The sequence below is a fragment of the Pseudomonas sp. GW704-F2 genome (assembly GCF_059423025.1).
Genome location: NZ_JBWKXO010000003.1, coordinates 115,344 through 170,371, shown reverse-complemented (window position 1 = coordinate 170,371; position 55,028 = coordinate 115,344). Strand labels below are relative to the sequence as shown.

Annotated in this window: 57 protein-coding genes and 2 pseudogenes (1 of these 59 only partly in view); 35 read left to right on the top strand and 24 right to left on the bottom strand. The window is 60.8% G+C overall.

Annotated features, from left to right (window positions below):
- Positions 1-22: 22 nt before the first annotated feature.
- Entirely contained in the window at positions 23-487 is a 465-nt protein-coding gene (locus AC07W0_RS04240) for a DUF934 domain-containing protein (RefSeq protein ID WP_102617079.1), read from the bottom strand.
- A complete protein-coding gene (locus tag AC07W0_RS04235; RefSeq protein ID WP_102617078.1) occupies positions 484-2,148 on the bottom strand; it encodes a nitrite/sulfite reductase in 1,665 nt (554 codons plus the stop codon). Before AC07W0_RS04235 ends, AC07W0_RS04240 begins: the two co-directional genes overlap by 4 nt.
- Before the next feature lie 241 nt (positions 2,149-2,389).
- Between AC07W0_RS04235 and ccoN the strand changes: the two genes are divergently transcribed.
- The 3 genes from ccoN to AC07W0_RS04220 all read left to right on the top strand — a co-directional run bounded on the left by ccoN (position 2,390) and on the right by AC07W0_RS04220 (position 4,809).
- Positions 2,390-3,817, top strand: a complete 1,428-nt coding sequence (ccoN, locus tag AC07W0_RS04230; RefSeq protein ID WP_017846282.1) for a cytochrome-c oxidase, cbb3-type subunit I — start codon at positions 2,390-2,392, stop codon at positions 3,815-3,817.
- A complete protein-coding gene (locus tag AC07W0_RS04225) occupies positions 3,817-4,026 on the top strand; it encodes a cbb3-type cytochrome c oxidase subunit 3 (protein ID WP_046383517.1) in 210 nt (69 codons plus the stop codon). The genes ccoN and AC07W0_RS04225 overlap by 1 nt, the downstream gene beginning before the upstream one ends.
- Positions 4,027-4,116: 90 nt before the next feature.
- On the top strand, positions 4,117-4,809 hold the full coding sequence (locus AC07W0_RS04220) for an aspartate/glutamate racemase family protein (protein WP_102617077.1): 693 nt from the start codon (positions 4,117-4,119) through the stop codon (positions 4,807-4,809).
- Here AC07W0_RS04220 and AC07W0_RS04215 read toward each other — a convergent pair.
- Both AC07W0_RS04215 and AC07W0_RS04210 read right to left on the bottom strand, forming a co-directional pair.
- Positions 4,806-5,957: a glycerate kinase gene (locus AC07W0_RS04215; protein ID WP_017846285.1), complete on the bottom strand. Its 1,152-nt coding sequence runs from the start codon at positions 5,955-5,957 to the stop codon at positions 4,806-4,808. The genes AC07W0_RS04220 and AC07W0_RS04215 overlap by 4 nt on opposite strands.
- A 91-nt stretch (positions 5,958-6,048) precedes the next feature.
- Positions 6,049-7,155, bottom strand: coding sequence for a sugar diacid recognition domain-containing protein (locus tag AC07W0_RS04210; RefSeq protein ID WP_102617076.1), 1,107 nt, complete (start codon positions 7,153-7,155; stop codon positions 6,049-6,051).
- A gap of 161 nt (positions 7,156-7,316) precedes the next feature.
- Between AC07W0_RS04210 and AC07W0_RS04205 the strand changes: the two genes are divergently transcribed.
- The gene (locus AC07W0_RS04205) at positions 7,317-8,627 is read left to right on the top strand and encodes an MFS transporter (RefSeq protein ID WP_017846287.1); all 1,311 of its coding nucleotides are present in this window, start codon (positions 7,317-7,319) and stop codon (positions 8,625-8,627) included.
- A gap of 38 nt (positions 8,628-8,665) precedes the next feature.
- Here AC07W0_RS04205 and AC07W0_RS04200 read toward each other — a convergent pair whose 3' ends face one another.
- Positions 8,666-9,370 carry an SDR family oxidoreductase gene (locus tag AC07W0_RS04200; protein ID WP_102617075.1) on the bottom strand — a complete coding sequence of 235 codons (705 nt, stop codon included), beginning with the start codon at positions 9,368-9,370 and terminating at the stop codon, positions 8,666-8,668.
- Between the two features lie 101 nt (positions 9,371-9,471).
- Between AC07W0_RS04200 and AC07W0_RS04195 the strand changes: the two genes are divergently transcribed.
- The 3 genes from AC07W0_RS04195 (at position 9,472) to rarD (ending at position 12,506) form a co-directional block, all read left to right on the top strand.
- Positions 9,472-10,374, top strand: coding sequence for a LysR family transcriptional regulator (locus AC07W0_RS04195; protein ID WP_046383522.1), 903 nt, complete (start codon positions 9,472-9,474; stop codon positions 10,372-10,374).
- An 81-nt stretch (positions 10,375-10,455) separates the two neighbouring features.
- Positions 10,456-11,466, top strand: a complete 1,011-nt coding sequence (locus AC07W0_RS04190; protein ID WP_017846290.1) for an aldo/keto reductase — start codon at positions 10,456-10,458, stop codon at positions 11,464-11,466.
- 158 nt (positions 11,467-11,624) lie between these two features.
- The gene (gene rarD / locus AC07W0_RS04185; RefSeq protein ID WP_102617074.1) at positions 11,625-12,506 is read left to right on the top strand and encodes an EamA family transporter RarD; all 882 of its coding nucleotides are present in this window, start codon (positions 11,625-11,627) and stop codon (positions 12,504-12,506) included.
- A 54-nt stretch (positions 12,507-12,560) separates the two neighbouring features.
- Here the strand turns inward: rarD and AC07W0_RS04180 are convergent, their stop codons facing one another.
- From AC07W0_RS04180 to AC07W0_RS04170, 3 genes are all read right to left on the bottom strand, one after another.
- Positions 12,561-13,775 (bottom strand): dermonecrotic toxin domain-containing protein, encoded by a 1,215-nt coding sequence (locus tag AC07W0_RS04180; RefSeq protein ID WP_256580712.1) that lies wholly within the window; start codon positions 13,773-13,775, stop codon positions 12,561-12,563.
- A 175-nt stretch (positions 13,776-13,950) separates the two neighbouring features.
- Positions 13,951-15,027, bottom strand: a complete 1,077-nt coding sequence (gene hppD, locus AC07W0_RS04175; RefSeq protein WP_017846293.1) for a 4-hydroxyphenylpyruvate dioxygenase — start codon at positions 15,025-15,027, stop codon at positions 13,951-13,953.
- A 245-nt stretch (positions 15,028-15,272) separates the two neighbouring features.
- Positions 15,273-16,196, bottom strand: a complete 924-nt coding sequence (locus AC07W0_RS04170) for a DMT family transporter (protein WP_102617072.1) — start codon at positions 16,194-16,196, stop codon at positions 15,273-15,275.
- A 78-nt stretch (positions 16,197-16,274) separates the two neighbouring features.
- Here AC07W0_RS04170 and AC07W0_RS04165 point away from each other — a divergent pair, with 78 nt between their 5' ends.
- The 3 genes from AC07W0_RS04165 to AC07W0_RS04155 all read left to right on the top strand — a co-directional run bounded on the left by AC07W0_RS04165 (position 16,275) and on the right by AC07W0_RS04155 (position 19,337).
- Positions 16,275-17,189, top strand: a complete 915-nt coding sequence (locus AC07W0_RS04165) for a LysR family transcriptional regulator (RefSeq protein ID WP_102617071.1) — start codon at positions 16,275-16,277, stop codon at positions 17,187-17,189.
- Between the two features lie 47 nt (positions 17,190-17,236).
- Positions 17,237-18,778, top strand: a complete 1,542-nt coding sequence (locus AC07W0_RS04160) for an EAL domain-containing protein (RefSeq protein ID WP_102617070.1) — start codon at positions 17,237-17,239, stop codon at positions 18,776-18,778.
- 196 nt (positions 18,779-18,974) lie between these two features.
- Entirely contained in the window at positions 18,975-19,337 is a 363-nt protein-coding gene (locus AC07W0_RS04155; protein WP_017846297.1) for a histone-like nucleoid-structuring protein, MvaT/MvaU family, read from the top strand.
- Between the two features lie 115 nt (positions 19,338-19,452).
- On the opposite strand, the gene AC07W0_RS04150 is transcribed toward AC07W0_RS04155, so the two are convergent.
- Entirely contained in the window at positions 19,453-19,989 is a 537-nt protein-coding gene (locus AC07W0_RS04150; protein ID WP_026139941.1) for a DUF4946 domain-containing protein, read from the bottom strand.
- Between the two features lie 198 nt (positions 19,990-20,187).
- Between AC07W0_RS04150 and gloA the strand changes: the two genes are divergently transcribed.
- Positions 20,188-20,709, top strand: a complete 522-nt coding sequence (gene gloA, locus AC07W0_RS04145) for a lactoylglutathione lyase (RefSeq protein ID WP_017846299.1) — start codon at positions 20,188-20,190, stop codon at positions 20,707-20,709.
- Positions 20,710-20,952: 243 nt separating this feature from the next.
- Here gloA and AC07W0_RS04140 read toward each other — a convergent pair whose 3' ends face one another.
- Entirely contained in the window at positions 20,953-21,849 is an 897-nt protein-coding gene (locus AC07W0_RS04140) for a LysR family transcriptional regulator (protein ID WP_102617069.1), read from the bottom strand.
- Positions 21,850-21,954: 105 nt separating this feature from the next.
- Between AC07W0_RS04140 and AC07W0_RS04135 the strand changes: the two genes are divergently transcribed.
- On the top strand, positions 21,955-22,950 hold the full coding sequence (locus tag AC07W0_RS04135; RefSeq protein ID WP_102617068.1) for an aldo/keto reductase: 996 nt from the start codon (positions 21,955-21,957) through the stop codon (positions 22,948-22,950).
- Between the two features lie 129 nt (positions 22,951-23,079).
- Here AC07W0_RS04135 and ahpF read toward each other — a convergent pair whose 3' ends face one another.
- From ahpF to AC07W0_RS04120, 3 genes are all read right to left on the bottom strand, one after another.
- Positions 23,080-24,645, bottom strand: coding sequence for an alkyl hydroperoxide reductase subunit F (gene ahpF / locus AC07W0_RS04130; protein WP_102617067.1), 1,566 nt, complete (start codon positions 24,643-24,645; stop codon positions 23,080-23,082).
- Between the two features lie 116 nt (positions 24,646-24,761).
- Complete coding sequence (gene ahpC, locus AC07W0_RS04125; protein ID WP_102617066.1) at positions 24,762-25,325, bottom strand: alkyl hydroperoxide reductase subunit C; 564 nt, start codon at positions 25,323-25,325, stop codon at positions 24,762-24,764.
- A gap of 133 nt (positions 25,326-25,458) precedes the next feature.
- Complete coding sequence (locus AC07W0_RS04120; RefSeq protein WP_102617065.1) at positions 25,459-26,391, bottom strand: site-specific integrase; 933 nt, start codon at positions 26,389-26,391, stop codon at positions 25,459-25,461.
- A gap of 170 nt (positions 26,392-26,561) precedes the next feature.
- Between AC07W0_RS04120 and AC07W0_RS04115 the strand changes: the two genes are divergently transcribed.
- Positions 26,562-27,569 carry a DNA-binding protein gene (locus tag AC07W0_RS04115; protein WP_046489459.1) on the top strand — a complete coding sequence of 336 codons (1,008 nt, stop codon included), beginning with the start codon at positions 26,562-26,564 and terminating at the stop codon, positions 27,567-27,569.
- On the opposite strand, the gene gorA is transcribed toward AC07W0_RS04115, so the two are convergent.
- Together gorA and galU are read right to left on the bottom strand one after the other, a co-directional pair.
- The gene (gorA, locus tag AC07W0_RS04110) at positions 27,570-28,928 is read right to left on the bottom strand and encodes a glutathione-disulfide reductase (RefSeq protein WP_046489458.1); all 1,359 of its coding nucleotides are present in this window, start codon (positions 28,926-28,928) and stop codon (positions 27,570-27,572) included.
- Between the two features lie 105 nt (positions 28,929-29,033).
- Positions 29,034-29,873: a UTP--glucose-1-phosphate uridylyltransferase GalU gene (gene galU / locus AC07W0_RS04105; RefSeq protein WP_003212579.1), complete on the bottom strand. Its 840-nt coding sequence runs from the start codon at positions 29,871-29,873 to the stop codon at positions 29,034-29,036.
- Between the two features lie 310 nt (positions 29,874-30,183).
- Between galU and AC07W0_RS04100 the strand changes: the two genes are divergently transcribed.
- The gene (locus AC07W0_RS04100) at positions 30,184-30,369 is read left to right on the top strand and encodes a hypothetical protein (protein WP_017846306.1); all 186 of its coding nucleotides are present in this window, start codon (positions 30,184-30,186) and stop codon (positions 30,367-30,369) included.
- A gap of 192 nt (positions 30,370-30,561) precedes the next feature.
- A complete protein-coding gene (locus AC07W0_RS04095; RefSeq protein ID WP_017846307.1) occupies positions 30,562-30,843 on the top strand; it encodes a hypothetical protein in 282 nt (93 codons plus the stop codon).
- 9 nt (positions 30,844-30,852) lie between these two features.
- On the opposite strand, the gene AC07W0_RS04090 is transcribed toward AC07W0_RS04095, so the two are convergent.
- From AC07W0_RS04090 to AC07W0_RS04075, 4 genes are all read right to left on the bottom strand, one after another.
- Entirely contained in the window at positions 30,853-31,083 is a 231-nt protein-coding gene (locus AC07W0_RS04090) for a hypothetical protein (RefSeq protein ID WP_102617064.1), read from the bottom strand.
- 77 nt (positions 31,084-31,160) lie between these two features.
- Positions 31,161-32,078, bottom strand: coding sequence for a c-type cytochrome (locus AC07W0_RS04085; protein ID WP_026139942.1), 918 nt, complete (start codon positions 32,076-32,078; stop codon positions 31,161-31,163).
- Positions 32,075-32,722 (bottom strand): c-type cytochrome, encoded by a 648-nt coding sequence (locus AC07W0_RS04080; protein ID WP_102617063.1) that lies wholly within the window; start codon positions 32,720-32,722, stop codon positions 32,075-32,077. The genes AC07W0_RS04085 and AC07W0_RS04080 overlap by 4 nt, the downstream gene beginning before the upstream one ends.
- A gap of 173 nt (positions 32,723-32,895) precedes the next feature.
- Complete coding sequence (locus AC07W0_RS04075) at positions 32,896-33,246, bottom strand: hypothetical protein (RefSeq protein WP_017846311.1); 351 nt, start codon at positions 33,244-33,246, stop codon at positions 32,896-32,898.
- A gap of 214 nt (positions 33,247-33,460) precedes the next feature.
- On the opposite strand from AC07W0_RS04075, the gene AC07W0_RS04070 reads away from it, so the two are divergent.
- The 5 genes from AC07W0_RS04070 (at position 33,461) to AC07W0_RS04050 (ending at position 36,926) form a co-directional block, all read left to right on the top strand.
- A complete protein-coding gene (locus tag AC07W0_RS04070; RefSeq protein ID WP_102617062.1) occupies positions 33,461-33,763 on the top strand; it encodes a DUF1883 domain-containing protein in 303 nt (100 codons plus the stop codon).
- 26 nt (positions 33,764-33,789) lie between these two features.
- Positions 33,790-33,954: a hypothetical protein gene (locus AC07W0_RS04065; RefSeq protein ID WP_017846313.1), complete on the top strand. Its 165-nt coding sequence runs from the start codon at positions 33,790-33,792 to the stop codon at positions 33,952-33,954.
- A gap of 4 nt (positions 33,955-33,958) precedes the next feature.
- Positions 33,959-34,624: a DNA oxidative demethylase AlkB gene (gene alkB, locus AC07W0_RS04060; protein WP_046489457.1), complete on the top strand. Its 666-nt coding sequence runs from the start codon at positions 33,959-33,961 to the stop codon at positions 34,622-34,624.
- A gap of 75 nt (positions 34,625-34,699) precedes the next feature.
- Positions 34,700-35,746, top strand: a complete 1,047-nt coding sequence (gene ada, locus AC07W0_RS04055) for a bifunctional DNA-binding transcriptional regulator/O6-methylguanine-DNA methyltransferase Ada (protein WP_102617061.1) — start codon at positions 34,700-34,702, stop codon at positions 35,744-35,746.
- A 118-nt stretch (positions 35,747-35,864) separates the two neighbouring features.
- Positions 35,865-36,926: an NAD(P)H-dependent flavin oxidoreductase gene (locus AC07W0_RS04050; RefSeq protein WP_017846316.1), complete on the top strand. Its 1,062-nt coding sequence runs from the start codon at positions 35,865-35,867 to the stop codon at positions 36,924-36,926.
- Positions 36,927-36,932: 6 nt separating this feature from the next.
- On the opposite strand, the gene AC07W0_RS04045 is transcribed toward AC07W0_RS04050, so the two are convergent.
- Positions 36,933-40,673, bottom strand: a complete 3,741-nt coding sequence (locus AC07W0_RS04045) for a hypothetical protein (RefSeq protein ID WP_102617060.1) — start codon at positions 40,671-40,673, stop codon at positions 36,933-36,935.
- Positions 40,674-40,893: 220 nt separating this feature from the next.
- On the opposite strand from AC07W0_RS04045, the gene modA reads away from it, so the two are divergent.
- From modA to AC07W0_RS04025, 4 genes are all read left to right on the top strand, one after another.
- On the top strand, positions 40,894-41,661 hold the full coding sequence (gene modA / locus AC07W0_RS04040) for a molybdate ABC transporter substrate-binding protein (RefSeq protein WP_046383545.1): 768 nt from the start codon (positions 40,894-40,896) through the stop codon (positions 41,659-41,661).
- Complete coding sequence (modB, locus tag AC07W0_RS04035; RefSeq protein ID WP_017846319.1) at positions 41,662-42,342, top strand: molybdate ABC transporter permease subunit; 681 nt, start codon at positions 41,662-41,664, stop codon at positions 42,340-42,342.
- Positions 42,342-43,427 carry a molybdenum ABC transporter ATP-binding protein gene (gene modC, locus AC07W0_RS04030; RefSeq protein ID WP_371918418.1) on the top strand — a complete coding sequence of 362 codons (1,086 nt, stop codon included), beginning with the start codon at positions 42,342-42,344 and terminating at the stop codon, positions 43,425-43,427. Before modB ends, modC begins: the two co-directional genes overlap by 1 nt.
- Positions 43,428-43,710: 283 nt before the next feature.
- The gene (locus AC07W0_RS04025; protein ID WP_017846321.1) at positions 43,711-44,415 is read left to right on the top strand and encodes a YoaK family protein; all 705 of its coding nucleotides are present in this window, start codon (positions 43,711-43,713) and stop codon (positions 44,413-44,415) included.
- 143 nt (positions 44,416-44,558) lie between these two features.
- On the opposite strand, the gene AC07W0_RS04020 is transcribed toward AC07W0_RS04025, so the two are convergent.
- Positions 44,559-44,912 (bottom strand): hypothetical protein, encoded by a 354-nt coding sequence (locus AC07W0_RS04020; RefSeq protein WP_017846322.1) that lies wholly within the window; start codon positions 44,910-44,912, stop codon positions 44,559-44,561.
- A 109-nt stretch (positions 44,913-45,021) separates the two neighbouring features.
- Here AC07W0_RS04020 and AC07W0_RS04015 point away from each other — a divergent pair, with 109 nt between their 5' ends.
- The gene (locus AC07W0_RS04015; RefSeq protein ID WP_046489453.1) at positions 45,022-45,279 is read left to right on the top strand and encodes a hypothetical protein; all 258 of its coding nucleotides are present in this window, start codon (positions 45,022-45,024) and stop codon (positions 45,277-45,279) included.
- Positions 45,280-45,385: 106 nt separating this feature from the next.
- Here the strand turns inward: AC07W0_RS04015 and AC07W0_RS04010 are convergent, their stop codons facing one another.
- From AC07W0_RS04010 to AC07W0_RS04000, 3 genes are all read right to left on the bottom strand, one after another.
- Positions 45,386-45,697 carry an AzlD domain-containing protein gene (locus AC07W0_RS04010; RefSeq protein WP_046383547.1) on the bottom strand — a complete coding sequence of 104 codons (312 nt, stop codon included), beginning with the start codon at positions 45,695-45,697 and terminating at the stop codon, positions 45,386-45,388.
- On the bottom strand, positions 45,694-46,389 hold the full coding sequence (locus tag AC07W0_RS04005) for an AzlC family ABC transporter permease (RefSeq protein ID WP_046383548.1): 696 nt from the start codon (positions 46,387-46,389) through the stop codon (positions 45,694-45,696). Before AC07W0_RS04005 ends, AC07W0_RS04010 begins: the two co-directional genes overlap by 4 nt.
- 71 nt (positions 46,390-46,460) lie before the next feature.
- Complete coding sequence (locus AC07W0_RS04000) at positions 46,461-46,676, bottom strand: hypothetical protein (RefSeq protein ID WP_017846326.1); 216 nt, start codon at positions 46,674-46,676, stop codon at positions 46,461-46,463.
- A gap of 177 nt (positions 46,677-46,853) precedes the next feature.
- Between AC07W0_RS04000 and AC07W0_RS03995 the strand changes: the two genes are divergently transcribed.
- The 10 genes and pseudogenes from AC07W0_RS03995 to AC07W0_RS03950 all read left to right on the top strand — a co-directional run.
- Positions 46,854-47,210, top strand: a complete 357-nt coding sequence (locus AC07W0_RS03995) for a metalloregulator ArsR/SmtB family transcription factor (protein WP_046385300.1) — start codon at positions 46,854-46,856, stop codon at positions 47,208-47,210.
- A gap of 19 nt (positions 47,211-47,229) precedes the next feature.
- Entirely contained in the window at positions 47,230-48,513 is a 1,284-nt protein-coding gene (locus AC07W0_RS03990) for an arsenic transporter (protein ID WP_102617059.1), read from the top strand.
- A gap of 70 nt (positions 48,514-48,583) precedes the next feature.
- A pseudogene (locus AC07W0_RS03985) lies at positions 48,584-48,881 on the top strand (arsenate reductase/protein-tyrosine-phosphatase family protein); the annotation flags it as partial.
- A pseudogene (gene arsH / locus AC07W0_RS03980) lies at positions 48,879-49,391 on the top strand (arsenical resistance protein ArsH); the annotation flags it as partial. The pseudogenes AC07W0_RS03985 and arsH, both read left to right, overlap by 3 nt.
- Before the next feature lie 50 nt (positions 49,392-49,441).
- Positions 49,442-50,233 carry an AraC family transcriptional regulator gene (locus AC07W0_RS03975; protein ID WP_102617058.1) on the top strand — a complete coding sequence of 264 codons (792 nt, stop codon included), beginning with the start codon at positions 49,442-49,444 and terminating at the stop codon, positions 50,231-50,233.
- Between the two features lie 74 nt (positions 50,234-50,307).
- Entirely contained in the window at positions 50,308-50,919 is a 612-nt protein-coding gene (locus AC07W0_RS03970; RefSeq protein ID WP_017846331.1) for a LysE family transporter, read from the top strand.
- A 319-nt stretch (positions 50,920-51,238) separates the two neighbouring features.
- Entirely contained in the window at positions 51,239-51,532 is a 294-nt protein-coding gene (locus AC07W0_RS03965; protein ID WP_082118869.1) for a hypothetical protein, read from the top strand.
- A 234-nt stretch (positions 51,533-51,766) separates the two neighbouring features.
- The gene (mgtA, locus tag AC07W0_RS03960) at positions 51,767-54,481 is read left to right on the top strand and encodes a magnesium-translocating P-type ATPase (protein WP_017846332.1); all 2,715 of its coding nucleotides are present in this window, start codon (positions 51,767-51,769) and stop codon (positions 54,479-54,481) included.
- A gap of 65 nt (positions 54,482-54,546) precedes the next feature.
- Positions 54,547-54,894: a DUF2493 domain-containing protein gene (locus tag AC07W0_RS03955; RefSeq protein WP_046383555.1), complete on the top strand. Its 348-nt coding sequence runs from the start codon at positions 54,547-54,549 to the stop codon at positions 54,892-54,894.
- Between the two features lie 18 nt (positions 54,895-54,912).
- Positions 54,913-55,028, top strand: partial view of a PA4824 family protein gene (locus AC07W0_RS03950; protein WP_102617057.1) — the 5' end (the start) only. 676 nt of this gene lie beyond the right edge of the window; the window shows 116 of its 792 coding nt (coding positions 1-116); it begins with the start codon at positions 54,913-54,915; the stop codon falls past the right edge of the window.

Below are 55,028 nucleotides of genomic sequence, written 5' to 3'. Positions count from 1 at the left end.
GATGCGGCAACTCACCGTATGATTAACGCCTGCGAAACAGCGGGCGCGGCTCGATCACGCTACGCCCGTACTGCACGCTCATCCCCGCCAGCCCTTTCAGGGCGTCTTCAGCCGATTTGTCCGCGCGCACCGCAAACGCATCGAACCCGCACTGGCGCATATGGCTGAGCTGATCGCGTAGCACATCGCCAATCGCCCGCAACTCGCCTCGCCAGCCCATACGCGTACGCAACAGATAGGCCTGGCTATAGGCGCGGCCGTCACGAAAGCTGGGGAAATCCAGGGCAATCAGCGGCAGCGTGGCGAGCCAGGGCTGCAGCTGTTCGACCTCATCATCCGGGCCCAGCCACACGCCATGCCCCGGCGCATAGGACGCCAGCGGCAGGATCAGTGCAGCGCCGTCCGGCACCTCGTCACGCACCAACACCCACGGATCATCCGCCACCAGACGCGCCTGCCCCGGCTCAAGCTTCAACAGATTGTTCATGCCGGCTGCTCCGCGTACACCTGCTCCTTGAACGGCTCCAGGCCAATGCGCTGCACGGTATCGACAAAGCGCTCTTCGCTTTCGCGGTAGCGCACGAAGGTGCTGATCACGCGCTCGATCACATCCGGAATCTCGGCGGCGCTGAACGACGGGCCGATCACTTTGCCCAGTGAACTGTGTTTGCCCTGGGCCCCGCCGAGGGTGATCTGATACCACTCACTGCCATTCTTATCGACGCCCAGGATGCCGATATTGCCGATGTGGTGATGGCCGCAGGCATTGATGCAACCCGAGATGTTCAGGCTGATGTCACCCAGGTCGTGCAGGTAGTCGAGGTTATCGAAGCGCTGCTGGATCGCCTGGGCGATGGGGATCGACTTGGCATTGGCCAGGGCGCAGAAGTCACCGCCGGGGCAGGCGATGATGTCGGTCAACAGGCCGATATTCGCCGCGCCCAGACCGTGTTCGCAGGCCAGGCGCCACACGGCATGCAGATGCTCCTTGGGCACATCCGGCAACACGATGTTCTGTTCATGGGCGATGCGGATTTCGCCAAAACCGAACTGCTCCGCCCACTCGGCCACGGCCTCCATTTGCGGGGCGCTGACGTCGCCGGGCGGCGCGCTGATACCGGGTTTGGTGGACAACACCACGCTGGCGTAGCCCGCGACTTTATGCGGCATGACGTTGCGGCTGACCCAGCGCGCAAAGCCCGGGTTGTCGGCCAGTTCGGTGCCGTAGGCCAGGCTGGTATCGCTGAGCGACGCATACGCCGGCGGCACGAAGGCCGACGCCACCCGCGCGTATTCGGCATCGGTCAACTGCGCCGGGCCATCGCGCAGGTACTGCCATTCTTCCTCCACCTCCTGGGAAAACGCGTCGATCCCCAGCGCCTTGACCAGGATTTTGATGCGCGCCTTGTACTTGTTGTCCCGCCGGCCATGCCGGTTGTACACCCGCAACACCGCCTCGACGTAGGACAGCAGGTGCCGCCACGGCAAGCCCTCGCGAATCTGCAAGCCGAGGATCGGCGTGCGGCCCAGGCCGCCGCCCACCATCACGCGCAACAGCATCTCGCCTTGGTCATCACGGTAAAGGTACAGGCCGATGTCATGCATCATGATCGCCGCGCGGTCTTCGCGGGCCGAGCAGATGGCGATCTTGAACTTGCGCGGCAGGAACAGGAATTCCGGGTTGATGGTCGACCACTGGCGCAGAATCTCCGCCAACGGGCGCGGGTCCAGCAGCTCGTCGGCCGCGACCCCGGCAAAGGCTTCGGTGGTGATATTGCGCACGCAGTTACCGGAGGTCTGGATCGCATGCATGTCCACTTGGGCCAGGCGTTCGAGGATGTCGGGCACCTGGTGCAGCTCGATCCAGTTGAACTGCAGGTTCTGCCGGGTGGTGAAGTGGCCGTAGCCACGGTCGTAGTCGCGGGCGATGCTGGCCAGGGTACGCATCTGTTCGGCGCTCAAGGTGCCGTAGGGAATCGCCACCCGCAGCATGTAGGCATGCTTTTGCAGGTACAGGCCGTTCTGCAGGCGCAAGGGCAGAAACTCTTCTTCGCTCAAGTCGCCGGCGATAAAACGCTCGACCTGATCACGAAATTGCGCCACGCGCTCGAACACCAGCGCCCGGTCGTATGCATCGTACTGGTACATATCACCGCCTCATCAGGGTTGGCCGCGTCCCAGGGCGCGGCTTCTAGAGGCGGCGACTATGCGCCTGCGGCGCAGGGCATTAAAGATTCAGGTGCAGGCTTAAAAAGCGGATCAGATGGGCTATAAGCCGTGCTTTCACGCCAAATAAACTGATCCGTAGTAATCAGCTTTTTCTGAGTCTGTTTTGTTTTACCCACACTTCCTACAGTGCCTGCCACTTGGAACCGTGGGAGGACTGAGCATGAGCACAGCAACAATCGGACAGGCCTATAACTACAAGGTCGTCCGCCAATTCGTGATCGCCACCATCGTCTGGGGCGTGGTGGGCATGGCCATGGGCGTGTGGATCGCTTCGCAGCTGGTCTGGCCGGAAATGAACCTCGATTTGCCCTGGACGACTTTTGGCCGACTACGACCGTTGCACACCAGCCTGGTGATCTTCGGGTTCGCCGGCAGCGCGCAGTTCGCCGCCAGTTATTACGCGGTACAGCGCACCTGCCAGGTGCGGCTGTTTTCCGACAAGCTCGCCGCATTTACCTTCTGGGGTTGGCAATCGGTCATCGTGATCATGTTGATCAGCCTGCCGTTGGGCTACACCACCACCAAGGAATACGCCGAGATCGAATTCTCCGGCGCGGTATGGATGACGGTGGTGTGGGTGGCCTACGCCATTGTGTTTTTCACCACCGTGGTACGGCGCCAGACCCGGCACATCTACGTGGGCAACTGGTTTTTCGGCGCGTTCATCCTGGTGATCGCCATGCTGCATGTGGTCAACCACCTGGCGATTCCGGTGGACTGGTTCAAGTCCTACCCGGTGTATTCCGGCGCCACCGATGCGATGGTGCAATGGTGGTACGGGCATAACGCCGTGGGCTTTTTCCTGACCACCGGCTTCCTGGGGATGATGTACTACTTCGTGCCGAAACAAGTCGGACGGCCGGTGTATTCCTATCGCCTGTCCATCGTGCATTTCTGGGCACTGATCACCTTGTACATCTGGGCCGGTCCGCACCACTTGCATTACACGGCGCTGCCGGACTGGGCGCAGTCGCTGGGCATGGCGATGTCACTGATCCTGCTCGCACCGAGCTGGGGCGGCATGATCAACGGCATGATGACCTTGTCGGGCGCCTGGCATAAGTTGCGCAGCGACCCGATCCTGCGCTTTTTGGTGTTGTCGCTGGCGTTCTACGGCATGTCGACGTTCGAAGGGCCGATGATGGCGATCAAGACCGTCAACGCCCTCTCCCACTACACTGACTGGACCATCGGCCACGTCCATGCCGGCGCGTTGGGCTGGGTGGCGATGATCACCTTCGGCTCGCTGTACCACATGATCCCGAAAGTCTTCGGCCGCCAGCAGATGCACAGCGTGACGCTGATCAACCTGCACTTCTGGCTGGCGACCATCGGCACCGTGCTGTACATCGCCTCGATGTGGGTCAACGGCATTACCCAGGGCCTGATGTGGCGTGCGATCAACGATGACGGCACCCTCACCTACTCGTTTGTCGAGGCCTTGCAGGCCAGCCATCCGGGGTTTGTGGTGCGCTTTGCCGGTGGCGTGTTGTTTCTCAGCGGCATGCTGCTGATGGCCTACAACACCTGGCGCACGGTGCGGGTCGCGGACTTGCGGGTCGCGCAGCTTGACGCGAGGATCGTCTGATGTGGAGCTTTCTGATGGTGGTGTGCCTGTATGGCGCGGTGGAGTACTGTTTGCGCGGTCAATCCGAGGAGACGCTGGATGAGGCCAGTTTGATTCCGTTCGCCGACGACCCGGAGGTGGCGCGCCGGGTGGAGCTGGCCACCGGCAAACAGATCCACGCGGTGGCAGCGGAGCAAGCCAGGCCGGGCTGGGGCAATCTGGATATGTGAAACTGCTCCGCTGATTTGGCGCGCAACTGCGTATGACTATTCGGCGGCCGATGGGTAAGGTGATGCGATATTTCTTGTCAGGAGCATCGCATGCACACCATCGGCCTGATCGGCGGCATGAGCTGGGAGTCCAGCGCCGAGTACTACCGCATCATCAACCAGCGCGTGCGCGACCAGCTCGGTCCGCTGCGTTCGGCGCAACTGCTGATGTACAGCGTGGACTTCGGTCCGGTGGAACAGGCCCAGCATGCCGGACGCTGGGACGACGCCGCGCTGATCCTCGAGGATGCCGCGCGCCGCCTGCAAGCCGGGGGGGCCGAGTGCGTGGTGCTGTGTACCAACACCATGCATTTGGTGGCGCCGCGGATCGAAGCGGCGGTGTCGATTCCCTTTCTGCATATTGCCGATGCCGCAGGCGCCGCGGCCGTCGCCGCCGGCACCCTGACCGTGGGTTTACTCGGCACCGCGTTCACCATGGAACAGGACTTTCTCACCTCGCGCCTGGCCGCCCACGGCCTGAACGTGCTGGTGCCCAATGCGAACGAGCGCCAGGCCGTCCACCGGATCATCTATGAGGAATTGTGCGTCGGCGTGATCAGCGAGGCGTCACGCCAGGTCTATCAGCGCGTGATCGCCTCCCTGGCCGCACGCGGCGCCCAGGCAATCATCCTGGGCTGCACGGAAATCGGCCTGCTGATCAAACCCGAACACAGCGACCTGCCGCTGCTCGACACCACGGTGCTGCATGCGCAGGCAGCGGTGGCGTTCGCGTTACGGGACTAAGCCGAGGTTCTTGACCCCGCCGCGCGGCGCCACAGCCGCGCAACATCCGCCGCTCGCTCGCGCAACAAGCGCGGTGCCTCGCTGCAGGCCTGCTCCAGGCTCATCGGCCCGGACGGCAAGGCGAAGGCTGCATCCACGCCGTGGGCGTACATCTGCTCGTAGCCTTCACCCAGCGTGCCGGCGATCACGATCACCGGGACCTGGTGCCGCTGGGCGATGCGCGCCACGCCGAAGGGCGTTTTACCGCGCAACGTCTGGGCGTCGAAACGACCTTCACCGGTGATCACAAGGTCAGCGCCGCGTATCGCTTCGTCGAGGCCGACCAGTTCGGCGACCACCTCCACCCCCGCACGGAACTGCGCACCGAGGAAGGCCTTGGCGGCGAACCCCAGGCCACCGGCGGCGCCACTGCCGGGTTCGTCGCGCACGTCATTGGGCAAGACCTTGGCGCAATGGTCGGCAAAATGGCCGAGGGCCGCGTCGAGTTGTTCGACCTGCTGCGGATCGGCGCCTTTTTGCGGGCCGAAAATCGCCGAGGCGCCATGGGGGCCGCACAACGGGTTATTCACGTCGGCGGCGATTTCAAAGCGCACCTGGGCCAGGCGCGGGTCGAGTTGTTCCAGGCTGATCCGCGCCAGGCGGGCCAAAGCCAAGCCGCCCGGTGCCAGAGGGTGACCCTCGGCATCGAACAACTGCACGCCGAGTGCCTGCATCGCGCCTGCGCCGCCATCGTTGGTGGCACTGCCGCCAATCGCCAGGATGATACGCCGGGCACCGGCGTCCAGGGCCGCGCGGATCAGTTCGCCGGTGCCGAAAGTGGTCGTGGAGCACGCGTCGCGCTGCCCCGGCGCCACCAATTGCAGGCCGCTGGCTTCGGCCATTTCGATGAGTGCGGTGTGGCTGTCGGCCAGCCAGCCCCAATGCGCGTCAACCGCAGCGCCCAAGGGGCCTTTCACCGATTGGTGCCGCAGTTCGCCCTGGCAGGCGGCGAGTACCGACTCCACCGTGCCTTCACCACCGTCCGCCATCGGGCACTGGACCACGCGTGCATCCGGCCAGACCTGCGCCAAGCCTTCGGCAATGGCCTGGGCGACGCCTTCGGCACTCAGGCTGTCCTTGAACGAATCGGGGGCGATGATGATTTTCATGGGCGTTCTCCGGTTTTTATGCCGCCCATGCTGCCAGTTGGCAGCGGCAATGACGCTGGTCCGATGCACAAGTGCGAACCCGGCTTGTTGGTCATTCCGACAAAACCTGGGGCAGCAGCTGGACGCCAAGGTACAGCGCGAGCATGCCATCCAGCGTCAACGGGTCGACTCCGCTGAGTTCGGCAATGCGCTCCATGCGGTAGCGCAGGCTGTTGCGGTGAATGCCCAGCGCATCGGCGCACGCCTGGCTTTGCCCGTCGTGTTCGCACCAACTGCGCAAGGTCGCCTGCAGTTGGCCGTTGTTGTCCTTGGCCAGCACTTTTCGCAGCGGGTTGAGCAATTCGTCCAGAGCATCGTCGTTGCGATGCCGCCAGAGCATCACCGGCAGGCGATAGCGGTTGAGGATCAGCAGCCGTGAATGCGGCAGGACATCGCGGCCGTAGGCCAGCAGGTCGCCCACGCGTCGATAACAACGACGCAACCCCGCCAAGCCATCGGCTTGCCCACCGACCGCCACCCGCAGAATCGTCCAGCCCAGGCCTTCGAGCTTTTCCAGCAGGCGCGGATTGTCCACCGGCACCGCCGCCGGTCGGCACCACAGCAGCGAATACTGCGCGGAGCTGACGCACCAACTGTCCGGATAGCGCGACGTCAACCAGGCACTCAACGCTTCCGCCGTCTGCCCCGCCCCCAACTCGAACAGATATGGCGTGCGCGCCATCTGCGGCTTGAGCCCCAGTTGCTGCGCCTCATCCACCAGGCGTGGCGAGTCGCCGGTGTCGGCCAGCAGCAACGCCAACAGATCGTCGCAGCGCTGGCGTCGCCATTGTTGCTCGGCTTGCTGATGCCGGTGGCTGACCAGCATTTCCGCGGTCATGCGTACCAGTTCGGCATACGTGCGCAGCCCCTCCGGCTCGCCGGTAATGCCGAGCACGCCGATCAGGCGCTGGTCGTGCATCAACGGCAGGTTGATGCCCGGTTGCACGCCCTTGAGGTGCTTGGCGGTCTGCCCGTCGATCTCCACCACCCGGCCGTTGGCCAACACCAGTTGCGCGCCTTCATGCCGCGTGTTGATGCGCTCCGGCTCGCCGCTGCCGAGGATCAGGCCCTGGCTGTCCATGACGTTGACGTTATGCGGCAGGATCGCCATGGTGCGATCGACGATATCCTGCGCCAGGTCATGATCCAGCTCGAACATGGGGCTAATTTCCTTGAAAGCGGCGGTTGTTCATCGGCACAGCGCAAAGGATGCTTCACTGTGCGCGAGCACAAAGACAGCACCCCGCCAGGTGGCCGAGACTCATGGGGCGATCAACGTTACCCTCGCATCGCAAAAAATCATAATAAAGAGAGACTCCCATGTCACAGAGCGCCGTTGCCCCACTGGCCACCGATGACGATAAAAACGCCATCTACAAGCGCATTACCCTGCGCCTGATCCCCTTCATTTTTATCTGCTACCTGTTCAACTACCTTGACCGGGTGAACGTTGGCTTTGCCAAGTTGCAGATGCTCGATGCGTTGAAGTTCAGCGAAACCGTGTACGGCCTGGGTGCCGGGATCTTCTTTATCGGCTACGTGCTGTGTGGCGTGCCGAGCAACCTGGCGCTGACCAAGTTCGGTCCGCGGCGCTGGATTGCCTTGATGATGATCGTCTGGGGCACGCTGTCTACCTGCCTGCTGTTCGTCACCACGCCGACGCATTTCTATACGTTGCGCCTGTTGACCGGTGCCGCCGAAGCCGGCTTCTTCCCCGGTGTGGTGCTGTATCTCTCGCAGTGGTTCCCGACGTTCCGCCGTGGGCGGATCATGGCGTTGTTCATGTCGGCGATTCCGGTGTCCGGCCTGCTGGGCAGCCCGTTTTCCGGCTGGATACTCAACCACTTCGGCGCCGGCCAAGGCGGGCTCGCCGGCTGGCAGTGGATGTTCCTGTTGCAAGGCATCCCGACCGTAATCCTGGGCGCCCTCGCCTACTTCCTGCTCAGCGACAGCTTTGCCAACGCCAAATGGCTCCAACCGCATGAGCGCGCAATGCTGGAAGCCGACCACGCGACTGACCTGGCGAACAAGCCGAAAACCACCACCGACTCCCTCGCCGAAGTGTTCAAGAACCCGGCGATCTGGGCGTTCGGCTTGATCTATTTCTGCATTCAGAGCGGCGTCTACGCGATCAACTTCTGGTTGCCGTCGATCATCAAGAACCTGGGTTTCAGCGATAACCTGGTGATCGGCTGGCTCAGCGCGATTCCCTACCTGCTGGCCGCGGTGTTCATGTTGCTGGTGGGCCGCTCCGCCGACTTGCGCAAGGAGCGGCGCTGGCATTTGGTGGTGCCGATGTTGATGGGCGCGCTGGGCCTGGTGATCGCGGTGAATTTCGCCACCACCCCGGCCATCGCCATTCTCGGCCTGACCATCGCCACCATGGGCGCCCTCACCGGCCTGCCGATGTTCTGGCCGGTGCCCACCGCCATGCTCAGTGCGGGCGCGGCGGCCGGTGGCCTGGCGTTGATCAACTCGATGGGCCAGATGGCCGGCTTCCTCAGCCCGTACATCGTCGGCTTTGTGAAGGATGCCACCGGGTCCACGGATATCGCGCTGTACCTGCTGGCGGCGGTGATCGTCGGCGGCAGTGTGTTGGCACTGCGTATGACCCGCACCCTCAAAGTCTGACAGTTGGAGCAGGCTTGCTCCTACTCTGGGTTGGGGATTTACAACTGGCCGCCGCCGTCGATATCGATCACGGCGCCGGTCATAAAGCCATTTTCCATGGCCAGCACAAACCCCGCCGCCACTTCGTCGGCCTGCCCGACGCGACCTACTGGCAATGCGCCCTCCACCTTGGCAAACATCGCCAGGCGCTGCGTTTCGTCCAACCCGGCATACGCCGGCGTGTCGATCACGCCAGGACTGATCACATTGACCCGACGCGGTGCCAGCTCCTTGGCCAATTGCTTGCCCAGCGCTTCGGTGGCGGCATTGATACCGGTCTTGATGAACTGACCGGGCGCCAATTTGCGCCCCAGTTGACCGGAGGTCAGGCTGATGCTGCCGTGCTCGTCGAGGAACGGCAGCGCCCGTTGAATCGCACGCAACGAACCCCAGAGTTTAACGTTGAAATTATCCTGGGCTTCGTCCAGGTCGGTGTCGATCAGGTTCTTGGCGCGCACCGACGGGCCGGCGGTATAGACCAGATGATCAAAGTGCCCCACGGCTTCGAACAGGCGTTGCAGCGAGGCGCTGTCGGTGACGTCCACCGGTTCGCTGCGCACGCCGTTATCGACGCCGGAGGACACACGCCGTCCGGCCAGCACCACCTGCGCGCCACGCGCGGCTGCCGCCTTGGCCACTGCCGCGCCAATGCCGCTGCTGCCGCCGATAACGATGACAGTTTTACCGCTGAGGGAATGGGTCATGGGGAAAGATCCTGGGTCAAAAAATGAGCGTTCATCTTCCCAGCTTGGCAATCAGCGAAAAATCCCGGTAAAACGACAAGATATTTAAGGGATTTTTACAAATGAGCTCGATTCTCGACCTGGAAGTCTTCGTGCGCAGCGCCGACACCGGCAGCCTGTCGGCGGCCGCGCGCAGCCTCAGTCTCACGCCGGCCGCCGCGAGTATTGCGCTCAAGCGCCTGGAAACCCGCCTGGGCATACGGCTGCTGGCGCGCTCCACCCGCAGCATGCGCCTGACCGAGGAAGGCCGGCGCTATCTGGACAGCGTGCGTGTGGCCCTGGAAGCCCTGTCCGAGGGTGAACAGGCGATCAAGCAACAAGGCCAAAGCCTCAGCGGTTGGCTGCAATTGGCCGCGCCTTCGGATTTCGGGCGCAACGTGCTGCTGGGCTGGCTGGATGAGTTCAAGCTGGAGCACCCGAACATCCGCGTTCAACTGTTGCTGAACGACAGTAACGCCGACCTGTTCCGCGAAACCGTCGACATCGCGCTGCGCTTCGGTGTACCCCGTGACTCCAGCCTGGTGGCGTTGCCAGTGGTGCCGGACCACCGCCGCATCGCCTGCGCCAGCCCCGCCTACCTCGCGCGCCATGGCGCACCGAGCACGCCGGCAGAACTGGCGCAACACAATACGCTGCGCTACATGCGCCAGGGGCGGGCCAACAACACCTGGTACTTCCGCCAAGGCGCCGAGCTGCAGGAAGTCGAGGTGACGGGCGACTATTTGAGCGATGACGGCGAAATCGTGCGGCGCTGGGCATTGGCCGGGCATGGCATCGCCTATAAAGCCAACCTGGATATCGCCAGCGACATCCAGGCCGGACGCCTGGTGCCGCTGTTGACCGACTGGCAGGGCGAACCCACGCCCTTCAATCTGATGTGCCCCCATCGCCTGCAAGTGTCGGAACGGGTGAAAGTGTTGCATCGCTTCCTCCAGACACGTTGCCGGACGCTGCTGAGCGTATGAAGAAACGCGCCCAGGGCTTGTCCCAGAGCCTGCGAGTCTGGTATTGCATGGCACACGTTTTCCTGATTTGAGGAGCTTTGTATGATTTATCGCACGTTGGGCCAATCCGGGTTGAAGGTCAGCGCCTTGACCCTGGGCACCATGATGTTTGGCGAACAGACCAACACCGAAGACTCGTTGCGCATCATCGACAAGGCCTGGGACCAGGGCATCAACTTCATCGACACCGCCGACGTTTATACAGGCGGACGTTCGGAAGAGCTGGTCGGTGAAGCCATCGCCCGCCAGCGTCAGGATTGGGTGGTGGCGTCCAAGGTCGGCTTTGGCCCACCGGACGGTTTGCCCAACCGCAGCGGTTTGAGCCGCAAGCGTATTTTCAATGCACTGGAAGCCAGCCTGACCCGCCTCGACACCGACTACCTGGATATCTACTACCTGCACCGCGAAGACCACAACACCCCGCTGGAGGTCAGCGTATCGGCGATCGGCGACCTGATTCGCCAGGGCAAGATCCGTTACTGGGGCCTGTCCAACTACCGCGGCTGGCGCATTGCCGAAGTGATTCGCGTGGCCGAGCGCCTGGGCGTGGACAAGCCGGTGATCAGCCAGCCGCTGTACAACATCGTCAATCGCCAGGCCGAGGTCGAACAGATCACCGCCGCAGCCGCCTATGGCTTGGGCGTGGTGCCTTACAGCCCACTGGCCCGTGGCGTACTCAGCGGAAAATACGCACCCGATGCCACGCCCGAGGCCGGCAGCCGCGCCGCGCGGCAGGACAAGCGCATTCTGGAAACCGAATGGCGGGTCGAGTCGCTGCGCATTGCCCAGCAAATCCAGCAATACGCCCAAGAACGTGGCGTGGGGATTGTCGAATTCGCAATCGCCTGGGTACTGAACAACGCGGCCGTCAGCTCTGCGATTGTCGGCCCGCGCACCGAAGCGCAGTGGGATGCGTACACCGGCGCACTGGATGTGAAGCTCACCGCTGAGGACGAGGCCTTTATCGACTCGCTGGTGACGCCGGGGCACTCGTCCACCCCGGGCTTCAATGATGTCGGTCACTTTGTGTCGGGCCGCATGGCACGCACGTAACCCCCGGAAAATCGCAGTTCACTGCCCTTCTGCCGAGGGCAGTGAGCAAAACCTGGATGAAACGCCCCAAAACAGAGCCACCCTCTGACGCCAAAAGCACTATATTCCCCTGCTGAAATCCCCCCTCTTTTGTATCCAACGGTTTTCGCGAGGACAGCGTGTCTAAAGGTGTTGTGTTATCGGTCTTGGCTTCGGTGTTGTTTGCCGTGATGTATTACTTCACGTCGCTGCTGACGCCCTTGAGTGGCCTGGAGATTTTCGGCTGGCGCATGTTACTCACCATGCCGTGCATGACGGTGTTCATGCTCATCAGCGGCGAATGGCGACGGGTATGGGACGTGCTGCGGATGCTGGCGGCCAGGCCGCGACTGATTGGCGGCATCGTGGTGTCCTCGGCGCTGCTCGGCGTGCAATTGTGGCTGTTCATGTGGGCGCCGCTGAATGGGCGCAGCATGGATGTGTCGGTGGGCTATTTCCTGCTGCCGCTGACCATGGTGCTGACCGGGCGCCTGGTGTACGGCGAACGCTTGTCGCGGCTGCAACAGATCGCGGTATTTTTTGCAGCCCTTGGGGTGCTTAACGAACTGTATCAGGTCGGTGGTTTTTCCTGGGCCACGCTGGTGGTGATCATCGGTTACCCGGTCTATTTCGTGGTGCGCAAATACCTGACCACCGACCATTTGGGCGGGCTGTGGCTGGACATGGCGCTGATGCTGCCGGTGGCCTGGTGGTTTGTGCAAAGCGGCGAACAGGGCTTTGCGGTGATGGCGGCCCATCCGAAACTGTACGCGTTGATCCCGATGCTGGGCGTCATCAGTGCCTCGGCGCTGGTGAGCTATATCATTGCCAGCCGCTTGCTCGCATTCAGCCTGTTCGGGTTGCTCAGTTATGTGGAGCCGGTCCTGCTGCTGGGGGTGGCGTTGCTGCTGGGTGAAGGTATCAAGGCGGGCGAATGGCTGACCTACATCCCGATCTGGCTGGCGGTGATGGTGCTGGTGTACGAAGGCTTCAAGCACCTGGTGCGTCAACGCAGGGCATAAGTGCGAGAGCGTTGGGGGGCATCCATGCCCTCCTGCTCAGGGCTGCGCCGCCATTCAGCGGGTTTGCACCTGGACTGTTGGCTGAACAGGCGTGCCAAACTGCTTTTCCAACAGGTCGGCCAAGGCGTTCAGTTGCTCGCGCCTTGAGCTGTAAATCGGGATGTCGCTCTGCACTTGATTGCCTATCTCTTCCAGGGAGGCATCCATCACTTCTTTCTTGACGCCAAACAGATTGCCCAGTCGATTGCCCTGGTTCAGCTCGAGCAACGTGCCTGTGACCGGGTTCTTGGCGATTTTTTCGATAGAATAAGCCACGTCTTCAGGAACGCCCAACGCCTCCAGCGCCGTCCCCAGGCCATGGCCAGGGTTTCTGAGCTGCTTGAGGAACTCGTCGTAGAGCCCATTCAGATCATTGGCGCCCGCATTGCTCAGGAGAAGATTACCGAGATCCGCTTTGTATTCCTTGGGCGTCATCAATACGAGCGGGTCGTTATTGTTCAGCCCGTTACGCACTAAGTAGGGACCATCCTTGCTACCGCCATGCAGGTTGCCGTAACCGTCATAATAATAAAGCACCTTATTGCCATCCGCGCGCGTCCCGACGTAGGTGGCTGTGCCGTCCGGCGATAGGTTGTGGAGGCGCGTGTCGGTCAGGCCGTTGACCGGCACCGGCGGGGTGCTGGCGTCTTTGTCCAGGCGCGTAAAGATGTCCCCCTTCTCATACCCATAACTGCCGACCACCGCATTGGGATCGCCAGCGGCAAACTTTTCCAGCACCCGCTTGACACGCTCCACTTGCTTTGGCGCCGCGTCACTGGAGAAGTGTGCGGCAAGCTGGTCCACCTTCTTTGGATCGCTGAGCGCCGCCTTGAGCGAGGCTGTCATTTCTTCACGGGTGTTGAATGCGTGAAACGACTGACCTTCTTGCTCCGGCAAATACATCAGAAAGTTCGGCCCTTCGGCGGTCGCCGGCGTGCGCTTGGCCATGACGATGTCTTTGGCTTGTACGCCATCGACGGCAAAGGTCGACACCTGCACACCGGGTGCTCCCGGTTTGCCAGGCCTTACGACGGCAGTCGCCAGTGCTCGCCCGCCAGCACTCAGCGAACCGTCGCGGAACTCTGACTGTATGCGCTCCATGTAGTTTTGAAACGCCTGGTCGACTGGGTCCGAGTCGCTGGTCGAGCGGATGCGGCGAGTGGACACTGCGGGCTCGTTTTGCGCGTAAGGGGTAAGCGGATGTTGGCTTGCATAGGATGTATTGATCATAAAATGTATCCCGACGTGACTACTGAAGTTCGGCATCCCTGCATCAAGGCACAGGAGGTTTCCTGCGGCCCTGCCATCTTTGTGGACGCGGCTCGAAATACGGTTCCTCACACCTGGCGTACAAAAAAACCCGGCAGAGGCGACCTCGACCGGGCTTGTTGTGACGAGAAGGTGATCAGTCGGTGTTCAGTACACCGCGGCGCACCTGGTCACGCTCGATGGACTCGAACAGCGCCTTGAAATTGCCCTCGCCGAAGCCATCATCGCCCTTGCGCTGGATGAATTCGAAGAACACCGGGCCCATCAGGGTTTCCGAGAAAATCTGCAACAGCAGGCGTTTGTCGCCTTCAATGGACGAACCGTCGAGCAGGATGCCGCGCGCTTGCAGTTGGTCCACCGGCTCGCCATGGTTCGGCAGGCGACCTTCGAGCATTTCATAGTAGGTATCCGGCGGCGCGGTCATGAAGCGCATGCCGATCTTCTTCAATGCGTCCCAGGTCTTGACCAGGTCGTCGGTGAGGAACGCCACGTGCTGGATGCCTTCACCGTTGAACTGCATCAGGAACTCTTCGATCTGCCCGGCGCCCTTGGACGACTCTTCGTTGAGCGGGATGCGGATCATGCCGTCCGGGGCGCTCATGGCCTTGGAGGTCAGGCCGGTGTACTCGCCCTTGATATCGAAATAGCGCGCTTCACGGAAGTTGAACAGTTTCTCGTAGAAGTTGGCCCAGTAGGCCATGCGCCCGCGATACACGTTGTGGGTCAGGTGATCGATGACCTTGAGGCCGGCACCGACCGGGTTGCGCTCTACGCCTTCGAGGTAGACGAAATCAATGTCGTAGATCGAACTGCCTTCACCGAAACGGTCGATCAGGTACAACGGCGCGCCGCCAATGCCCTTGATCGCCGGCAGGTTCAGCTCCATCGGCCCGGTGTCGATATGGATCGGCTGGGCGCCCAGTTCCAAGGCGCGGTTGTAGGCCTTTTGCGAGTCCTTCACACGGAACGCCATGCCGCACACCGATGGGCCGTGCTCGGCCGCGAAGTAGGAGGCGATGCTGTTGGGTTCATTGTTGAGAATCAGGTTGATCTCACCCTGGCGATACAGGTCGACGTTCTTGGAACGGTGGGTCGCGACTTTGCTGAAGCCCATGATCTGGAAGATCGGCTCCAGGGTGCCTGGGGTGGGTGATGCGAATTCGATGAACTCAAAGCCCATCAGGCCCATTGGGTTTTCGTATTGGTCAGCCATTTTCGGCGCCTCTTCATTCTTGGGATGAACGGATGTCAATTGCCAGCAAGGATGAAGTGGGAGGGAGGCGCACACGAGAGACCTCGCACGCTGCGGGCGAGGAAGTCACCGAAGATGAGGGGGGAGCCGAGTAGCTTCATGGGTACATCAGTCTCTGACGGCTGAGGCTTGCGTGAGCGCAAGTCCATATTCTTGTATGCGTAAATCGATTCTACACAGCGTAACAGCGTTTGTCCGTACTCTTATCAAATCCCCATTGGCCTACTCGGAGCAAGGGGTTTGTTGCACAGGTAAATACCGAGCAGGATCACCGCGCCGCCCAACAGCATCGGCAGAGTCAGTCGCTCATCCAGCAACGCCGCGCCGCAAATGACGGCGGTCAGAGGATTCAGCGCGATAAACACACCGGCGCGGGTCGCGCCGATTCGGCGGATGCCGTCGTACCAACCGATATACGCCAGCGCCGAGCCCAGCACCCCGAGGTACAACAGGCTGAACAGTTGCGGCCAATGCACGGCGGCCAGCGCATTCAGGCTGATCCTGCCACTGATGAAGGTGGTGGCCGTCAGCATTACTGTCCCCAGCAGAATCGACCACGTGACCGTTTGCAACGCGCCCAGGCTCTGGTTGAGCTCACGGGAACACAATGAGTACACGCCCCACCCCACCACGCAGCCGAAGATCAGCACATCGCCGACCCACGCGTTGGCTGCGGCCTGCAACAGTTGGGGATTGCGGCTGACAATCACCGTGCCTGCGCCGACCAGGCACAAGGCAATCCCCAGCCACTTGGCCGCGCCCAAGCGCTCCTTGAACAGCCACCATGAAGCCACGCCGATCACTGCGGGGTTTAGGGCCACGATCAAGGAGGCTCGCGATGCATTGATGTAATGCAGGCCGTAAAAGAAGCACAGGTTGTAGAAAAAGATGCCGAAAAAACCCAACACGGCCAGGCGCGCCCATTGCCTGGCGTCAGGGCGAGTCAGGCGCACGCGTGCGCAGGCCATGAACAGCAACAGTGCAACGCTCGCCGATAGAAAACGCAGGGTCGCGGCCAGCAGCGGGTCAAGGTCAGCCGCCAGGTAGCGGCCGGCCACAAAGGTCCCGCCCCAGATCATGGTCACAGCGGTGAGCTTCAGGTAAGTCGAGCGGTCGGGGGAAGATGTCATCGGTGGGTTGCTCTGTGGCCTGTAGGATTGGCGTATCCTCCAGCTAATGATCAATCATCGTAAAATGAGTAAATACTCATGACCCTCACGCAATTGGAAATATTCTCGCGGGTCGCCGAACTGCAAGGTTTCACCAGTGCGGCCCTTCGCCTGGGGATCAGTCAGTCTGCCGTGTCCCATGCGATCAAAGCCCTGGAGCAAGAGCTGGGGGTGGAGTTGTTTCGACGCCATCAGTCCCCAATCGAGCTCAGCGACATCGGCCGGCAACTGCTGATGCGCGCCCGCACGTTGCTCGGCGTGGCCGACACCTTGCAGCAGGAAGCCTGCGACGCGCGCGGGATGAAACGCGGTACGCTGCGCATCGGCTCTTTCGGCCCCACCTCATCCAATCGCCTGCTGCCGCGCATTCTTAAGCGCTATCGGCTACAGCATCCGGGCATTGAAGTGCATGTCGACGAAGGCCCGGATCGCCAAGTGATCCAATGGCTGGATGAGCGGCGTATCGACGTCGGGTTTGTGGTACTGGAGCAAGAACGATTCGATACGTTTGCGCTGTTCAAAGACCAGATGGTCGCCCTTTTGCCCGCCGCCCACCCCTTGGCCGAACGCCCTTGCGTGGCACTGAAGGCGCTGTGCACTGACCCGTTCATCCTCACCGAAGCCGGCTCGCTGGAACTGGTTTCGCGACTGTTCGACAGCGCCCGGTTGACCCCGAATGTGCGTTATCGCTGTTCGCAATTGCTCAGCACCCTGGAGGCGGTGAGTCGCGGCGACGGCGTCAGCGTGGTGGCGCAGGCGTCGCTGCCCGAAACGCCGGATGCGCGCTACACCGTGCGCCCGCTGTCGCCGCCGGTCAGCCGCGAAGTTGGCCTGGCGGTGCTGGATCAACGCCAGTCGACACCGGCAACCCTGGCCTTTATTCAAGTTGCACAAAGCGTGGATTTCTCTGCCGCGGCGAGCTTAATTGAGCCCGGCCATCTATCATCGAGTTAATCCTGCGCCTTGCGGCGTTCCGCCCCCCACCACAGACCGTTCGCCCCATGCCCCTGACCGTCAACGGCCCGCAAAAACGCGCCACCCGCTACCTGATCAGCGCACTCAGCGCGCTGCTGCCAATCGGCCTGGGCATACTCATCCTGCACTGGCAGGCTGAACGCACGCTGCAACAAAGTACCGCGCAGATGGCCCAGGAAGCGGTGCGCCAGTTCGACCTGATGCTCGACAACACCGCCCTCGCCGCCCAAGCCTTGCTGCCACTGGCCGGTCAGCCCTGTGACAGCGGCGTGCAGCTGGCACTGCGCGAGCAAGTCACGCGCCGGCCGTTTGTCCGGGCAACCACCTTGTCCTGGCAGAAAAACATCTATTGCAGTTCCTTGTTCGGCGGTGGTTATGAATCGCTGGTCAACCCGGGCGATTATGTTGATGGGCGCTTGTGGTTGATGGATGGCAACCCGGTCACACCGGATACCGCGCTGCTGGTATACCGCCTGGTCGACGGCGATCAAGGCGCCTTTGCGTCGATTGACGGCTATCACCTGACCAACGCCCTACGCCTGATCAGCCGCCACGCAGAGCTGGTCCTGCAGGTCGGGCCGCACTGGATGGGCGCTGACGGCAAGGTGCAGGACACGGCGCTACCGGTATTTGCCGTGGCCCATCACCATCTGGTGTCGCCGCGTTATCACTACAGTGTCGACGCCGGCATGCCGGCCGGGGAAACCTGGCGCTATATGCAGGAGCGTTACCCGGCGCTGTTCAGCCTGGTGGTGTTCTTCGGTGTACTGGCGGGCGTGCTGGCTCACTGGCTGCAGAAACGCTCGTCGGCCCCGACCCACGAGCTGCAACGGGCCCTGGGCGCCAATGAGTTCGTCGCCTATTTCCAGCCGGTGGTACGCGGCGATACGCGCGAGTGGGCCGGCTGCGAAGTCTTGATGCGCTGGAACCACCCCAAGGAAGGCCTGGTGCGGCCGGACCTGTTCATTCCACTGGCCGAGGATTGCGGCCTGATCGTGCCCATGACGCGCGCGCTGCTGCGCCAGACGGCGGCGCAATTGGCGCCGCATGCCGAGCGTTTTCCCCGTGGCTTCCATATCGGCGTGAATATCACAGCGCGTCATTGCCAGGACTTGGCGCTGGTGCAGGACTGTCGCGAGTTTCTCGCGGCCTTCCCGCCTGGCCAGGTAACCTTGGTGCTGGAACTGACCGAGCGCGAGCTGATCAACCCTACGGACATCACCCGCCGCCTGTTCGATGCGCTGCATGAACTGGGCGTGATGATTGCAATCGATGACTTCGGTACCGGTCACTCCAGCCTGGCCTACTTGCGCAACTTCAATGTCGACTACTTGAAGATCGATCAAAGCTTTGTCGCCATGATCGGTGTAGATGCACTCTCGCGGCATATTCTGGACAGCATCATAGAGCTGTCCGGCAAGCTCGACTTGGGCATCGTTGCCGAAGGCGTGGAAACAATCGAGCAATGTGAATACCTGGCGGCACAAGGCGTGGATTTCCTGCAGGGTTACCTGTTCGGGCGCCCGCTGCCCTGCGACGAGTTCATTAAATCCCTGATCAGCCATTGAATAGCCATCTACCGCGCCGATGAAAGAGTGTTAATTAGCTAAAGACATGATTTACTCGTGACGGATTAACTACTACAATTTTTCATACCTGTGCAGAACTCGCAGGAAGGCTTCTTTCTTGAGTCGCCTTACAGCTCTTGGCTTATAGCGTTATCTGCAGTTGATATCAGCCAAATACACTATTGGAGTAAAGATTTTGTCCAGACTCGCCGAATTTCGCGCAGCAGAAAAAGCCCTTCAAGAGCAGCTTGCCCAGCTGGAATCCCTGAAGAACGACGCTGGCCTGAAGAAAGAAATCGAATTCGAAGAAAAGCTGCAAGCGTTGATGAAGAGCTATGGCAAGGGCCTGCGCGATATCATTTCCATCCTTGACCCTAACCCAGGCAAGGCCGCAGCGGTCGCCACCGCACCAAAACAGCGTCGCGCACGCGTGGTCAAGGTTTACCAGAACCCGCACACCGGCGAACTGATCGAGACCAAAGGCGGCAACCACCGCGGCCTGAAAGCCTGGAAAGAACAGTACGGCGCTGCCACTGTAGATTCCTGGCTTCGCGGCTGATCGACAACGCACTTGCAAAGAGCCCCGCAACAGCGGGGCTTTTTTGGTTTAAACGTTCGAATGCGAACTTAAATAACATTTCACTTTGTTCAAAAACGCTTACCGTGGGGCCTTTTCAAAGTTTCAGGCTGTCACGCACCGAACGGACTTCATCCTTGCTCGCTTCGTATGCTTGCGCCTGCCCTGCGTATGAAAAAACAAAGGCTTTATCGGTATCAACAGCGCCCACCAATGTTTGCGAGAGTACGTGGCGGCCGTTCTCGGTAATCACACAAGTAGTTTCCAGCGCCTCAAGACGACTCAATGTTGTAGGATGCATCTTGCTGCACACACTTTGATAGCCGCCCTGGGCAAAGTCTTTCTGGATGGACTTGCGCATTTCCAGTAAAACGCCCTCAAGATTGACGGCATGCCCGGCCTCGATCGGCGTGCCCGTCAACTCCATGACCATCACTGTCGCGCCATTTTCATCATTCTTGATTGCCCGTTGCCGAGACACCGGTTGAGTGTTGGCGGGCGTCTCCCCGGCAGGCTCCACTTCCTCGATCTGCCAGCCGCTGGGCCAGTGAATTTCCGGTTCGGCCGCCAGCGCCATAGGGCTACCCAAGAACAAACACAACGTGCTCAACAACGCTGTACGACATTCGCTCATTACAAAAACATCCCAGGTTCAAGCGCCGAAGTTTGCGGCCCAGCCCCTGCGGCTCGCAAGGCCTGCGTGGGCTTTTTCATTTGGCGCGGCGGGCGGGCCTTGCGTATCATGGCCCAGCCGCACGAATGCTTGCCGCAAGCCAAGGGAACGCACCGCTCATCTCACGCCGCGTTTGCCCCATTTTTTTCTGGAGGGCCCATGAGCCTGCACGATCTGAACACTTTCCCGGGCGTCACCGCCCAGCCTGACACAGCCACGTCGAACTTCGTGTTCAACCACACCATGCTGCGGGTCAAGGACATCACCAAATCCCTGGATTTCTACACCCGCGTCCTCGGGTTCTCGCTGCTCGAAAAGCGCGACTTCCCGGAAGCCGAATTCAGCCTGTACTTCCTCGCACTGGTGGACAAGGCCCGGATCCCCGCAGACGCCGCCGAGCGGACCCAGTGGATGAACTCGATCCCAGGCATCCTGGAACTGACCCACAACCACGGCACCGAAAACGACGCCGACTTCGCATACCATAACGGCAACACCGACCCACGCGGCTTTGGCCATATCTGCATTTCGGTGCCGGATATCGTGGCCGCATGCGAGCGCTTCGAAGCCCTCGGCTGCGACTTCCAGAAGCGCCTGAGCGATGGCCGCATGAAAAGCCTGGCGTTCATCAAGGACCCGGACGCTTACTGGGTTGAGATCATTCAGCCCACGCCGCTGTAAAAATCCGACGCCATCAAAATGTCCGATGCCACGCCTAGCGTGAGGACATGAGACGCCAAGAAAACCTACACGGCGCAGCCCTCCGCTCACTGAAGCACTGGCGCTTTGGTGGGCTGGGGGCCATATGGGTGTGCAGCGGTTGCACGCGTGGGCATGTCAGAACCAGGCCCCGGCAATCGCAATGACACGACCCAGGCCGGCGGACGTCATCGCGCAATCCCCAAGCGTGCCACGAATGGCGTGTTACGCAGACTCTCCATAACGAAAGAATTCTATGAAGGCCCGCAATGCAGGACGCATCAGTCGCCGGGAAGGATAGTAGATATAAAAGCCATCGAAGGGTGGACACCACTCTTCCATGACGGAAATCAGCCTGCCTGCGCGGACATCGGCCAAAACGCTTTCCTCAAACAAAAAAGCCAGCCCAATGCCGTCGAGGGCGGCCTGCCTCATCAGTTCCTGCTGTGGCAGGATCAGATTGCCGTTCACCCCGACACTGACGGCATGCCCGTCGCGCTCCAATTCCCAGCGGTAGATACGGCCACTCTGGAACCTGCGGCGGATGCAGTTGTGTGCGGCCAGGTCGCGGGGGTGCAGAGGCTTGGGATGCCCGGCGAAGTAAGCCGGGGCCCCAACGATCATGCCGCGCCGTGCCCCACCAGCACGTACCGCGATCATGTCGATCTCCAGGCTCTCCCCGAGCCTGATCCCGGCGTCACACCCTTCCTCGACTATGTTCTCAAACGTATCCGAAACGCGAATGTCGAGCTCAATCGTAGGATAGAGCGCCACGAATGCCGGCAGTCGACGCATGATGACTTCCTGGACAGCGAGGAGCGGCATCGTGATCCGTAAGGGACCAGAAGGAGCAACAGCATCCTCCGTAACTTCCGCGAACCCGGTTTCGATTTCGGCGAGGGGGCCTGCGACCCGTGCCAGAAGGCGTTCGCCCTCCTCTGTCGGGCGTGTCGAGCGTGTGGTCCTTGCCAATAGGCGCAGCCCCAAGGCGCCCTCTAACGTGGAGACCGCATGGCTGACCGCAGAAGGCGCGATGCCGAGTTGATCGGCCGCCGCGCGAAAGCTGCCTGTCTTGGCGACGGCGACGAAAACGACGAGTTGGGAGAGCTGTGTTCTGTCCATTGTTCTAAATTTTAGATCAACACAATCTCGCTTGCACGGATTATCAGTACTAGTCGCTCGCTCTACCCTGTTCGTATTCCGGCTAACTTCACAGAGGAACACGTTATGGAACATCGCAAATTAGGCAAAATCGACGTCTCGGCCATCGGTTTGGGCTGCATGGGACTGAGCCAGGCCTATGGCGTCCAAGATGAAGCCAGTTCAATCCAGACACTGCATCGTGCAGTCGAACTTGGCGTAACCTTCTTCGATACTGCCGAGGTTTATGGCCCGTATCGCAACGAGATACTTCTGGGCAAGGCGCTCAAGCCGTATCGGGAACGCGTGGTCATCGCGACGAAGTTTGGCTTCATCTACAACCGGGATCGGAACGATTTCGGTGAAATCACCGGAACGGATGGCCGTCCCGAAAATGCCCGGGCCGTCGCGCACGCTTCGCTGAAGCGCCTCGATACCGACGTCATCGATCTCTATTATCTGCACCGTGTCGACCCAGCGGTGCCCATCGAAGAGAGTGTCGGAGCAATGGCCGAACTGGTCACCGAGGGCAAGGTTCGCGCGATCGGCCTTTCCGAAGTCTCTGCCGATACGCTGCGCCGAGCCCATGCCATCCACCCGATCACCGCGTTACAGAGCGAATATTCTCTGTGGACGCGTGATGTCGAAACCAATGGCGTTCTCGACACCTGCCGCGAGCTGGGCATTTCCTTCGTGCCGTTCAGCCCGCTCGGCCGCGGCTTCCTGACCGGCAAGGCGCCCGTTACCGCCACGCTGGAAGCGGGAGATTTCCGACACAATCTGCCGCGCTTCCAGCCTGGGCACGTCGAGGCAAACCGCAAGTTGGTGAGCGTGATCGAAGAAATCGCCGCCGCAAAAGGAGTGAGCGCCGCGCAAGTCGCCCTGGCTTGGGTGCTGGCCCGGGGCAACGACATCATTCCGATCCCCGGTGCGAAACGCCTCGAACATCTGGAGCAGAACGTCGCTGCGACCCGCCTGAAATTGACCGAAGAGGAATGCACCTGGCTCGAAGCGACGTTCTCGCCCGAAAACATCTCGGGCGACCGATACCCGGCAGCGTTTGAGGTGATGTCTCAGAAATAAAACCCGCACTGAAGGTGCAGACCTTGTGTATCGGGCAGTGGCGTAGCCCAGCAAAATACGCTACCGAAACCATCCTGAAATAAAAAACCCCATGTTTACACACGGGGTTTTTTATTTACGGCGCGGACTTCAGGCCGGCGCCGAGGTCCGGATCAGGTGATCGAACGCGCTCAGCGAAGCCTTAGCGCCCTCGCCCACCGCAATCACGATCTGCTTGTACGGCACAGTGGTGACGTCACCGGCAGCGAATACACCCGGCAGTGACGTTTCGCCACGCGCATCGACAATGATCTCGCCCCGGGGCGACAGCTCGACGGTGCCTTTGAGCCAATCGGTGTTGGGCAACAAACCGATCTGCACAAAGATGCCTTCCAGGCCGATGGTCGTGAACTCGCCATTGTCGCGATTCTTGTACACCAGGCCGGTGACTTTCTGGCCATCGCCTTTAACTTCACTGGTCAGTGCGCTGGTTATCACCTCGACATTCGGCAGGCTGAACAGCTTGCGTTGCAACACAGCATCAGCCCGCAGCTTGCTGTCGAATTCGAGCAAGGTCACGTGGCTGACGATGCCGGCCAGGTCGATGGCCGCTTCGACGCCGGAGTTACCGCCACCAATCACCGCTACGCGCTTGCCCTTGAACAGCGGGCCATCACAGTGCGGGCAGAAACACACGCCCTTGGCCTTGTATTCCTGCTCGCCCGGAACGCCCATTTCACGCCAGCGGGCGCCGGTAGCCAGGATCACCGTCTTCGACTTGAGCGTCGCACCGCTTTCAAAACGGATTTCGTGCAAGTCACCGGCATTTTTCGCCGGCACCAGGCTGCTGGCACGCTGCAGGTTCATGATGTCCACGTCGTACTGACGCACATGAGCTTCAAGCGCGCTGGCCAGTTTCGGCCCTTCGGTTTCCTGTACCGAGATAAAGTTCTCGATGGACATGGTGTCCAGCACCTGGCCGCCAAAACGCTCGGCCGCCACACCGGTACGGATACCTTTGCGCGCAGCGTAGATAGCCGCCGCCGAACCGGCCGGGCCACCGCCGACCACCAGCACATCGAATGCGGCTTTGGCACTGATCTTCTCGGCGGCTTTTTCGATACCGCTGGTGTCGAGCTTGGCGAGGATTTCTTCCAGGCCCATGCGGCCCTGACCGAAGTTCACACCGTTGAGGTAGACGCTTGGCACGGCCATGACCTGGCGCTCATCGACTTCGGCCTGGAACAGCGCGCCGTCGATGGCCACATGCTTGATGTTCGGGTTCAGCACGGCCATCAGGTTCAGCGCCTGGACCACGTCCGGGCAGTTCTGGCATGACAGCGAGAAGTAAGTCTCGAAGCTGAACTCGCCTTTGAGCGCGCGAATCTGTTCAATCACTTCGACACTGGCCTTCGACGGGTGGCCACCGACTTGCAGCAGGGCCAACACCAGCGAAGTGAATTCATGCCCCATGGGGATGCCGGCAAAACGCAGGCTGATCTCGGCACCCGGGCGGTTGATGGAGAACGAGGGCTTGCGTGCATCGTCACCCTCGGTTTTCAGGGTAATCAGCGTGGTGAGGCTGGTTACGTCCTGCAAAAGTGCAAGCATTTCCTGGGATTTCGCGCCGTCATCGAGGGAGGCGACGATCTCAATCGGCTGGGTGACCCGTTCCAGGTATGACTTCAACTGAGCTTTAAGATTGGCGTCCAACATACGGGCGATTCCTTTGAATTTGGTAAAAAAACGCCCGAGCGAATCTCGCCCGGGCGTTTTTGAGGGCGGTTGCAGCTTACTTAGGTGCGGAATCCCGCCCTTGATGTGTCACAGACTTAGATCTTGCCGACCAGGTCCAGGGACGGAGCCAAGGTGGCTTCGCCTTCTTTCCACTTGGCTGGGCACACTTCGCCTGGGTGGGCAGCGACGTACTGAGCGGCTTTGATTTTGCGCAGCAGCTCGGAAGCGTCACGACCAACACCGCCGTCGTTCAGTTCAACGATCTTGATCTGACCTTCTGGGTTGATCACGAAAGTACCGCGGTCTGCCAGGCCGGCTTCTTCGATCAGCACGTCGAAGTTGCGGGAGATGGTCAGGGTTGGGTCGCCGATCATGGTGTACTGGATCTTGCCGATGGCTGGCGAGGTGTTGTGCCAGGCAGCGTGGGCAAAGTGGGTGTCGGTGGAAATGCTGTAGATTTCGACGCCCAGCTTCTGGAATTCGGCGTAGTTGTCAGCCAGGTCTTCCAGCTCGGTCGGGCAAACGAAGGTGAAGTCGGCCGGGTAGAAGAACACTACGGACCATTTGCCTTTCAGGTCAGCATCAGACACGTCTACGAAGTTGCCGTTTTTGTAGGCGGTCGCTTTGAACGGTTTTACTTGGCTGTTGATGATAGGCATCGTTGACTCTCCGTCAGGGGTTGGTAAGTTGATGAAGTGAATCCTACCCACTCTCTTGGCCGATGGCTCATTGGCAAACCTGATGCTCGCGATTGGCTTTCTCTATCAGTCGACAGTGTTAATAGAAGAAACCTCAAATCAGCGGCGCAGTTGCCAGGGTCATGCCTAGAAAGGGTGTCGCTTCAACATAGCGCATGGCGGATTTCATGTCGTTCCAGCCGACGTAACTCATCAACGACTTCAAATCCCAACCACTGCGATGGGCCCACGTGGCAAAGCCCCGACGCAGGGAGTGGCTGGTGTAGTGCTCGGCCGCAATACCCGCACGCTCCAGAGCCTGGCGCAACAGCGGGATCACGCTGTTGGGGTGCAACCCCGCCTCGCCCAGGTTGCCCCAGCGGTCAATCCCGCGAAACACCGGGCCGCGGACCAGCGCCGAAGCGCTGAGCCATTCACTGTAGGCCTGCACCGGGCACAGCCGCAGCAATGCCGGGGTTTGGTAGGTCTTGCCGAGGTTGTCGCGGTCGCTTTTGCTGCGTGGCAGGTACAGGCTGATACCGGCCCCGGGCACGGCCTGAACGTGCTCGATGCTCAATCGGCACAACTCATCACTGCGAAAGCCGCGCCAGAAGCCGAGCAGGATCAATGCGCTGTCGCGTTTGGCGCGCAACAGCCGGGCGGGGTCCTGGGCTTCGCTCGCTGCGCGCGCCTCCCCTTCCAGGCACGCAACCACCTGTTCCAGATGCTTGAGCTGCAACGGCTGCGCCTGCTTCTCCCGCGCCGGGTGTACGGCGCGAATTCCCTTGAGCACCTGGCGCACGACCGGCGCCTTGGTCGGGTCGGGAAAACCCTGGCTCGTATGCCATTGCGCCAATGCCGAAAGGCGCAACTTCAAGGTATTCACCGCCAACACCCCGGCATGGGCCACGAGGTAACGCGCCACGCTGTCACTGGTGGCGGGCAGGAATCCGCCCCAACTCACCTCGAAGTGCTCGATGGCTGCGCGATAGCTGCGGCGCGTGTTATCGCGGGTAGCGGCGTTGAGGTAACGATCCAGATCGCTCATGAAAGCCTTTTCGTACTGCTGATAGGGCGCACTCACGGTGAAAACCGCGCTGACACGGGATAATACGCCAATATCCCATCTGTTAGATCATGATTTTTAACTCGTTTTTATTCATGATATGATATGTAAATACATACCATGTACCACAGTACTAAATCGACGGAGACCCCATGGCTCGTGGCGGCATAAACAAAGCAGTCGTTCAAACGGCACGCCTGGCGATCCTCGCCCGCGGCGAAAACCCCAGCATCGATGCAGTACGCATCGAAATGGGCAATACCGGCTCGAAAACCACGATTCATCGCTACTTGAAGGAACTGGACGAGAGCGAAACGCGGCAGACCATCACCGAAGCGCCCATCGACGATGAACTCGGCGAATTGGTGGCACGGCTTGCCCAGCGCCTGAAAGAGAAAGCCCAAGAGCCCATCGACTTGGCCCTGGCGCAATTCGAGCAACAGAAAACCGCCCTGCTCGCCCAGCTCGAAACGCTGCAAGCAGCCCACAACCAACTGCAACAGCAATTCGATATCCAGGCCGCGGCCCTTGCCGAAGAAAGCGCAGCCCTGCAAACCACCAACACCAGCCTGCAGACCGAACAAACCCGTAACGCCGGGTTGAGCCAGGCGTGCAGTGACTACGAGCTGCGCATCAGCGACAAGGACGAACAGATTCGCTCACTGGAAGACAAACACTTGCACGCTCGGGATGCCCTGGAGCATTACCGCAACGCCATCAAAGAACAGCGCGAACAGGAGCAGCGACGCCACGAAGGCCAGGTGCAACAGGTCCAGGCGGAACTGCGCCAGGCCCAGCAGAGCGCCATGGTGCGCCAGGACGAGATCACCCAGTTGCACCGCGACAACGAGCGCCTGCTGATCGAACATCGGGTGACGGTGAAGGAGTTGGCGGCACTGCAGGAGCAAGTGCGCAAGGACCAGGCGCAGCAACTCAACCTGAGCGAACAGTTGAAGCAGATCGACAGCGAACGCACCCTGCTCCAGGAACGCCTGCGGGTCGCGGTGCAAGACAGTCAGTCACGCCAAGCCGCGTTGAGCGAATTCCAGCAGGCCAACAAGGCGCTGGAGCTGGACCTGATCAAGGCTCAGGCCAGCATCGAGGCGTTGCGTCTGACAGCCGCCGTTGCAGCGACCGCCGAGGCAACGCCCAGCACCTGATCAGTCGGCCACGGGCGTTCGCATGGTGACGAACTCTTCGGCCGCCGTCGGGTGTACGCCAATGGTTTCATCAAAATGCTGCTTGGTCGCGCCCGCCTTGAGCGCGATCGCCAAGCCCTGCACGATTTCCCCGGCGTCCGGGCCGACCATATGGCAACCCAGGACCCTGTCGGTGTCGGCGTCGACCACCAGTTTCATCAGGGTTTTTTCCTGGCAGCCGGTCAATGTCAGCTTCATCGGCCGGAAACGGCTTTCGAAAACCTTCACCTTATAGCCTTTGCCCTTCGCATCTTCCTCGCTCAGACCGACCGTACCGATGTTCGGCAGGCTGAACACGGCCGTCGGGATCATCGCGTAGTCCACCGGGCGATACTGCTCCGGCTTGAACAAGCGACGCGCCACGGCCATGCCTTCGGCCAGGGCCACTGGGGTCAACTGCACGCGACCGATCACATCGCCAATCGCCAGGATCGACGATTCGGCGGTCTGGTACAGGTCATCCACTTCGACAAAACCGCGCTTATCCAGTTTGACCCCGGTGTTTTCCAGGCCCAGGTTATCCAGCATCGGCCGACGGCCAGTGGCGTAGAACACGCAGTCTGTTTCCAGCACGCGCCCGTCTTTGAGGGTGGCCTTGAGGCTGCCGTCGGCTTGCTTGTCGATTCGTTCGATATCGGCATTGAACTGCAGATCCAGGCCACGCTTGGTCAATTCTTCCTGCAGATGCTTGCGCACCGCACCGTCAAAACCGCGCAGGAACAAGTCGCCGCGATACAGCAAAGACGTCTGCGCACCCAAACCATGGAAAATTCCGGCGAACTCAACGGCGATATAGCCACCGCCAACCACCAGCACGCGCTTGGGCAGCGTTTTGAGGAAGAACGCTTCATTGGAACCGATCGCGTGCTCATGCCCCGGTATCTGCGGGATCTGCGGCCAGCCGCCGGTCGCGATCAGGATGTGCCTGGCCGTGAAGCGCTCGCCATTGATTTCCACCTGATGCGGATCGACCAGTCGCGCATGCCCTTCATGCAGGGTCACGCCGCTGTTGACCAGCAGGTTGCGATAGATGCCGTTGAGGCGGTTGATCTCGCGGTCCTTGTTGGCGATCAGGGTCGCCCAGTCAAAGTTCGCCTCCCCCAGAGACCAGCCGAAACCGCTGGCCTGCTCGAAGTCTTCGGCAAAATGCGCGCCGTAGACCAGCAGTTTCTTCGGCACGCAGCCGACGTTCACACACGTGCCACCCAGGTAGCGGCTTTCCGCCACGGCCACCTTGGCGCCAAAACCGGCGGCAAAGCGCGCAGCACGAACACCGCCGGAACCGGCGCCAATTACATACAGGTCAAAATCGTAGGCCATTTCACTCTCCTCGGCAGGCAATCAGCATACCGACTTAGTTGGGGGTGAAAAACGAAAAAGCCACCCGAAGGTGGCTTTCTCTTACAACAAGCGGGCAACCGTGAATCAGTAAGCCTTGCCAGTCTTGTAGAAGTGCTCGTAGCAGAAGTTGGTCGCTTCGATGTAGCCTTCGGCGCCACCGCAGTCAAAACGACGACCCTTGAACTTGTACGCGATCACGCAACCGTCTTTGGCCTGCTTCAACAGGGCGTCGGTAATCTGGATCTCGCCACCCTTGCCCGGCTCGGTTTCTTCGATCAGCTTGAAGATGTCCGGGGTCAGGATGTAACGACCGATGATCGCCAGGTTCGACGGAGCATCTTCAGGCGCTGGCTTCTCGACCATGTCGCGCACGCGGATCAGGCCATCGCCGATGTCGTCGCCGGCAATCACGCCGTACTTGTTGGTTTCTTGAGGATCGACCTCTTGAACCGCGACGATGGTGCAACGGTACTTCTGGTACAGCTTGACCATCTGGGTCAGTACGCCGTCGCCTTCCAGGTTCACACACAGGTCGTCGGCCAGTACCACGGCGAACGGTTCGTCACCGATCAGCGGACGGCCGGTCAGGATGGCGTGGCCGAGGCCTTTCATCTGGGTTTGACGGGTGTAGGAGAACGAGCACTCGTCGAGCAGCTTGCGGATACCAACCAGGTATTTTTCCTTGTCGGTGCCTTTGATCTGGTTTTCCAGCTCGTAGCTGATGTCGAAGTGGTCTTCCAGCGCGCGCTTACCACGGCCGGTGACGATAGAGATTTCATTCAAACCGGCATCCAGAGCCTCTTCGACGCCGTACTGGATCAGTGGCTTGTTCACCACCGGCAGCATCTCTTTGGGCATGGCCTTGGTCGCTGGCAAGAAGCGAGTGCCGTAACCGGCTGCTGGGAACAAGCATTTCTTGATCATATGGGTCCTTACAAAGGGCTGTGCGTACGGAATTCGGCGCAGTCTAATCAGGCCGCAGTCACCTTACAATGGGTCCTGCTGGCGTTGCGATGTCATCATAGAGAAAAAATGTCGGCGTAAGTTCCGCTAATCCTACAAAGAGCTTCACCAATACCCCGACAAAAACAGCGTAGCCCTGTGGCTTGAAAAGGGCTGCAACCCTTTTAGCACGCTTCGGCGCCGCAAACATTGACCTGGAATAACTTGGGCGGTGGCGCGACAATTGGCGCTATCATTACGCCCTTGAACCAGACTACGAGATTGTTAATAGATGTCAGAACCCAAAGGCGTGAACGGCTACCTGATCACTAAGCGAGCGGACGGTTGGCACCTGATCAACTTCCACGGCGACAGCGTCGCTGGCGCATTCGCGACCGAGAGCCAGGCAACTGCGGTTGCAGAAGTGTTTGTGGATGAAGCGGGCCACGCATCGAGCAAGCGACCGAAGGGCAAGTAAGCCTTGGAAGCTGCGTAAAAAAGCCCCGGTGAACGGGGCTTTTTTGTATCTTTTGTATAACCCTGGAATAGGCTTACACCTGACTTTCAGAACGAGACATGTCTATACGTAGATGGCAGTTCGCTATAGTCTCGTCGAAACGCCCCACGACAGTGTCAGCGCACCCTCCAACACCCTCGATGATGAACACACATGAACAAGATTCTGGCACTCACTGCGGTATTGGCGCTCGCCGGCTGCACGACCACGTCTGATGTCTACCTGAAAAACGGCGAACAAGGCCTGACCATCGACTGCTCGGGCGAAGCCAATTCCTGGGCCAGTTGCTACGAAAAGGCCGACGCCTCTTGTGCGGGCACCGGCTACCGTATCGTCGGTACCGAAGGCACGCCTTCGCTCAAGGAAAGTGAAAAGACCCTGGGCCAGGACGTGGGCAACTTCAAAAGCCGCAGTGTGGTGGTGGTCTGCAAGTAAGCGTTACGTCTACAGCTGGATATCGGCAAACTTGATACCCAGGCCACGGACGGTCTCCACCAGGTCATCCAGGCGCGAGAAAGATTCGACTTCATCCTGATCGTCCACCAGGAAAAAACTGCGACCGCCGCTTTTCTTGAAGAATACGATCCATTCCCCGAGGTCAGCCGGGTTCTGGATGATGTGAGTGGCCGATATCTGACCTTCGGCCTGGCGAGCCCTGACGTGTTCACGCTTCATGAAAGACTTCCCAAAAAAGACACATGCCGCACAAACCGAGGGTTTGCGCGGCATTTTTGCGTTGATTGGGCGTGAGTCTAACGGATGCCCTGCCCAATCAACACGCCTTCTACGGTTTGGCCGTAGAGATTGACCCCATCGTTGGCGTGGAATTTGACCCGGGTTTTTTCCACGGAACCGTCAACCAGCCGCGGGTCCTGCGGTCGCTCGTGGCTGTTGACGTAGGCCGCCACGTCCCAGGCTTGCTGGTCGCTCAGGCTGCCACCCTTGCCCAGCGGCATGTTGTGCTTGATGAAGGACGCCGCAGTATTGATGCGGTGCATGCCGGCGCCCCAATTGTAGGAGTCCTTACCCCACAACGGTGGCATCACGTAACTGTCACCGACCTTCTGGCCCTGCCCTTCGGGGCCATGGCAGACGGCGCATTGCCCTTTGTAAACCTGCGCGCCCCCGGACAGGTCATAACCTTTGGCCGGTTGGGCCACGTCGGGATACCCACGGCCTGGTAACTCCACGCCCAACGGTGCTTTGCTGGCCAGCCAGTAGGCGTACACCGAGAGCGCGGTAATTTCGCGACTATCAGCGGTCGGCGGCGTACCGCCGTTCATGCTGAATTGGAAACACCCCTGCAACCGCTCGGCAAAGGTGTTGACCTTGTCGTTCTTCTTTCGATAGGCCGGATACATCGGGTAGGCGCCCCACAGCGGCGCCGAGTTGGCCAGGCGGCCCTGATCCAGGTGGCAATTGCTGCAGTTGAGCCCGTTACCGACGAATGTCGGCGCCAGGCGTTTGGTATCCACGAACAACGCGTAGCCCTCCTTGACCAGCTTGCCGTAGGCATTGTCAGGCAGCTCGCTCTCTTGGGGCGGCTGGAATTGACTGACAGCCGCATGGCCGGCAGAAGGCTGCAACTGCGACTGGTCTTCCATGGCGATCGTAGCGGCGTGGGCGGACGGCAGACCCAACAGTCCTAGAACTAAAACAAACGGGCTCATGGCTTGGCCTCCAGTTTCAGTGAGGCGAAATACTGGGCCACGCCCTGTACTTCATCCGGGGTCAGGGATTTTGCGATGTGGCCCATCAGATCATTCGGGTCGTTGTGACGGGTGCCGTTTTGCCAGGCCGTCAACTGTGCTGCCAGGTAGGTGGCAGGCTGACCGGCAAGAGGCGGGAACGCGTCGCCGACACCCGTACCGGCAGGACCATGGCAACTTGCACATGCCGGAATCTGCCGCTCCCAGGCGCCCTGCTGGGCGAGCTTTTGCGCAGCACCGATAGGCATCTCGCTGCGATGGATCGGTTGCGGGACGGCGCCTGGCATCGCCGCCAGCGCCTGGCTGACAGCGTCGATCTCAGCGTCAGTGAGGGCATTCGCCAAGGGTTGCATCACCGGGTTGGCACGCGTGCCGCGCTTGAAGTCTTCCAACTGTTTACGCACATACAGGGCCGGCAACCCCGCCAACCTGGGGAAGCCCGCGGCGGCGAGCCCCGCGCCATCGGCGCCATGGCAGGCTACGCAGGGCATGGCGCCCGGCTGCGAGCCACCCTCGGTGAATATCTTCTTCCCATCCAGCGCGTGGGCATTGCCCAGCAGCAACATCAGCGCACTGCCTATCAGTACTCGTTCCAGAGACATCATCACGGCTCCATTTTTTATAGTTATATATTTAGGCGTTTATGTAATAAGCCTACAAATGGTAGGAGAACCTTCCCGCCGCGACAACTGCGAAACCACCAAAAAAAAGCCCGACACTGCAACGGCAGTGTCAGGCTTCTTTATCGGATTCAAACGGACCGTGTAAACGCGCGGCCTCAGCCGGAAATGCAGTCCTCCCCGGCCTTCTTCACATCGCCCGGGCGGATCGGCACATTGGACATGCTCTCGTAGAGCTTGATGCTGCTGCCGCTGGAGCGCTCGTCAATCTCGAAAATAGCCGACGGGTCAGCGGAGAATTTCTGCGGCACAATCACCTGCACGCCGTTTTTATGCGGCTCGATCTGCGGCGGCCGGCGGGTAGTCGACAATTTGCGTACCACACAGGCGGCATATTCCTGCGGTTTTTTCCCTGAAATGACCGCCAAGGTCGGGGGGGTCTGCTTGATATCTGCAACCGAAGCACACCCACCAATCGCCAAGGCCAGAACCAACACACTCCACTTCATATAAAACCTCCGATAAAGACCCTAGGACAGCGGGGATGGTAATTTTCTCCCGCCAACGTAGGATTTATCCCTGATTACTCGGTAAATAACTGTTTTAAATTGTCGAAGTCGTCGACGACGGCCCGATAATAAACGCGCTGGGGCTGATAAACTCTATCTTAACCTACGTATCGTTCTGATTTTTCAGAAAAAGCCCTTCTGGAGACACCCGCCCATGAAATTCATCCACCAGCGTGAGCACCTCAACGAGGGAGATATTGTCGTCATCGAATGCTCACAGACTTGTAATATTCGTCTGATGAGCGATGCGAATTTTCGCAGCTTCAAGAATGGCGGCCGTCACACCTACCACGGCGGCGCGTTCGACAAGTTCCCGGCGAAAATCACCGCGCCGAGCACCGGTTTCTGGAACATCACCCTGGACGTTGTGACGCGCCGCGCCATCAGCGTTACCCGCAAACCTGCGCCGTCCCACAAGATCCGCATCGTTCGTCGCACCAACAGCAAATTGAGCTGACCCGAACACTCGACAGGAAAAAAGCTGTGACCACGACCAAATACGTCATCAAGTACAAACTCAACGGCGAACGCCGCTTTGAGTTTGCCCAACTGCACAGCAACAGCGTCGAAGAAGCCAAGCTAGTACTGGCGAAGATTCACGACGCCAGCGATGAAATCACTGACATCAACGTGAGCAAGGCGCTGTAAGCCCATGCCCGGCCCGACCGTCGACCTGTTCGCCGACGACGCCCTGCAACAACCCGCAGGGCGTGAGCAGATTGGCGAACAGTCCCACGTTCTGAGGGGCTATGCCCTACCCTGGATTGAGCATCTTCTGCCAGCGTTGCGCTGCGTGCTGGCTCAGTCGCCGTTTCGGCAAATGGTCACGCCCGGTGGTTTCACCATGTCAGCCGCGCTGAGCAGTTGCGGAGAACTGGGTTGGACCACCGATCCCAGCGGCTACCGCTACACCGCGCTTGACCCGCGCAGTGGCCACCCCTGGCCAGCCATGCCCGAAACGTTGCGCCAACTGGCGGCACACGCGGCGGCCGACGCCGGGTTCAGCGATTTTGTGCCCGATGCCTGCCTGATCAACCGTTATGTGCCGGGGGCGAAGATGTCGTTGCACCAGGACAAGAACGAACGCTGCTATACCGCGCCGGTGGTTTCCGTGTCGCTGGGGCTGCCGGCGATCTTCCTGTTCGGCGGCCATGCACGCAGCGACAAGCCGCAAAAAATCTCGTTGTTCCATGGCGATGTAGTGGTGTGGGGCGGGGTCGATCGTCTGCGCTTCCACGGAGTCATGCCGGTCAAGGACGGCACGCATCCGGTCATGGGCCCGCAACGCATCAACCTGACCTTTCGCACCGCCGGCTGATTTGACCGCAAGCTTCAGAGTGCCAGGCCGCCGCGACACGACTAATCTGGCCGTGACCCGTCATGAGAGCAGGCAATGAATAACGAACATGACCCGCGCTGGGCAGCGATCCTCGCCCGTGATCCTCAGGCCGACGCGCTGTTTGTCTATGGGGTAAAAACCACCGGTGTGTATTGCCGCCCCAGCAGTGCCTCGCGCTTGCCGCGCCCGGAAAACGTCGAATTCTTTGAGACACCTCAACAGGCCGAAGCCGCAGGCTATCGCCCAAGCAAACGCGCGACCGGTGACCAGACGCAACGCGCGGCACGCCACGCCGAACTGGTGGCCAACGCTTGTCGGCAGATCGAACACGCCGAAACCCCGCCCAGCCTCGACCAACTGGCGCAGCAAGCCGGGCTGAGTGCGTTCCATTTCCATCGCGTGTTCAAGTCAGTCACCGGCCTCACCCCCAAGGGCTATGCCAGCGCACAGCGCTCACGCAAAGTGCGCAAGGGGCTCAAAGGTCGCAACACCGTCACCGACGCGCTGTATGACGCCGGCTTCAATTCCAACAGCCGCTTCTATGAATCGGCGGACCAACTGCTTGGCATGAAGCCAAGCGATTACAAAGCCGGCGGCACGAATACTCACATCCATTTTGCCGTCGGCCAATGTTCCCTCGGCGCGATTCTGGTGGCGCAAAGTCATCGCGGCGTGTGCGCGATCCTGCTGGGCGACGAGCCGGACACGCTGGTGCGCGATCTGCAGGACCAATTCCCCAAGGCCGAACTGCTGGGCGCCGACCCGGCCTTCGAACAGTTGGTCGCCCAGGTGGTGGGGTTTATAGAAGCCCCGGCCCTGGGCCTGGACTTACCCTTGGATCTGCGCGGCACGGCCTTTCAGGAACGGGTGTGGCAAGCCTTGCGCGACATCCCGGTGGGCAGCACCGCCAGCTACGCGCAGATCGCCGAACGGATTGGCGCGCCCACCGCCTTTCGGGCCGTGGCCCAGGCCTGTGGCGCCAATCGCCTCGCAGTAGCGATTCCCTGCCACCGCGTGGTGCGCAGCAATGGCGAGTTGTCGGGCTACCGATGGGGGGTGGAGCGCAAGCGCCAGTTGCTGGAACGCGAGCGCGACCGCTAAAACAGCCCGCGCCACTACACGAAACCCAGGCTGCGTCCAGTGAATAAAACAGACTGGCCGGACGCCAAGGGCCCTGCTAAAACAGCGAAAACTCTTACCAACGCTGGAGACGCATCCCATGAGCACCTGGCCAGACACGCGCATTCTCGATCTGCTGGGCATCGACGTACCGATTATCCAGGCACCCATGGCCGGTGCGACCACCGCGCAAATGGTCATCGCCGCCAGCGAGGCCGGCGCGCTCGGTTCGATGCCGGCGGCGGCACTGAGTATCGAGCAATTGCGCGCTGCGTTGAGCACTATCCGCCAGGCCGGCACGCGGCCGATCAACGTGAACTTCTTCTGCCATCAACCGCCCGAGGCGGACGACGCCCGTGATCGACGCTGGAAAGACCTGCTGCAACCCTACTACCGCGAACTGGGCGCCGACTTTGATGCTCCGACGCCGGTGACCAACCGTGCGCCGTTCAACGAAGCGGCTTGTGAAGTGGTGGAAGCGTTCCGTCCCGAGGTGGTCAGTTTCCATTTCGGCTTGCCGGAAAAGTCCTTGCTCGACCGTGTCAAAGCGACCGGCGCCAAGGTACTTTCATCGGCCACAACCGTCGAAGAAGCGATTTGGCTGGAACAGCATGGCTGCGATGCGATCATCGCCATGGGCCTTGAAGCCGGCGGCCACCGCGGTATGTTTCTCAGCGACGACCTCAACAGCCAGATCGGCTTGATGGCGCTGGTGCCGCAGATCGTCGACGCCGTGAGCGTGCCAGTGATCGCCGCCGGCGGTATCGCTGACGCGCGCGGCATCGCGGCCGCCTTTGCCTTGGGTGCTTCGGCGGTGCAGATCGGTACCGCCTACCTGTTGACCCCCGAAGCCACGGTCAGCCCCTCGCACCACCATGCATTGCGCCACGCCCAGGCCAGCGAAACCGCGCTGACCAACCTGTTCACCGGCCGACCGGCGCGCGGCATCGTCAACCGGGTGATGCGAGAACTCGGCGCGATCAACCCGCTGGCCCCGGCCTTCCCCAGGGCCGGCGGTGCGTTGCTGCCACTCAAGGCCAAGGATGAAGCCGGCTTCAGCAACCTGTGGGCGGGCCAGGCGGTGGGCCTGCGGCATCCGTTCGCAACCCGCGAGCTGACCACCTGGCTGGCAGAACAAGCCTTGAGCCGGCTGTCTCGGTAACGCAAGTCAGATCAGTATCGGCTCTGCGGGTGGAAGGCCGCTGAGCCGACGTTCATGCAGCGGCGTCAACACGGTAAACCGCTGTTGGCGCAACGCACAGATGCCATATACGACTCGGGCAAAGTGTTCGTTGCTGTCGTCGTAGGGCTGGCTCGCCATGATCAGCGCGAAACAGCATTCGGCCTGGCGCTCCTGGGCCATCTTGCGGATCAATCCCAACCCTATCCCCAGCAACGCCCGGCTACTGGTCATGGTCAGTCGCTCATAACCGGAGCTGCGCTGGTGATGACACTCGCGCTGCTGGCCCCGGGCGAGCTGTTCATACAGCGTGTCCAGTTCAGCGGCGGTGTATAAATCCACCGTCGCCTGCTCGCCTGACACATGAAGTTCCAGTTGCTGTTTAAATAACAGTCGCCACGCATCGTCGTCGATTCCGGCCCGCACCGCGACCCAGTCGACACAATCGACCAGCGCGTTTTGCGCGCTCGCGAGCGTGCTTGGCAAACCGGCCTGCAGGGCTTCGAGGTGGATCAATGCCTGGTTGACCAAGTCTGCCTCCTCAGCCATCACGCCCTCCATCAGTTCTCGATAGCCGCCCCATGGTTCGTTACGCCATGCCTGAAGGAAGCCCAGCATCAAGGCCCGCAACTCACCGATCGCCTGCACGCCAATGGTACGCCGCAATAGCCCTTCCGCCTCGTCGACCAGGCCGCTGAGGTTGCTGACTTGCGCCAGCAGTTCAGACTGATTGAAGGTCGCCGGCTCATTGAGCGATAGCGATGCATTGATCGGCAACTGGTGAAAGACCTGGGCCCAGACACGCTCCAACTGCTCGCGAACCCCGCAGACGAAATCCAGGGGAAACGACAGCACGCTGTAATCGCCGCCATTGACGAAGGGGCTCCAACTGATGCCCAGCGCAAACGCCCCGTCAACCTCCAGGCTTGCGTTGGCAAAGTCCGGATAAAACTTGTAAATCACCAACGCGCCCTCCAAGGCCGGCAACCCGCGCACGCAGTCCTCCCAGCCTTTCAACGTACCGAAATAGCCGCGACCGTTCATTGAGGCATCGAGGTCGCCCAGGCTGAAATCGACCATCGCGGTGTCCGTTGCATCCCGAATCGACAACGCAAAATGCGTTTGCGGGCGCTGATCGCCGAGTTCGGAGAAAATCAGCACGCCGACGGCCTGTGTCTCCCAGCGTTGGCTGCGTAAAAAGTCGGAACAGCTTTTCGCCTCGGCATACCCACAGGTGGCGGTTGCCTGGAGGTAACCTTTGAGTTCGGCGCCTTTGCCCCGGTCGTCGAAGGCTTTTTCCATGCGCTGGCGCAGGTCGATCAACCAGAATGGCGTGGAGACAAAAGTCTCGGACTCACTGGTCTGTTTCAACTTTATCGGGGCGTCGTAGTCTATGGGCGCATTCAGAATCGGCGCGACGGTCCGACCGCCGAGCGTCGACTGCTTGAGCAATATGCGCAACTTGGCATTGGCGCTGGGCAGATCGGCCCCCAGGTCAACCATCGCCAATAGCACCCCCAGCTTGCACTCATGGATGTAGTGGGCATAGTCCTCGGGCCGATCGGTATTTTGCGCCAACGCATACGTAAGGCCGACATCACCGACATTGGCGATGAAGCGCGCCATGCCGGAAAGCAGCAGCGCGCCCAACCCGCTCAGAGGCCCGACGGCCGCCGTCACCAGGCCGGACACCGCACGGGCGACACTTTTGAACATTGCCAGTTTTACCCGGCGCCGCTCTTCGTCGGACGAAAACACTGCGTAGTCGACCTGCCCCTTGATATCCGCGATGGCCGCCAACTGCAATTGCACGTTGATGTGCTGGGTATCACGAAAGGACACCGGCTCCGGGGCGAAACGCCGGTAATGGTAGCCATAGCGTTTTTTTTGCGGGAAAAAATCCTGAGGCACCAGGTTCATTTTCTGCGGGAAAGGGGAATGTTCCGCGACAAATCGCATCAACACCTCCGAGGGTTGCCCGGCGGTGGTGCTTGGTGCCCAGACCGCCCACTTGAGCTCGGTGAAGTTGAGGGATATCAGCAATGCCTTCTGTGAGTTGAATTTGAGCACAATCGCATTGGGCACCACCGCTTCGTTGAATAGCAGCAGTCGCGGTTTCAACTCGCCTTTCAAGTAGCGGAACGCACACCCTCGCAAGTCTTCGTCGGCTGCATCGACTTGCGCGAGGTAGCGTGCGACCCGCACCCTGGCGAGGGCGTCACAGGTTTCGCCGAATAGTTTCTGGTAGTCGTCGCTGGCGGCCAGCGCATCGATATCCGCCAGGAAGTCAGCCAGCAACACATCACGCATCCCGGTCAATGTCGCGACTTGCGACGCCGGCAAGGCTTGCCCCTGCACATCCACGGCACTGAGTTTTTCCTGGAAGTACGCACGCCGTTGCGGCTCACCCAACAGCACTTGTTCAAAGGAAAAGTACTTGTAGCGTGGCGGCACGAATGCACTCACGCCAGGAGAATATGTGGGGTGGCCTATCAGGTATTTGAACTTGAATTGGCGTTCTTTTTTGAACAATTGCTGGGTGTCTTGAGACAGACCGGACTTCTTCAGGCAGCGATCGATCAACGATTCGATATAGTCTTTGGCGATCTTGTTATTGCCTACGCTCTCCCTCAGCCCATCCCATTTTTGCCAGGCCTGGGTCGTCGTTGCCTCGGGCGTCGGGGGCGCGGTGGGGGCCTTCCAGCCGGTACGTTCGCGGGGCTGAATGCTGACCGCTATAAACAGCCGCGCGGCATCGCAGCGCACGAACCATTGATTGGGCAGCTCGCTCTGCAGCCGGATGCCGCCGTCTTCCTGCAAGACGCCGCAGTTGACCCAGGGGCAGCGGTAACTCATGTAGACGCTGAGATAGTAGTGCCAATCCGCAGCGGCGCGGCGCGAGGCCGGAACTTCTATGATGTAGCGCTCCTCATCGGCCTGATAAGGCATTGCGCTCAGGGTCACCTCGATCACTTCGTCGGCCTTCAGCGCTTGGTCGGCCAGGAGGACGGCACGGGGCGTCCAGCGCGGGAAAATGCTGAAATCGGCGTCGAGCACCGCCTCGTTGAACGGCTTGACCCACAGCGTGTTTTTGCCGGGCTCATCGGAATAACGAATGAGATCGCCGCTGCGTGCGCCAATACGCATCCCCGGCCAACCGGTGCCAATCGCCCTGGGCCATTGCCCGGCCCCCAGGGAAATCAGCGGGAGATCAAACCAGATATCCGCAAGCAGGCGCTTACTGGCCCCCCACACGGAGAACAGCACCACCTCGGTCTTGAGCAAAGGCCGTGTCGCGATCGCTAGGCCACGCTCTTCCCACTCGACACTCTGGACCTGGCCTGACACTCGCAGGCTGTCGAGAAAGTATCGATGGGCCGTCAAGCGTTGGGCCAATGCCCCGTAAAACTTGGGAAACAGAACATTGACCCGCACGCTGTCAGTCGATTGGTTTTTTCCGACACTCGCGCGCCAGGTAAAGCGCTTGTCGAGGATTTTCCACAGGGGCATTTCCTGGCGCTCGACAATCAACGCAGGATTTCCCGGCTCGGCCCCCTCCTCCAGGATCGAAAACTCCACCGGTATCAACGATTGCGTGGTGATCAGCGCCTTGGCCTGCGGTTCCAGTGCCGAAGCGCTGAGTACGCGGTCCAGCCAGGCTTTCACGGCGGCCTCGCTGGTAAGGTTGTTCGGGGCGCCGACGTTGATATAGGCATATTCCCTTTGCATGGCCCTTGCTCCTTTGCCTGCTAAAGGAGCTGCACTATCAACGGGTTCCCATGCATTGGCTGTCAGGAGGCGGGCCGTTGCCGCCGGGAAATGTCAGCGCGGGGCCGGCGGATTCCCCTTGCCATTTTTTCGCTATATACCTATACATACACCGCTTGACCGCCCCCCTGGTCCCGCAGCGCTCAATCCTGGCTTTTTTCCTTCTCATACGGAGCTATCCATGACCTTCAGCCTCCCACGCTTGATTCGCCCCGGCTTGGCGGCCGTCATTGCGCTTGTCACCGCCGCTGCGGTCCACGCCGATGAAGTCCAGGTGGCCGTCGCCGCCAACTTCACCGCACCGATCCAGGCGATTGCCGCCGACTTCGAGAAGGACACCGGTCACAAGCTGATCGCCGCCTACGGTGCCACCGGGCAGTTCTATACCCAGATCAAGAACGGCGCGCCGTTCGAAGTGTTCCTCAGCGCCGACGACACCACCCCGCAAAAACTCGAAACCGAAGGCGATACCGTCAAGGGTTCGCGCTTTACCTACGCGGTCGGCACCCTGGCGCTGTGGTCGGCGAAGGAAGGTTATGTCGATGCCAAGGGCGATGTGCTCAAGCAGAACGCGTTCAAGCACCTGTCCATCGCCAACCCGAAAGCCGCGCCCTACGGGCTGGCCGCCACCCAAGTGCTGGCCAAGGAAGGCTTGACCGAGAAGCTCAAGGACAAGCTCGTCGAGGGCCAGAACATCACCCAGGCCTATCAGTTTGTCTCCACCGGCAATGCCGAGTTGGGGTTTGTGGCCTTGTCGCAGATCTACAAAGACGGCAAAGTCACCAGCGGTTCGGCGTGGATCGTCCCGGCGTCCATGCATGACCCGATCAAACAGGATGCGGTGATCCTCAATAAGGGCAAAGACAGCGCCGCTGCCAAGGCGCTGGTCGAGTACCTGAAAGGGCCGAAAGCCGCTGCCGTTATCAAGTCCTACGGTTACGAGCTCTAAATGCCGCTATCGAGTGCCGATTTTTCCGCGATCTGGTTGACCATCAAACTGGCGTCACTGACCACGGTGATTCTGCTGGTCATCGGCACTCCGATTGCCCTGTGGCTGTCGCGCACGCGCTCCTGGTGGCGCGGGCCTATCGGCGCGGTGGTCGCCCTGCCGCTGGTGCTGCCGCCCACGGTCATCGGCTTCTACCTGCTGCTGACGATGGGGCCGCACGGTTACTTCGGCCAGTTCACCCAATGGCTGGGCCTGGGCACCCTGACCTTCAGTTTCGCCGGGCTGGTGATCGGCTCGGTGATCTATTCCATGCCGTTCGTGGTGCAGCCGTTGCAAAACGCCTTCTCCGCCATCGGCACACGCCCCTTGGAAGTGGCCGCGACCTTGCGCGCCAACCCCTGGGACACGTTCTTCAGCGTGATCCTGCCCCTGGCCCGCCCGGGGTTTATCACCGCGTCGATTCTCGGCTTTGCGCATACCGTCGGCGAGTTCGGGGTGGTGCTGATGATCGGCGGCAATATCCCGGACAAGACCCGGGTCGTCTCGGTGCAGATCTACGACCACGTCGAAGCCATGGAATACGCCCAGGCGCACTGGCTGGCCGGCGCCATGGTGGTGTTCGCGTTCCTGGTGTTGCTGGCGCTCTACTCCAGCCGTAAAACCAAGATGGGCTGGAGCTGATGCCGATGATCGATGTACGCCTGCACCTCACGTATTCCGCCTTTGCCCTGAAAGTGGACCTGCAACTGCCCGGTCGCGGCGTCACCGCGCTGTATGGGCATTCCGGCTCCGGCAAGACCACCTGCCTGCGCTGCATTGCCGGGCTGGAACGTGCCGAGGACGGCTTTGTCCAGGTCAACGACGAAGTCTGGCAAGACAGCCGCAACGGTCTGTTCGTACCGCCGCATAAACGTGCGCTGGGCTATGTGTTCCAGGAAGCGAGCCTGTTCCCCCATCTGTCGGTACGCGCCAATCTGGAATTCGGCCTCAAGCGCATCCCGCCTGCGCAACGTCGCGTCGACATGGCCCAGGCCACCGAACTGTTGGGCATCGGCCACTTGCTTGAGCGGCATCCGCAGCACTTGTCCGGCGGCGAGCGCCAGCGCATCGGTATCGCCCGCGCGTTACTGACCAGCCCGCGCCTGTTATTGATGGACGAACCGCTGGCGGCTCTCGACAGCCAACGCAAAGGTGAAATCCTGCCGTACCTGGAACGCCTGCACGACGAACTGGACATTCCGGTGCTCTACGTCAGCCACGCCCAGGACGAGGTGGCGCGCCTGGCCGATCACATCGTGTTGCTGCGCGACGGCCAGGCCCTGGCCAGCGGCCCCATCGGTGAAACCCTGGCGCGGCTGGATTTGCCCTTGGCCTTGGGCGACGACGCCGGTGTGGTGATCAACGGCACGGTAAGCGCTTACGACGCGCACTATCAATTGCTGACCCTGCAACTGCCCGGCAGCGCCTTGCAGATGCGCGTCGCCCATACGCCGCTGGCCTTGGGCAAAGCCCTGCGGGTCAAGGTGCAGGCGCGGGACGTAAGCCTCAATTTGCAGGCCGAAGCCCACAGCAGCATCCTCAACCGCCTGCCGGTGACGGTCACCCAGGAGATTGCGGCGGACAACAGCGCCCATGTGCTGGTGCGCCTGGATGCCGGCGGCACGCCGTTGCTGGCACGGATCACACGCTTCTCCCGCGACCAGTTGCAACTGCACCCCGGCCAGATGCTGTGGGCGCAGATCAAGGCGGTGGCGGTGCTAGCGTAGCCGCGAAACCTTGTGGCCGCAGCGTCTTGCGTTGCAGTCAATCAAACAGACCGGCCTGATCTGTTTATAACCTGCTGTCCGCCGACCTGCCCCGCGACCTGCAAGAACATTACCTACGCAAAGGGCGTGTCACACCTCGAGTTTTTTACAGGCGATCGAGTCCTCTCATACTTTGGTCTGGCATGACGCTGGCTGGAGGCTGGAAGCGGCCTGAGGTCATTGCGCCAGACATCAAAGCGCCTTACGGTAGTGGCCGCATAATCTCACCGAGGAACCCAGCCCGATGCTGCCTTCGTCCCAAAAACCCTACGCCAACGTCGTACTCGCCCGTCAACAGCAATGGCGGGGTCGTGTCGGCATGATGCTGGTGGCCAGCCTGTCTGTGCTGGCGGGCATGACCGATGCCATTGGTTTCATGGCCAGTGGCGACTTTGTCTCATTCATGAGCGGCAACACCACGCGCCTGGCAGTAGCGATCAGCGAAGGTGACCTGGGCCTGACCGGGCGCCTGCTGTTGCTGGTCGCGACCTTCGTGGTCGGCAACGCCTTGGGTATCGTGGTCAGCCGCATGAGCGGCCGTCACGCCCTACCCCTGCTGCTGTGCATCGCGGCGCTGCTCTGCGGCGGCGCGCTGTGGCCGTTCGCCGATATGCTGCCCGCCTTGCTCGCGGCGATTGTGGCGATGGGCATGCTCAATGCCGCGGTCGAAGAGGTCAACGGCTTGCCGGTGGGGCTTACCTATGTCACCGGCGCGCTGTCACGCTTTGGTCGCGGGTTGGGGCGCTGGTTGCTGGGGGAGCGTCGCAACGGGTGGCGCGTGCAGTTGGTCCCCTGGACGGGGATGTTCATCGGGGCGGTGATCGGGGCGTTGCTCGAGCACCGCATGGGCTTGGGTGCGCTGCTGGTCAGCGGGGCGCTGGCTGCGGTTTTGGGCCTGGTGTCACTGAAGATCCCCCGGCGCTGGCACTTGGGTTATATGCCGCGCTGATGACCTGGGAGGCTCGCCCGACGTGACGGCCTCGACATCCGTGTACTGGTAAAGAGCTATTACGTCGAGCGAGCGGGGGAATCATAGGACAATGCCCTGCGACTGTCCCGCAGGGCATTTCCTAAAAGCACTACGGCAACAGATTACAGACAAGTCGCAAGTGCGGCCAAACGGCGCTTGGCGACCATGGAGTCTTCGGCGGTGTAGTAATCGACAGAGGAACCGGCCCCTGCGCTGCGCACGTCGGCAAAGTAATCGCCGCCGGTGGTGTACACCGTGAAACCGCCCGCCCCGATCGGCTCCTTGAAGCCGCCGGCGTCGACACCAAACACCGCCTCGTCCTGCCAGCCGAACTGGATACATTGGGCAACCACCAGCGCAGCCTTGTCCGACGCCAAGGTCTTGTAGGGCGTGCCGGTGCGTGCCGCGTTCATTTTCGAGCCCGCGCAGCCGGCCAGTGCTGCCAGTACCAATGCGCCAATTACCAGTTTCCGCATGCCATCGCTCCTTGGAAAAAAACGCGACTCTACCATTAGCAGGCGACACTCACGGATTATTACGTCACCCTGTCGCCTACTTGCGAGTTCGCTTCTACCTGGAAAACCGATGACACCCAATGCCGAACGCTACAACCCATCCACCGACTATGCCGACAAGCTGATCAGCCGCATCGGCCAGACGCCCACGTGGATCGCCAAGCGCATTGGCGTGACGGACAAGCGCATTCGCTACATTCTCGACGGCGAGCGCACGGTGAAAGGCGAAAGTACGCCGATCCAGATGACCTACACCGAGCAGTTCGCGCTGGAGTGCCTGGCGGCCGAGGCCAAGGCGAAAAAGAAGCCGACGCCGCCCACCGAATGAATTTAGTTTCACTGTGACAGCAGAACGCGCCACCGATAATGGCCGGGCTCACTTTTAGAAGTCTCCTTCAGCCCGCTCTCCCGCGGGCTTTTTTTCGCCTATGTGTTTAGAACCACCAGCGAAACAGGTAGAACAACGCCATGCTCAACAGCACGGTGAGCAGCACATTGCGCGTCCAGACCATCAGCGCCACCGCGCAGATCCCGGCCAGCAGGTAGGGGTTGGCCGGGCTCAGGTTGAGCCGGTGGTCGGCGAAGAAAATGATCGGCCCGCAAATCGCCGTGAGCATGCCCGGTACCGCGAACCCGAGAAACTCCCGCGCACCACGGGTGAGCCGCACGGGCAGGCGCGGTTCGATAAACAGGTAGCGGTTAAAAAATACGATCAAACCCATTGCAACAATCATCACAAAAATCATGCCTGCCCGACTCCCAATCGTTTGCAGGCATACCCTGCACTCATGCCCAACACACCCGATACCACCACGGCCGACTCCCACTGCAGGAAGCTCAAGCCGACCGAGCACAACAGCGCCACCGCCACGCACACCACGGTGGGCACATCGCGCACCACGGGCGTGATCAACGCGATAAACGTCGCGACAATCGAGAATTCCAGGCCCAGGTGTTCGAGCCCCGGAATGCTCTTGCCCAGGACAATGCCGGCGAGGGTGAACAGGTTCCAGGCGATATAGAACGTCAGGCCAACACCCAGCGCGTACCAGCGGTTGAAGGTTTCGCGGTCGTACTGGCTGACCAGGGCGAAGAACTCATCGGTCATCAGGAAACCCAGGCTCATGCGCCAGCGCGGTTTGAGCACGGACAATGTGGGGCGCAGATGCATGCCGTACAGCAGATGTTGTGAGGTCAGCAGCAAAGTCGTGAGCAAGATGGAGATCAGGCTGGCGCCGCTCTTGACCATGCCGATGGCCACCAGTTGCGCGGCACCGGCAAACACGATAGCGGAAAGCCCCTGGGCTTCGAGCGGGGAAAAGTGCGCTTCGATGGCCATTGAGCCCGCCAGCAAGCCCCAGGGCGCGCACGCCAGGGATAACGGAATGACAGCAATCGCGCCACGGGCGAAGGCGTAGTGAGGTAAAGCAGTAGGCATGGGAACCGCTCATCGACAGACGGACGACAAGCATGCCAGCGCAATATGCAGGTTGTCTTGAACGATCTTGCTCAGGCGAGCCTTACCGACACCAGTTCCACCGAGTCCCGCGCTTCGCGCAGTTCATAGGCGTCCTGGTTGAGGCGGTGGATGGTATTGAGCAAGCGCTGGCGCAGCACTTCATCGCCGAGTTTTTCGACGGCACGCATCAGATCGAACGCCGCGGTTTCGTTATTTTCCGCGACGGAATCGAGGGTCTTGCGCAGATTGCGAGTGGCACGGGTCACGCGTGGTATTCCTTCATCAGCTATGGGCAGGCACTTTAGGACATTTGTGTTTCATTTTAATTTCAATCACTTGTGGCGTGTTTCCAGACATTTGATCCATATCAATTGAAACAGGATTTGACTGAAATATATGGAAATACGTATATTCGGATATGCCTATACGAGCAGGCCTTGACCGTGTCAGTCCCTTTCTCACCTCCAACCCTATTCAAATGCCTGGCCGATGCCACTCGCGTGCGAATGACCTTGCTGATCCTGCGCGAAGGCGAACTTTGCGTGTGCGAACTGATCCACGCACTTGACGACAGCCAGCCGAAAATCTCCCGCCACCTCGCGCAACTGCGCAACAGCGGGTTGCTGCTGGATCGTCGCCAAGGGCAATGGATCTACTACCGCATCAATCCGGCACTGCCCGACTGGGTGACTCACGTGCTGGACACCACCCTGCAAGCCAACCAGCCATGGTTGCAAAACGACGCGCTGCGTCTTGATGCAATGGGCGACAGACCACAACGAGCCAGCACCTGCTGTTGAGCCACCGGAGCGTTTATTCATGCTTGTCGCAATTGCGATTTTTATCTTCACCATCATCCTGGTCATCTGGCAGCCCAAAGGCCTGGGTGTCGGCTGGAGCGCGACCATGGGCGCGATCCTCGCACTGGCCTGCGGCGTGATCAGCCTGGCAGACATCCCGGTGGTGTGGCACATCATCTGGAATGCCACCGGCACCTTTGTCGCGCTGATCGTCATCAGCCTGTTGCTGGACGAGGCCGGGTTCTTTGCCTGGGCTGCGCTGCATGTGGCCCGTTGGGGCCGTGGTCGCGGCCGGCGGTTGTTTGCCTACATGGTGCTGCTGGGCGCGCTGGTGTCGGCGCTGTTTGCCAATGACGGCGCGGCACTGATCCTCACGCCGATTGTGATGTCGATGCTGCTGGCGTTGCGTTTTTCCCCGGCGGCGACCCTGGCGTTCGTCATGGGCGCTGGGTTCATCGCCGACACGGCGAGCCTGCCGCTGGTGGTGTCGAACCTGGTGAACATTGTCTCGGCGGACTATTTCAAGATCGGCTTCAATGAATACGCAGCGGTGATGGTGCCGGTGAACCTGGTCAGCGTCGCCGCCACCCTGGCGGTGCTGTTGTGGTTTTTCCGCCGCGATATTCCGCAGACCTACGACCCGGCCGACCTGGCGGCCCCGGCCAGCGCCATTCACGACCACGCGACTTTTCGCGCCGGCTGGTGGGTGCTGGGTATCCTGCTGATCGGCTGCTTTGCCCTGGAACCGTTGGGGATTCCCATCAGCGCGATCTCTGCAGTGTGCGCGGTGTTGCTGCTGGTGATCGCCGCCAAAGGCCACAAGATTTCCACGCGCAAAGTGCTCAAGGAAGCGCCCTGGCAGATCGTGATCTTTTCCCTGGGCATGTACCTGGTGGTCTACGGGCTGCGCAACGCCGGGCTGACCACATACCTGGCGACCTGGCTCGACACCTTCGCCACCTACGGCGTATGGGGCGCGGCGATGGGCACCGGGGTGCTGACGGCATTGTTGTCTTCGGCAATGAACAACCTGCCGACCGTGTTGATCGGTGCGCTCTCCATCGAATCCAGCCATGCCGCGGGCGTGGTCAAGGACGCGATGATCTACGCCAACGTGATCGGCAGCGACCTCGGCCCGAAAATCACCCCCATCGGCAGCCTGGCCACCCTGCTGTGGCTGCATATCCTGGCGCGCAAAGGCATCACCATCACTTGGGGTTACTACTTCAAGGTCGGCATCGTCCTGACCTTGCCGGTGTTGCTGATCACTCTCGCCGCCCTCGCCTTGCGTCTTAGCCTCTGAAGGACATACGCCAATGAAAGTCTTGTTCATGTGTACCGCCAACAGCTGACGGAGCATTTTGTCCGAAGCGATGTTCAACCACCTGGCGCCAGAAGGGTTTGAGGCGGTCAGCTCCGGCAGCTTCCCCAAGGGCCAGGTGCTGCCCCGCAGCCTGAGCACGTTGCAGGCGGCAGGCATCCGCACGCAGGGCTTGTACAGCAAGGGCAACGACGCCTTTGAAGGCAGCCCGCCGGATGTGGTGATCACGGTGTGCGACAAGGCCGCCGGTGAAGCCTGCCCAGTGTATTTCGGCCCGGCGCTGAAGGCGCACTGGGGGTTGGCAGACCCTTCGGATGTCGGGCGACGAGGCGAGCATCCAAGCCGCATTCGACCCGAGCGGCTTGCCATTACCCGATGATGCCCCGCGTGAGCATCCGAAGGTGCAGGAGCTGTTGGAACGGATGCAATGGTCGGAAGGCCAGGTCTGGTGTTCCCCTGAACGACACGGTTCGATGTCGGCGGTGTTCAAAGCGCAAATCGACTGGGTGCCGTTGTCCTTGGGCGCGGTCCGCCCGACCCAGGGCAAAACCCTGGCGGTGATGCAAGTGTGCGGCGGTTCCCAGTCCTTCAACACGGTCAACCAACTGCGCGTACTCGGGCGTTGGATGCGTATGTTCACCATCCCCAATCAATCCTCGGTGCCCAAGGCGTTCATGGAGTTCGATGATCAGGACCGCATGAAACCCTCGGCGCTCTATGATCGCGTTGTCGACGTGATGGAGGAACTGGTGAAGTTCACCGTGCTGCTGCGTGATCGTCCGGATTTGGTCGACCGCTACTCGGAGCGCAGGGAAAGCGCCGAAGAACTGTCGCAACGGGTCAATCAACGGTCGATCTGAGCCTGGCTGACGGCGTATGCTCACGTCCATCCCATGACTGAGCCGACCCCATGAGCACCCTGCAACACGCCTGGCTGGGCGACTACGAAATCAACAGCGTCCACTGCTCCGGCCTGACCTTTGCCCGCCACAGCCACGACGAATGCGTGATCGGCGTGAACTTGGTGGGCGAAGAAAACGTGTGGCTGGACCGCCGCGAATTCGTGGCTGGGCCAGGCGCCATCACCTTGTACAACCCCGGGCAGATTCAGGGCGGCGGTGCGGCGGAAGGCGCGCCGTGGCAGTTTGTCAGCCTGTACGTCAGCGCCGAGCAATTGGCCGCCGACCTGGGGTTGGCGCATGTCGAATTCGATCGATCGCTGTGTTTCCAGCCGGATCTGGCGCGGCGCCTGGCGGTTGTGGCAAAAGGCGCATCGAGCGGCGACGTTCTGGTCCGCGAGCTGAACGAAGACGCCCTGGTTGTGCTGCTGGGAGAAGTGGTCGGCCTCAGCGGCGTGCGCTTGCCCGGCAACGCGGCAGCCGGCAAAAGCCTGATCGGCCGCGCCCAGGAATTGCTCGCCGCACAGTTGCATCAATCGCTGCCCCTGGACCACCTCGGCGAGGCGCTGGGGTTGTCCAAGTTCCACCTGCTGCGCACCTTTCAAAAAGAGACCGGGCTCAGCCCTCGCCAGTGGGCCATGCAATTGCGCACGCGCCGCGCCAAAGGCCTGTTGCGCAATGGGATGGCGGCCGGCGAGGTCGCCCATCAGCTCGGTTTTGCCGACCAGAGCCACCTCAACCGGCATTTCCGCGCCGCCTATGGCCTCACGCCTGGCCGCTATCAGAGTGTGGCGAAACGCTGAACAGCACAATCTGGTCCAAGACAACGTGTGCGTGCGCCAGCACACTGCCCGCCATCACTTGATGGAGCATAGGGATGCTGGCGATCTTCTTTTACGCACTGGTATTCGGTTTTGTGTTTTGCCTGTCCCCCGGCGCTGTGCTGGCGGAGACCTTGCGCCGCGGTTTGCAACACGGTTTCACCCCGGCATTGTTGGTGCAGGTCGGTTCGCTGGTCGGCGATGCGGTGTGGGCCGTGATCGGCCTGACCGGCATCGCGCTGTTGATCCAGCATGACGCCGTGCGCGTGCCGCTGACCCTCCTCTGCGCGCTCTATCTCGCCTGGCTCGGCGTGCGCAGCCTGCTCGACGCCTGGCGTTTGCCCGCAGCCGACAGCGCACCGGCCGGCTCCGGCACGAATGCGCTGGCGGTGGGCGCAGCCATTTCGCTGGCCAACCCGAAGAACATTGTGTACTGGGGGGCGCTGGGCAGTGCGTTGTCGGGCATCGTCGGGGCTACGCCCAGCCACACGCAGACGCTGATGTTTTTCGGCGGTTTCATGCTGGCCTCGGTGCTGTCGTGTTTTCTGACGGCCGCACTGGTCAATCTGCTGCGCAAGAACGCCTCGCCGACCTGGCAACGCATCAGTTACGCGGCGTGCGGTGTGGTCTTGATCTATCTCGCCGTTCTCGCCGCGCAAGGCATATGAAGTTATATATGCCCGGTAACTTGTGAATATGTTTTATCTGAATAGACTCTGAACACTTGGCAATTTAATTAATCATGCGTTGACATTCCGCAACCGGCTGAGTAGATTGCCCCTGCCCGCAATTGGGGCCTTTTTTAAACCTCACAAAAGAAGCCAATGGACACAGTATCTAGTCGCTGTCCGAGCACCGCGTTGGCGGGCATCGGGCGCCCAACCCAGAAGATGACAGGACTTGCCTCTCCGGTCCGGTAAGCTGCGCTAGAGCTTGTGCTCCACCGTAACTGCCTCGCCGGTCGCCCGTCCGGTCCCGAGGTGTGTTATGACCTTCCAAACCTTTGTTGTAAAAGATGTACGAACGCTGGCCGCGACCCTGCGGGCCAAGCTGTGCCGAGCGCCCGCAGGCGTTTGTGTTGCCCGCCCAACCTTTGCCGTACCCTCCCCTCGAATGCGCCCGGCCCATCCGCTGGCGCACTGGCGTGCCTGCCCGACGACTGGCCGACTGCAGCAGCATTGGGCTCACGCCGACCCTCAAGACCCACAGAGACGTAACGTTTCCAACCTGGCTGAAGCCCGCCTGATGCCCGCTCTTTACCTGGGCACTCGCGCCGCTTGACCGCTTGGAAACAGCAACTTTCTGATCAATACCCTGGAGTTCTTTTATGAACCTTTCCAGTAGTAGCCCGCTGCGCGCTCAGTAACTAAGGCGCACTTAGCGGGCCCATTGAAAGTTATTCAACACCTTATTTGAACCGATCGCGAAGTCCGCGGCTCGGCATGCTTTCGCTCGCCTGTCATCAGGTCAGTACCGGGTATGTTTTGTCGAGAACTGGCGACAGGAGTACACACCATGAGCGCCGTAAAAAAACCGCCACAGCCCAACAAAAACCGCACCGACGCCGACACTCGGCTATCGATGCGGGCCGCCCGCGAAGCCCATAACGGCCTGTCGGCCACCCTGGCCAATGTGCGAGCCACTCTGGATGGCCTGACCGAGTTGGATGCCACTGCACGCCTGCAACGGCAAGGCCATAACGAAGTCGCCCATGACAAGCCGCCTCACGCATTCATCCAGTTCCTGCAGGCGCTGAACAATCCGTTTATCTATGTGCTGCTGACGCTGGGCGCGATCAGCTTCGTCACCGATTACTGGTTGCCGTTGCAGGCCGGTGAAGAAGTCGACCTGACCAAAGTCATCATCATCATGACCATGGTCCTGCTCAGCAGCCTGCTGCGGTTCTGGCAGGAGCACCGTTCGGCCAAATCCGCCGAAACGCTCAAAGCCATGGTCCGCACCACCGCCACCGTACTACGCCGCGAACAGGTCGGCGCCCAGCCAACCCTGCGCGAAGTGCCGATGCGCGAACTGGTGGCCGGCGATATCGTGCAACTGTCGGCCGGCGACATGATCCCGGCCGACATCCGCCTGATCGAATCGCGTGACCTGTTCATCAGCCAGGCGGTGCTGACCGGCGAAGCCTTGCCCGTGGAAAAATACGACACGCTGGGGGACGTGACGCAAAAGTCCGCCAGTACCCTTGCCGCCGACCAGGGCAACTTGCTCGACCTGCCGAACATCTGCTTCATGGGCACCAACGTGGTCAGCGGCCGCGCCAAAGCCGTGGTGGTGGCCACCGGACCGCGCACCTACTTCGGCTCGCTGGCCAAGGCGATTGTCGGTTCCCGGGCGCAGACCGCGTTTGATCGCGGCGTGAACAGCGTCAGCTGGCTGCTGATCCGCTTCATGCTGGTGATGGTGCCGATCGTGTTCTTCCTCAACGGTTTCTCCAAGGGTGACTGGGGCGATGCCTTCCTGTTTGCCCTGGCGGTCGCCGTCGGCCTGACCCCGGAAATGCTGCCGATGATTGTCAGCGCCAACCTGGCCAAGGGCGCCACCGCCATGGCCAAGCGCAAAGTGGTGGTCAAGCGCCTCAACGCGATCCAGAACTTCGGTTCGATGGACGTGCTGTGTACCGACAAGACCGGCACCCTGACCCAGGACAAGATCATCCTCGAACATCACGTCAACGCCTTTGGCCAGCGCGATGACGCGGTGCTGTCGCTGGCCTGGCTCAACAGTTATCACCAAAGCGGCATGAAGAACCTGATGGACCAGGCCGTGGTGCAGTTCTCGGCACAAAACCCCAAGTTCCAGGCGCCGTTTGCCTACAGCAAGGTCGATGAATTGCCGTTCGACTTTGTACGCCGTCGCCTGTCAATTGTGGTCAAGGACGCCGCCGGCGACCATCTGCTGGTGTGCAAGGGTGCCGTGGAAGAGATGCTGAGCATTGCCACGCACGTGATCGAAGCCGGCGCCGCGGTGCCGCTGGATCAGCGGCGTCGCGAGGCGTTGCTGGCGATTGCCAATGACTACAACGAAGACGGCTTTCGCGTGCTGGTGGTGGCCACCCGCAATATCCCGAACGCCTTGGCGCGCCGGCAGTACACCACCGCCGATGAGCGCAACCTGGTGATCCAGGGGTTCCTGACCTTCCTTGATCCGCCGAAGGAAACCGCAGGCCCGGCGATTGCGGCGCTGCAACAGATCGGCGTAGCGGTAAAAGTGCTGACCGGCGACAACGCCGTGGTCACCAGCAAGATCTGCCGCCAGGTCGGCCTCGACCCAGGCCAGCCGCTGCTCGGCGTGGACATCGAAGCAATGGACGATGCAACCCTGCAGCGCCGCGTGGAAGAGCGCACGGTGTTTGCCAAGCTGACACCGCTGCAGAAGTCGCGGGTGCTCAAGGCCCTGCAAGCCAACGGCCACACTGTCGGTTTCCTCGGTGACGGTATCAACGATGCGCCGGCGCTGCGCGATGCCGACGTGGGGATCTCGGTGGACAGCGGCACCGACATCGCCAAGGAATCGGCCGACATCATCCTGCTGGAAAAGAGCCTGATGGTGCTGGAAGAAGGCGTGCTCAAGGGCCGCGAAACCTTCGGCAATATCATGAAGTACCTGAACATGACCGCCAGCTCCAACTTCGGCAACGTGTTCTCGGTGCTGGTGGCCAGTGCGTTCATTCCGTTCATGCCGATGCTGGCGATCCACCTGCTGCTGCAGAACCTGATGTACGACATCTCCCAACTGGCCTTGCCGTGGGACAAGATGGACAAGGAATACCTGGCCAAGCCACGCAAGTGGGACGCGAAGAACATCGGCCGCTTCATGCTGTGGATCGGGCCAACCTCGTCGATCTTCGACATCACCACCTTTGCGCTGATGTGGTACGTGTTCGCCGCCAACAGCGTGGAGATGCAGACCCTGTTCCAGTCCGGCTGGTTCATCGAGGGCCTGCTCTCGCAAACCCTGGTGGTGCATATGCTGCGCACCCGCAAGATCCCGTTCTTCCAGAGCACCGCGGCATGGCCGGTGTTGCTGATGACCGGTGTGGTGATCGCCCTGGGGATCTATGTGCCGTTCTCGCCGCTCGGCACCCTGGTGGGCCTGCAACCGCTGCCGCTGGCGTACTTCCCATGGCTGGCAGGCACCTTGCTCAGCTACTGCTGCGTGGCTCAACTGATGAAGACGATCTACATCCGCCGCTTCAAGCAGTGGTACTGATCACTCCCGCCGTTCAGACGGTGGCGGTCGCTCGGCGGCCACCGTGCATTACAAGGATTTCAAGCATGCGCGTGTTGATCTGTGCAGGTCGTCATTACGCCGACACCCAACGTTCCCGCCACGTGCTGGACGCTTACCACCGCCTGCGCCCGGTGCAGGTATTGATCCACGGCGGCAACCAGTTCCTCGGCAGCGAGATCGAGGAGTGGGCGCGGGAAATCGGCATCGACGTGGTGCGTTATCCGCCCAATTGGCAACGCCACGGCAAGCAGGCGGAACGCCAGCGCAACCATTTCATGCTGACCGACAGCCGCCCTGATGTGGTCATCGCCCTGCCCGGTGGCGATGACACGTCAGAGCTGGTCTGTCAGGCCAAAGCCAGCGGCATCTCGGTGCTGACCGTAGAAAGCTGAATTCAAGCGAGGCACAACATGTACAAAAAACACCGCCAACCCTCGGACAGGGTTACCCGCTATCGAGGCGCTCGCCAAACCCTCTTGTTGTTACCGCCAGCCAAACGGCGGGCGTTACGGCGCAACCTGATGTT

What these genes read in the sequence shown, in the direction of transcription:
- AC07W0_RS04240 (WP_102617079.1), bottom strand. Translation starts at nt 487, where the DNA reads ATGAACAATCTGTTGAAGCTTGAGCCGGGGCAGGCGCGTCTGGTGGCG.
- AC07W0_RS04235 (WP_102617078.1), bottom strand. Translation starts at nt 2,148, where the DNA reads ATGTACCAGTACGATGCATACGACCGGGCGCTGGTGTTCGAGCGCGTG.
- ccoN (WP_017846282.1), top strand. Translation starts at nt 2,390, where the DNA reads ATGAGCACAGCAACAATCGGACAGGCCTATAACTACAAGGTCGTCCGC.
- AC07W0_RS04225 (WP_046383517.1), top strand. Translation starts at nt 3,817, where the DNA reads ATGTGGAGCTTTCTGATGGTGGTGTGCCTGTATGGCGCGGTGGAGTAC.
- AC07W0_RS04220 (WP_102617077.1), top strand. Translation starts at nt 4,117, where the DNA reads ATGCACACCATCGGCCTGATCGGCGGCATGAGCTGGGAGTCCAGCGCC.
- AC07W0_RS04215 (WP_017846285.1), bottom strand. Translation starts at nt 5,957, where the DNA reads ATGAAAATCATCATCGCCCCCGATTCGTTCAAGGACAGCCTGAGTGCC.
- AC07W0_RS04210 (WP_102617076.1), bottom strand. Translation starts at nt 7,155, where the DNA reads ATGTTCGAGCTGGATCATGACCTGGCGCAGGATATCGTCGATCGCACC.
- AC07W0_RS04205 (WP_017846287.1), top strand. Translation starts at nt 7,317, where the DNA reads ATGTCACAGAGCGCCGTTGCCCCACTGGCCACCGATGACGATAAAAAC.
- AC07W0_RS04200 (WP_102617075.1), bottom strand. Translation starts at nt 9,370, where the DNA reads ATGACCCATTCCCTCAGCGGTAAAACTGTCATCGTTATCGGCGGCAGC.
- AC07W0_RS04195 (WP_046383522.1), top strand. Translation starts at nt 9,472, where the DNA reads ATGAGCTCGATTCTCGACCTGGAAGTCTTCGTGCGCAGCGCCGACACC.
- AC07W0_RS04190 (WP_017846290.1), top strand. Translation starts at nt 10,456, where the DNA reads ATGATTTATCGCACGTTGGGCCAATCCGGGTTGAAGGTCAGCGCCTTG.
- AC07W0_RS04180 (WP_256580712.1), bottom strand. Translation starts at nt 13,775, where the DNA reads ATGATCAATACATCCTATGCAAGCCAACATCCGCTTACCCCTTACGCG.
- hppD (WP_017846293.1), bottom strand. Translation starts at nt 15,027, where the DNA reads ATGGCTGACCAATACGAAAACCCAATGGGCCTGATGGGCTTTGAGTTC.
- AC07W0_RS04170 (WP_102617072.1), bottom strand. Translation starts at nt 16,196, where the DNA reads ATGACATCTTCCCCCGACCGCTCGACTTACCTGAAGCTCACCGCTGTG.
- AC07W0_RS04165 (WP_102617071.1), top strand. Translation starts at nt 16,275, where the DNA reads ATGACCCTCACGCAATTGGAAATATTCTCGCGGGTCGCCGAACTGCAA.
- AC07W0_RS04160 (WP_102617070.1), top strand. Translation starts at nt 17,237, where the DNA reads ATGCCCCTGACCGTCAACGGCCCGCAAAAACGCGCCACCCGCTACCTG.
- AC07W0_RS04150 (WP_026139941.1), bottom strand. Translation starts at nt 19,989, where the DNA reads ATGAGCGAATGTCGTACAGCGTTGTTGAGCACGTTGTGTTTGTTCTTG.
- gloA (WP_017846299.1), top strand. Translation starts at nt 20,188, where the DNA reads ATGAGCCTGCACGATCTGAACACTTTCCCGGGCGTCACCGCCCAGCCT.
- AC07W0_RS04140 (WP_102617069.1), bottom strand. Translation starts at nt 21,849, where the DNA reads ATGGACAGAACACAGCTCTCCCAACTCGTCGTTTTCGTCGCCGTCGCC.
- AC07W0_RS04135 (WP_102617068.1), top strand. Translation starts at nt 21,955, where the DNA reads ATGGAACATCGCAAATTAGGCAAAATCGACGTCTCGGCCATCGGTTTG.
- ahpF (WP_102617067.1), bottom strand. Translation starts at nt 24,645, where the DNA reads ATGTTGGACGCCAATCTTAAAGCTCAGTTGAAGTCATACCTGGAACGG.
- ahpC (WP_102617066.1), bottom strand. Translation starts at nt 25,325, where the DNA reads ATGCCTATCATCAACAGCCAAGTAAAACCGTTCAAAGCGACCGCCTAC.
- AC07W0_RS04120 (WP_102617065.1), bottom strand. Translation starts at nt 26,391, where the DNA reads ATGAGCGATCTGGATCGTTACCTCAACGCCGCTACCCGCGATAACACG.
- AC07W0_RS04115 (WP_046489459.1), top strand. Translation starts at nt 26,562, where the DNA reads ATGGCTCGTGGCGGCATAAACAAAGCAGTCGTTCAAACGGCACGCCTG.
- gorA (WP_046489458.1), bottom strand. Translation starts at nt 28,928, where the DNA reads ATGGCCTACGATTTTGACCTGTATGTAATTGGCGCCGGTTCCGGCGGT.
- galU (WP_003212579.1), bottom strand. Translation starts at nt 29,873, where the DNA reads ATGATCAAGAAATGCTTGTTCCCAGCAGCCGGTTACGGCACTCGCTTC.
- AC07W0_RS04100 (WP_017846306.1), top strand. Translation starts at nt 30,184, where the DNA reads ATGTCAGAACCCAAAGGCGTGAACGGCTACCTGATCACTAAGCGAGCG.
- AC07W0_RS04095 (WP_017846307.1), top strand. Translation starts at nt 30,562, where the DNA reads ATGAACAAGATTCTGGCACTCACTGCGGTATTGGCGCTCGCCGGCTGC.
- AC07W0_RS04090 (WP_102617064.1), bottom strand. Translation starts at nt 31,083, where the DNA reads ATGAAGCGTGAACACGTCAGGGCTCGCCAGGCCGAAGGTCAGATATCG.
- AC07W0_RS04085 (WP_026139942.1), bottom strand. Translation starts at nt 32,078, where the DNA reads ATGAGCCCGTTTGTTTTAGTTCTAGGACTGTTGGGTCTGCCGTCCGCC.
- AC07W0_RS04080 (WP_102617063.1), bottom strand. Translation starts at nt 32,722, where the DNA reads ATGATGTCTCTGGAACGAGTACTGATAGGCAGTGCGCTGATGTTGCTG.
- AC07W0_RS04075 (WP_017846311.1), bottom strand. Translation starts at nt 33,246, where the DNA reads ATGAAGTGGAGTGTGTTGGTTCTGGCCTTGGCGATTGGTGGGTGTGCT.
- AC07W0_RS04070 (WP_102617062.1), top strand. Translation starts at nt 33,461, where the DNA reads ATGAAATTCATCCACCAGCGTGAGCACCTCAACGAGGGAGATATTGTC.
- alkB (WP_046489457.1), top strand. Translation starts at nt 33,959, where the DNA reads ATGCCCGGCCCGACCGTCGACCTGTTCGCCGACGACGCCCTGCAACAA.
- ada (WP_102617061.1), top strand. Translation starts at nt 34,700, where the DNA reads ATGAATAACGAACATGACCCGCGCTGGGCAGCGATCCTCGCCCGTGAT.
- AC07W0_RS04050 (WP_017846316.1), top strand. Translation starts at nt 35,865, where the DNA reads ATGAGCACCTGGCCAGACACGCGCATTCTCGATCTGCTGGGCATCGAC.
- AC07W0_RS04045 (WP_102617060.1), bottom strand. Translation starts at nt 40,673, where the DNA reads ATGCAAAGGGAATATGCCTATATCAACGTCGGCGCCCCGAACAACCTT.
- modA (WP_046383545.1), top strand. Translation starts at nt 40,894, where the DNA reads ATGACCTTCAGCCTCCCACGCTTGATTCGCCCCGGCTTGGCGGCCGTC.
- modB (WP_017846319.1), top strand. Translation starts at nt 41,662, where the DNA reads ATGCCGCTATCGAGTGCCGATTTTTCCGCGATCTGGTTGACCATCAAA.
- modC (WP_371918418.1), top strand. Translation starts at nt 42,342, where the DNA reads ATGCCGATGATCGATGTACGCCTGCACCTCACGTATTCCGCCTTTGCC.
- AC07W0_RS04025 (WP_017846321.1), top strand. Translation starts at nt 43,711, where the DNA reads ATGCTGCCTTCGTCCCAAAAACCCTACGCCAACGTCGTACTCGCCCGT.
- AC07W0_RS04020 (WP_017846322.1), bottom strand. Translation starts at nt 44,912, where the DNA reads ATGCGGAAACTGGTAATTGGCGCATTGGTACTGGCAGCACTGGCCGGC.
- AC07W0_RS04015 (WP_046489453.1), top strand. Translation starts at nt 45,022, where the DNA reads ATGACACCCAATGCCGAACGCTACAACCCATCCACCGACTATGCCGAC.
- AC07W0_RS04010 (WP_046383547.1), bottom strand. Translation starts at nt 45,697, where the DNA reads ATGATTTTTGTGATGATTGTTGCAATGGGTTTGATCGTATTTTTTAAC.
- AC07W0_RS04005 (WP_046383548.1), bottom strand. Translation starts at nt 46,389, where the DNA reads ATGCCTACTGCTTTACCTCACTACGCCTTCGCCCGTGGCGCGATTGCT.
- AC07W0_RS03990 (WP_102617059.1), top strand. Translation starts at nt 47,230, where the DNA reads ATGCTTGTCGCAATTGCGATTTTTATCTTCACCATCATCCTGGTCATC.
- AC07W0_RS03975 (WP_102617058.1), top strand. Translation starts at nt 49,442, where the DNA reads ATGAGCACCCTGCAACACGCCTGGCTGGGCGACTACGAAATCAACAGC.
- AC07W0_RS03970 (WP_017846331.1), top strand. Translation starts at nt 50,308, where the DNA reads ATGCTGGCGATCTTCTTTTACGCACTGGTATTCGGTTTTGTGTTTTGC.
- AC07W0_RS03965 (WP_082118869.1), top strand. Translation starts at nt 51,239, where the DNA reads ATGACCTTCCAAACCTTTGTTGTAAAAGATGTACGAACGCTGGCCGCG.
- mgtA (WP_017846332.1), top strand. Translation starts at nt 51,767, where the DNA reads ATGAGCGCCGTAAAAAAACCGCCACAGCCCAACAAAAACCGCACCGAC.
- AC07W0_RS03955 (WP_046383555.1), top strand. Translation starts at nt 54,547, where the DNA reads ATGCGCGTGTTGATCTGTGCAGGTCGTCATTACGCCGACACCCAACGT.